General features: G+C 40.5%; 58 protein-coding genes and 1 pseudogene (1 of these 59 running past the window's edge). 30 read left to right on the forward strand and 29 right to left on the reverse strand.

Features of this window, described 5'->3' with window-relative positions:
* Positions 1 to 215: 215 nt before the first annotated feature.
* Together katG (AN214_RS13620) and AN214_RS13625 are read right to left on the reverse strand one after the other, a co-directional pair.
* On the reverse strand, positions 216 to 2,375 hold the full coding sequence (katG, locus tag AN214_RS13620; RefSeq protein ID WP_054980221.1) for a catalase/peroxidase HPI: 2,160 nt from the start codon (positions 2,373 to 2,375) through the stop codon (positions 216 to 218).
* Positions 2,376 to 2,734: 359 nt separating this feature from the next.
* Positions 2,735 to 3,643: a hydrogen peroxide-inducible genes activator gene (locus AN214_RS13625; protein ID WP_054980222.1), complete on the reverse strand. Its 909-nt coding sequence runs from the start codon at positions 3,641 to 3,643 to the stop codon at positions 2,735 to 2,737.
* 329 nt (positions 3,644 to 3,972) lie between these two features.
* On the opposite strand from AN214_RS13625, the gene katG (AN214_RS13630) reads away from it, so the two are divergent.
* The 4 genes from katG (AN214_RS13630) (at position 3,973) to AN214_RS13645 (ending at position 9,754) form a co-directional block, all read left to right on the forward strand.
* A complete protein-coding gene (katG, locus tag AN214_RS13630; RefSeq protein WP_054980223.1) occupies positions 3,973 to 6,240 on the forward strand; it encodes a catalase/peroxidase HPI in 2,268 nt (755 codons plus the stop codon).
* A 190-nt stretch (positions 6,241 to 6,430) separates the two neighbouring features.
* Positions 6,431 to 6,874, forward strand: coding sequence for a hypothetical protein (locus tag AN214_RS13635; protein ID WP_054980224.1), 444 nt, complete (start codon positions 6,431 to 6,433; stop codon positions 6,872 to 6,874).
* A gap of 254 nt (positions 6,875 to 7,128) precedes the next feature.
* Positions 7,129 to 7,398, forward strand: coding sequence for a hypothetical protein (locus AN214_RS13640; protein ID WP_054980225.1), 270 nt, complete (start codon positions 7,129 to 7,131; stop codon positions 7,396 to 7,398).
* A complete protein-coding gene (locus AN214_RS13645; protein ID WP_054980226.1) occupies positions 7,388 to 9,754 on the forward strand; it encodes an EAL domain-containing protein in 2,367 nt (788 codons plus the stop codon). Before AN214_RS13640 ends, AN214_RS13645 begins: the two co-directional genes overlap by 11 nt.
* Before the next feature lie 196 nt (positions 9,755 to 9,950).
* On the opposite strand, the gene AN214_RS13650 is transcribed toward AN214_RS13645, so the two are convergent.
* The 3 genes from AN214_RS13650 to AN214_RS13660 form a co-directional block, all read right to left on the reverse strand.
* Positions 9,951 to 10,481, reverse strand: a complete 531-nt coding sequence (locus AN214_RS13650; RefSeq protein WP_054980227.1) for a CIA30 family protein — start codon at positions 10,479 to 10,481, stop codon at positions 9,951 to 9,953.
* Between the two features lie 106 nt (positions 10,482 to 10,587).
* A complete protein-coding gene (locus AN214_RS13655; RefSeq protein ID WP_054980228.1) occupies positions 10,588 to 11,379 on the reverse strand; it encodes an amidohydrolase in 792 nt (263 codons plus the stop codon).
* Positions 11,367 to 12,461, reverse strand: a complete 1,095-nt coding sequence (locus AN214_RS13660) for a methionine aminotransferase (protein ID WP_054980286.1) — start codon at positions 12,459 to 12,461, stop codon at positions 11,367 to 11,369. Before AN214_RS13660 ends, AN214_RS13655 begins: the two co-directional genes overlap by 13 nt.
* Positions 12,462 to 12,615: 154 nt before the next feature.
* Between AN214_RS13660 and AN214_RS13665 the strand changes: the two genes are divergently transcribed.
* Genes AN214_RS13665 through AN214_RS13675 form a run of 3 tightly spaced genes read left to right on the forward strand, consistent with a single transcriptional unit; the run spans position 12,616 to position 14,452 of the window.
* The gene (locus AN214_RS13665) at positions 12,616 to 13,230 is read left to right on the forward strand and encodes a methylthioribulose 1-phosphate dehydratase (protein ID WP_054980229.1); all 615 of its coding nucleotides are present in this window, start codon (positions 12,616 to 12,618) and stop codon (positions 13,228 to 13,230) included.
* Entirely contained in the window at positions 13,227 to 13,913 is a 687-nt protein-coding gene (mtnC, locus tag AN214_RS13670) for an acireductone synthase (RefSeq protein ID WP_054980230.1), read from the forward strand. Before AN214_RS13665 ends, mtnC begins: the two co-directional genes overlap by 4 nt.
* Positions 13,910 to 14,452, forward strand: coding sequence for an acireductone dioxygenase (locus tag AN214_RS13675; RefSeq protein WP_054980231.1), 543 nt, complete (start codon positions 13,910 to 13,912; stop codon positions 14,450 to 14,452). Before mtnC ends, AN214_RS13675 begins: the two co-directional genes overlap by 4 nt.
* 47 nt (positions 14,453 to 14,499) lie before the next feature.
* On the opposite strand, the gene mtnA is transcribed toward AN214_RS13675, so the two are convergent.
* The gene (mtnA, locus tag AN214_RS13680; RefSeq protein ID WP_054980232.1) at positions 14,500 to 15,522 is read right to left on the reverse strand and encodes an S-methyl-5-thioribose-1-phosphate isomerase; all 1,023 of its coding nucleotides are present in this window, start codon (positions 15,520 to 15,522) and stop codon (positions 14,500 to 14,502) included.
* A 121-nt stretch (positions 15,523 to 15,643) separates the two neighbouring features.
* Between mtnA and mtnK the strand changes: the two genes are divergently transcribed.
* Complete coding sequence (gene mtnK, locus AN214_RS13685; RefSeq protein ID WP_054980233.1) at positions 15,644 to 16,846, forward strand: S-methyl-5-thioribose kinase; 1,203 nt, start codon at positions 15,644 to 15,646, stop codon at positions 16,844 to 16,846.
* A gap of 223 nt (positions 16,847 to 17,069) precedes the next feature.
* Here mtnK and AN214_RS13690 read toward each other — a convergent pair whose 3' ends face one another.
* Positions 17,070 to 17,738, reverse strand: coding sequence for a DUF2306 domain-containing protein (locus AN214_RS13690; RefSeq protein ID WP_054980234.1), 669 nt, complete (start codon positions 17,736 to 17,738; stop codon positions 17,070 to 17,072).
* Positions 17,739 to 17,886: 148 nt separating this feature from the next.
* Here AN214_RS13690 and AN214_RS13695 point away from each other — a divergent pair, with 148 nt between their 5' ends.
* The gene (locus AN214_RS13695; protein ID WP_054980235.1) at positions 17,887 to 19,083 is read left to right on the forward strand and encodes an AraC family transcriptional regulator; all 1,197 of its coding nucleotides are present in this window, start codon (positions 17,887 to 17,889) and stop codon (positions 19,081 to 19,083) included.
* A gap of 85 nt (positions 19,084 to 19,168) precedes the next feature.
* On the opposite strand, the gene AN214_RS13700 is transcribed toward AN214_RS13695, so the two are convergent.
* Complete coding sequence (locus tag AN214_RS13700) at positions 19,169 to 21,130, reverse strand: methyl-accepting chemotaxis protein (protein ID WP_054980236.1); 1,962 nt, start codon at positions 21,128 to 21,130, stop codon at positions 19,169 to 19,171.
* Positions 21,131 to 21,244: 114 nt separating this feature from the next.
* Between AN214_RS13700 and AN214_RS13705 the strand changes: the two genes are divergently transcribed.
* Positions 21,245 to 22,306, forward strand: a complete 1,062-nt coding sequence (locus AN214_RS13705; RefSeq protein WP_054980237.1) for a hypothetical protein — start codon at positions 21,245 to 21,247, stop codon at positions 22,304 to 22,306.
* Positions 22,307 to 22,395: 89 nt separating this feature from the next.
* Here the strand turns inward: AN214_RS13705 and ltaE are convergent, their stop codons facing one another.
* Positions 22,396 to 23,397, reverse strand: coding sequence for a low-specificity L-threonine aldolase (gene ltaE / locus AN214_RS13710; RefSeq protein WP_082428578.1), 1,002 nt, complete (start codon positions 23,395 to 23,397; stop codon positions 22,396 to 22,398).
* Positions 23,398 to 23,644: 247 nt separating this feature from the next.
* Here ltaE and AN214_RS13715 point away from each other — a divergent pair, with 247 nt between their 5' ends.
* The 5 genes from AN214_RS13715 to AN214_RS13735 all read left to right on the forward strand — a co-directional run bounded on the left by AN214_RS13715 (position 23,645) and on the right by AN214_RS13735 (position 29,749).
* Positions 23,645 to 24,349: an ABC transporter ATP-binding protein gene (locus AN214_RS13715; protein WP_054980238.1), complete on the forward strand. Its 705-nt coding sequence runs from the start codon at positions 23,645 to 23,647 to the stop codon at positions 24,347 to 24,349.
* Between the two features lie 22 nt (positions 24,350 to 24,371).
* A complete protein-coding gene (locus AN214_RS13720) occupies positions 24,372 to 26,387 on the forward strand; it encodes a TonB-dependent receptor (protein ID WP_054980239.1) in 2,016 nt (671 codons plus the stop codon).
* A gap of 3 nt (positions 26,388 to 26,390) precedes the next feature.
* Positions 26,391 to 27,791 carry a DUF3526 domain-containing protein gene (locus tag AN214_RS13725; RefSeq protein WP_054980240.1) on the forward strand — a complete coding sequence of 467 codons (1,401 nt, stop codon included), beginning with the start codon at positions 26,391 to 26,393 and terminating at the stop codon, positions 27,789 to 27,791.
* Positions 27,788 to 29,125: a DUF3526 domain-containing protein gene (locus tag AN214_RS13730; protein ID WP_054980241.1), complete on the forward strand. Its 1,338-nt coding sequence runs from the start codon at positions 27,788 to 27,790 to the stop codon at positions 29,123 to 29,125. The genes AN214_RS13725 and AN214_RS13730 overlap by 4 nt, the downstream gene beginning before the upstream one ends.
* A 141-nt stretch (positions 29,126 to 29,266) precedes the next feature.
* Positions 29,267 to 29,749 carry a DUF2938 family protein gene (locus tag AN214_RS13735; protein ID WP_054980242.1) on the forward strand — a complete coding sequence of 161 codons (483 nt, stop codon included), beginning with the start codon at positions 29,267 to 29,269 and terminating at the stop codon, positions 29,747 to 29,749.
* Here AN214_RS13735 and AN214_RS13740 read toward each other — a convergent pair.
* The 4 genes from AN214_RS13740 to AN214_RS13755 form a co-directional block, all read right to left on the reverse strand.
* On the reverse strand, positions 29,738 to 30,385 hold the full coding sequence (locus AN214_RS13740) for a GNAT family N-acetyltransferase (protein WP_054980243.1): 648 nt from the start codon (positions 30,383 to 30,385) through the stop codon (positions 29,738 to 29,740). The genes AN214_RS13735 and AN214_RS13740 overlap by 12 nt on opposite strands.
* Before the next feature lie 4 nt (positions 30,386 to 30,389).
* Entirely contained in the window at positions 30,390 to 30,842 is a 453-nt protein-coding gene (locus AN214_RS13745; protein WP_054980244.1) for a DMT family transporter, read from the reverse strand.
* On the reverse strand, positions 30,839 to 31,465 hold the full coding sequence (locus tag AN214_RS13750; RefSeq protein WP_054980245.1) for a nitroreductase family protein: 627 nt from the start codon (positions 31,463 to 31,465) through the stop codon (positions 30,839 to 30,841). The genes AN214_RS13745 and AN214_RS13750 overlap by 4 nt, the downstream gene beginning before the upstream one ends.
* Positions 31,466 to 31,547: 82 nt before the next feature.
* A complete protein-coding gene (locus tag AN214_RS13755; RefSeq protein ID WP_054980246.1) occupies positions 31,548 to 32,144 on the reverse strand; it encodes a Crp/Fnr family transcriptional regulator in 597 nt (198 codons plus the stop codon).
* Positions 32,145 to 32,370: 226 nt separating this feature from the next.
* Here AN214_RS13755 and AN214_RS13760 point away from each other — a divergent pair, with 226 nt between their 5' ends.
* A complete protein-coding gene (locus AN214_RS13760) occupies positions 32,371 to 33,996 on the forward strand; it encodes an endonuclease (protein WP_054980247.1) in 1,626 nt (541 codons plus the stop codon).
* Between the two features lie 92 nt (positions 33,997 to 34,088).
* Here the strand turns inward: AN214_RS13760 and AN214_RS13765 are convergent, their stop codons facing one another.
* Together AN214_RS13765 and AN214_RS13770 are read right to left on the reverse strand one after the other, a co-directional pair.
* Entirely contained in the window at positions 34,089 to 35,138 is a 1,050-nt protein-coding gene (locus AN214_RS13765; RefSeq protein WP_054980248.1) for a kelch repeat-containing protein, read from the reverse strand.
* Between the two features lie 255 nt (positions 35,139 to 35,393).
* Positions 35,394 to 35,612 (reverse strand): glutaredoxin, encoded by a 219-nt coding sequence (locus AN214_RS13770; RefSeq protein ID WP_054980249.1) that lies wholly within the window; start codon positions 35,610 to 35,612, stop codon positions 35,394 to 35,396.
* 368 nt (positions 35,613 to 35,980) lie between these two features.
* Here AN214_RS13770 and AN214_RS13775 point away from each other — a divergent pair, with 368 nt between their 5' ends.
* On the forward strand, positions 35,981 to 36,886 hold the full coding sequence (locus tag AN214_RS13775) for an AraC family transcriptional regulator (protein ID WP_054980250.1): 906 nt from the start codon (positions 35,981 to 35,983) through the stop codon (positions 36,884 to 36,886).
* A 3-nt stretch (positions 36,887 to 36,889) separates the two neighbouring features.
* Here the strand turns inward: AN214_RS13775 and AN214_RS13780 are convergent, their stop codons facing one another.
* Positions 36,890 to 37,357: a YHS domain-containing (seleno)protein gene (locus AN214_RS13780; RefSeq protein WP_054980251.1), complete on the reverse strand. Its 468-nt coding sequence runs from the start codon at positions 37,355 to 37,357 to the stop codon at positions 36,890 to 36,892.
* Between the two features lie 134 nt (positions 37,358 to 37,491).
* Entirely contained in the window at positions 37,492 to 38,289 is a 798-nt protein-coding gene (locus tag AN214_RS13785; protein ID WP_054980252.1) for an ion transporter, read from the reverse strand.
* Positions 38,290 to 38,496: 207 nt separating this feature from the next.
* Here AN214_RS13785 and AN214_RS13790 point away from each other — a divergent pair, with 207 nt between their 5' ends.
* Positions 38,497 to 39,270, forward strand: coding sequence for a hypothetical protein (locus tag AN214_RS13790; protein WP_235576758.1), 774 nt, complete (start codon positions 38,497 to 38,499; stop codon positions 39,268 to 39,270).
* A 136-nt stretch (positions 39,271 to 39,406) separates the two neighbouring features.
* Positions 39,407 to 39,856: a hypothetical protein gene (locus AN214_RS13795; RefSeq protein ID WP_152960769.1), complete on the forward strand. Its 450-nt coding sequence runs from the start codon at positions 39,407 to 39,409 to the stop codon at positions 39,854 to 39,856.
* A gap of 192 nt (positions 39,857 to 40,048) precedes the next feature.
* Here the strand turns inward: AN214_RS13795 and AN214_RS13800 are convergent, their stop codons facing one another.
* From AN214_RS13800 to AN214_RS13835, 9 genes and pseudogenes are all read right to left on the reverse strand, one after another.
* Positions 40,049 to 40,726: a hypothetical protein gene (locus AN214_RS13800; protein WP_054980255.1), complete on the reverse strand. Its 678-nt coding sequence runs from the start codon at positions 40,724 to 40,726 to the stop codon at positions 40,049 to 40,051.
* Between the two features lie 283 nt (positions 40,727 to 41,009).
* Positions 41,010 to 41,447, reverse strand: a complete 438-nt coding sequence (locus tag AN214_RS23320) for a methyl-accepting chemotaxis protein (RefSeq protein ID WP_232732438.1) — start codon at positions 41,445 to 41,447, stop codon at positions 41,010 to 41,012.
* Between the two features lie 87 nt (positions 41,448 to 41,534).
* Positions 41,535 to 42,302 (reverse strand): annotated as a pseudogene (locus tag AN214_RS23325) (PAS domain-containing protein); the annotation flags it as partial.
* 332 nt (positions 42,303 to 42,634) lie between these two features.
* Positions 42,635 to 43,984, reverse strand: a complete 1,350-nt coding sequence (locus AN214_RS13810; RefSeq protein ID WP_054980257.1) for a S41 family peptidase — start codon at positions 43,982 to 43,984, stop codon at positions 42,635 to 42,637.
* Between the two features lie 41 nt (positions 43,985 to 44,025).
* Complete coding sequence (locus AN214_RS13815; RefSeq protein ID WP_054980258.1) at positions 44,026 to 44,814, reverse strand: hypothetical protein; 789 nt, start codon at positions 44,812 to 44,814, stop codon at positions 44,026 to 44,028.
* A 299-nt stretch (positions 44,815 to 45,113) separates the two neighbouring features.
* A complete protein-coding gene (locus tag AN214_RS13820; protein WP_054980259.1) occupies positions 45,114 to 46,736 on the reverse strand; it encodes a chitinase in 1,623 nt (540 codons plus the stop codon).
* A 662-nt stretch (positions 46,737 to 47,398) separates the two neighbouring features.
* A complete protein-coding gene (locus AN214_RS13825) occupies positions 47,399 to 47,920 on the reverse strand; it encodes a hypothetical protein (RefSeq protein WP_054980260.1) in 522 nt (173 codons plus the stop codon).
* A complete protein-coding gene (locus AN214_RS13830) occupies positions 47,920 to 48,186 on the reverse strand; it encodes a hypothetical protein (RefSeq protein ID WP_054980261.1) in 267 nt (88 codons plus the stop codon). Before AN214_RS13830 ends, AN214_RS13825 begins: the two co-directional genes overlap by 1 nt.
* A gap of 259 nt (positions 48,187 to 48,445) precedes the next feature.
* Positions 48,446 to 49,276 (reverse strand): DUF3626 domain-containing protein, encoded by an 831-nt coding sequence (locus tag AN214_RS13835; RefSeq protein WP_200911134.1) that lies wholly within the window; start codon positions 49,274 to 49,276, stop codon positions 48,446 to 48,448.
* Positions 49,277 to 49,420: 144 nt separating this feature from the next.
* Between AN214_RS13835 and AN214_RS23025 the strand changes: the two genes are divergently transcribed.
* From AN214_RS23025 to AN214_RS22725, 9 genes are all read left to right on the forward strand, one after another.
* A complete protein-coding gene (locus AN214_RS23025) occupies positions 49,421 to 50,095 on the forward strand; it encodes a hypothetical protein (RefSeq protein ID WP_235576759.1) in 675 nt (224 codons plus the stop codon).
* A gap of 118 nt (positions 50,096 to 50,213) precedes the next feature.
* Positions 50,214 to 51,530 carry a hypothetical protein gene (locus AN214_RS13850; RefSeq protein WP_054980264.1) on the forward strand — a complete coding sequence of 439 codons (1,317 nt, stop codon included), beginning with the start codon at positions 50,214 to 50,216 and terminating at the stop codon, positions 51,528 to 51,530.
* 57 nt (positions 51,531 to 51,587) lie between these two features.
* Positions 51,588 to 52,529, forward strand: coding sequence for a hypothetical protein (locus AN214_RS13855; RefSeq protein WP_054980265.1), 942 nt, complete (start codon positions 51,588 to 51,590; stop codon positions 52,527 to 52,529).
* Positions 52,530 to 52,543: 14 nt separating this feature from the next.
* Positions 52,544 to 52,759, forward strand: coding sequence for a hypothetical protein (locus tag AN214_RS13860; protein WP_054980266.1), 216 nt, complete (start codon positions 52,544 to 52,546; stop codon positions 52,757 to 52,759).
* A gap of 54 nt (positions 52,760 to 52,813) precedes the next feature.
* Entirely contained in the window at positions 52,814 to 53,446 is a 633-nt protein-coding gene (locus tag AN214_RS13865; RefSeq protein WP_054980267.1) for a hypothetical protein, read from the forward strand.
* 66 nt (positions 53,447 to 53,512) lie between these two features.
* Positions 53,513 to 53,797, forward strand: a complete 285-nt coding sequence (locus tag AN214_RS13870; protein ID WP_054980268.1) for a hypothetical protein — start codon at positions 53,513 to 53,515, stop codon at positions 53,795 to 53,797.
* Positions 53,798 to 53,823: 26 nt separating this feature from the next.
* Positions 53,824 to 54,057: a hypothetical protein gene (locus AN214_RS13875; RefSeq protein WP_054980269.1), complete on the forward strand. Its 234-nt coding sequence runs from the start codon at positions 53,824 to 53,826 to the stop codon at positions 54,055 to 54,057.
* 2 nt (positions 54,058 to 54,059) lie between these two features.
* On the forward strand, positions 54,060 to 54,362 hold the full coding sequence (locus tag AN214_RS13880; protein ID WP_054980270.1) for a hypothetical protein: 303 nt from the start codon (positions 54,060 to 54,062) through the stop codon (positions 54,360 to 54,362).
* A 13-nt stretch (positions 54,363 to 54,375) separates the two neighbouring features.
* Positions 54,376 to 54,549 carry a hypothetical protein gene (locus AN214_RS22725; RefSeq protein ID WP_161805687.1) on the forward strand — a complete coding sequence of 58 codons (174 nt, stop codon included), beginning with the start codon at positions 54,376 to 54,378 and terminating at the stop codon, positions 54,547 to 54,549.
* 84 nt (positions 54,550 to 54,633) lie between these two features.
* On the opposite strand, the gene AN214_RS13885 is transcribed toward AN214_RS22725, so the two are convergent.
* Both AN214_RS13885 and AN214_RS13890 read right to left on the reverse strand, forming a co-directional pair.
* Positions 54,634 to 54,936, reverse strand: a complete 303-nt coding sequence (locus AN214_RS13885; protein ID WP_054980271.1) for a hypothetical protein — start codon at positions 54,934 to 54,936, stop codon at positions 54,634 to 54,636.
* A 243-nt stretch (positions 54,937 to 55,179) separates the two neighbouring features.
* Positions 55,180 to 55,902: a hypothetical protein gene (locus AN214_RS13890; RefSeq protein WP_054980272.1), complete on the reverse strand. Its 723-nt coding sequence runs from the start codon at positions 55,900 to 55,902 to the stop codon at positions 55,180 to 55,182.
* 202 nt (positions 55,903 to 56,104) lie between these two features.
* On the opposite strand from AN214_RS13890, the gene AN214_RS13895 reads away from it, so the two are divergent.
* Entirely contained in the window at positions 56,105 to 56,401 is a 297-nt protein-coding gene (locus AN214_RS13895; protein WP_054980273.1) for a DUF6482 family protein, read from the forward strand.
* Between the two features lie 28 nt (positions 56,402 to 56,429).
* Here AN214_RS13895 and AN214_RS13900 read toward each other — a convergent pair whose 3' ends face one another.
* A complete protein-coding gene (locus tag AN214_RS13900; RefSeq protein ID WP_054980274.1) occupies positions 56,430 to 56,873 on the reverse strand; it encodes a hypothetical protein in 444 nt (147 codons plus the stop codon).
* Here AN214_RS13900 and AN214_RS13905 point away from each other — a divergent pair.
* A protein-coding gene (locus AN214_RS13905) for a PQQ-dependent sugar dehydrogenase (RefSeq protein WP_054980275.1) crosses the window boundary here: on the forward strand, positions 56,858 to 57,671 show its 5' portion. Its footprint extends 386 nt past the window's final position; 814 of the gene's 1,200 nt are visible here — the first part of the coding sequence; it begins with the start codon at positions 56,858 to 56,860; its stop codon lies off the right edge, out of view. The genes AN214_RS13900 and AN214_RS13905 overlap by 16 nt on opposite strands.

The raw sequence follows: 57,671 nt of genomic DNA on the forward strand, positions 1-57,671 counted from the left end.
TAGTTGGTTTAGTAACCGCAGGTATGACAGCTGCGATTGTAACGGGTGTTGCTGTAGGTGGAAGCTACTTGTTATTTAAATAAGATGAAGTGAAACCAAAATTTAAGGAAACATGCCTATGGTAATAACAAAAAAGTTAATTAATATCTTTAAAAAACAAACAAAATAGCCTTTCTATTCAATTAAATAGAAAGGCTTTTTTACTTGGCGAAATACTAGCTTACTAAATCAAAGCGATCCGCATTCATTACCTTATTCCATGCCGAAACAAAGTCATCTACAAACTTCTGACCATTATCATCTTGTGCATAAACTTCTGCATAAGCACGCAAAATTGAGTTTGAGCCAAACACTAAATCAACGCGCGTAGCTTGCCAAGCATCCTCTTTAGTCGCTCTATCACGCAGTACGTATTGGTTATCGCCTGTAGGTTGCCACTCATAACGCATGTCTGTTAGATTGACAAAAAAGTCGGTAGTCAGTTGACCAATGCGATCGGTAAACACACCTGCTTGAGAATCACCATAATTACAGCCTAATACCCGTAAACCGCCCACCAACACCGTCATTTCTGGTGCAGTTAATCCTAGCAATTGAGCACGTTCCAGTAATAACTCTTCTGGGCTTGCTGCAAATGTTTGCTGCTGCCAGTTTCTAAAACCATCATGTAGGGGCTCTAAATAAGCAAACGAGTCTACTTCGGTCATCTCTTGAGATGCATCACCACGGCCTTTGTTAAAGGTTAGACTTGCTGTAAAGCCGGCTGCACTTGCCGCCTGTTCAATTGCAACATTACCCGCAAGTACAATCACATCAGCAACACTCACATTATGCTCATCTGAGATTGCTTGATACACACTTAGCACCTTAGCAAGTTTTTCAGGCTCGTTGCCTTGCCAATCTTTAGCCGGCTGCAAGCAGATATGCGCGCCATTCGCGCCGCCGCGTTTATCTGAGTAACGGAAAGTGCGCGCACTATCCCATGCCGTTGTTGCCATTTCAGCAATCGATAAACCGCTAGCTTTAATTGCCGCTTTAACAGCTTGTTCATCATAAGCCGTATTACCAGCTGGAATGGGATCTTGCCATGTTAAATCTTCTTTTGGCACATCAGGGCCGACATAACAGGCTTTTGGCCCCATATCACGGTGTGTTAATTTAAACCATGCACGTGCAAACACCTCAGAAAAATACGCTGGGTCGTTATAGAATCGCTCTGAAATTTTGCGATATTCAGGGTCAACCTTCATCGCCATATCAGCATCGGTCATAATGGGATTATTGCGTTTGCCGTTGCCATCAACCGCTAGCGGCTTATCTTCTTCTTTAATAGCGACAGGTTCCCATTGCCATGCACCTGCAGGACTCTTTTTAAGTTCCCACTCATGGTTAAGTAGTAATTCGAAATAGCCGTTATCCCACTGAGTAGGATTGGTTGTCCACGCACCTTCAAGGCCACTGGTTATTGCATCTGCACCTAAGCCATTACCTTCTTGATGATTCCAACCAAGGCCTTGTTCGTTAATATCAGCTGCTTCTGGTTCAGGGCCAAGTTTCGCGGCATCACCATTACCATGACATTTACCTACGGTATGACCACCTGCGGTAAGCGCCACTGTTTCTTCATCGTTCATTGCCATACGGGCGAAGGTTTCACGCACATCATGTGCTGTTTTTTGTGGATCTGGCTTACCATCAACCCCTTCAGGGTTAACATAAATTAAGCCCATCATTACTGCGGCTAATGGGTTTTCTAAGTCGCGCTCACCTGAATAACGACTGTTGTCATTTTCTGATGGGGCAAGCCATTCTTTCTCAGCGCCCCAGTAAGTGTCTTTTTCTGGGTGCCAAATGTCTTCGCGGCCAAACGCAAAGCCATAGGTTTTAAGTCCCATCGACTCATATGCAATGGTGCCAGCATACGCAATTAAATCCGCCCAGCTTAGTTTGTTACCGTACTTTTTCTTAATAGGCCAAAGTAAACGGCGCGCTTTGTCGAGGTTGGTATTATCTGGCCATGAATTAAGCGGTGAAAAACGTAAATTACCAGTACCCGCACCACCGCGACCATCGGCAACGCGATAGCTGCCCGCAGCATGCCATGTCATGCGGATCATTAAACCGCCATAGTGGCCCCAATCGGCAGGCCACCAATCTTGGCTGTCAGTCATAAGTGCGGTTAAATCGGCTTTAAGAGCAGCGAAATCAAGCTGCTTTAGTTGCTCGCGGTAATCGTAGTCGCTACCGAGCGGGTTAGTTTTTGAATCGTGTTGATGCAAAATATCGAGATTGAGGGTATTAGGCCACCAATCTGTGTTCGATTTTCCAGTTTGCGTAATACTTCCTGATGTAAATGGGCATTTACTTGATGACATCGCGCATCTCCTTTGTTTGTCTGACGGGTTCATTGAGACGACATTTTTCATTAAAATGGTTAACAAGCAGCGTTTTTTCACGCTTAAAAGAAACCGTGTGCCAATTGCCTATGTGGAAATAATGCTAGGCAAGAATGCAGGGGAAGCATTCTTAATTGAGATAACCGAACCACTCATACCTCAATTAAACGCATCAAAATTGCTTTATTTTGCTCGTTAAAATCAGTTAACAATTCATGTCGGTGAACGTAAAAATATTTATACGCTCAATTAGTTATACAGGATCAAATGCTGTTTTGCAGTGCCAAGGTCAAAAAAACATCAAAATTCATAATCTAGCAGATGTTTAAATCACTGCGTTAACCTGTATAGCATTTATCTTTTAACTCATTTTCAAAAAGCTGCTGAAGCAACACAATATCATTGGTTCTTACATAATTAGGCCTAACCACAAGCGCTATCGTGCGGTGCGGACCTGGCTCATTTAAATGTACCGCAGCAAGCTCACCTTCATTTTTGACGAGTTGGTCAAGTGCCATCTGTGGTACTAAGGTTGTGCCTAGTTTGCCGGCAACCATTTGAATTAATGTGTGTAAACTGGCTGAGTCTAATTGATTGTCATTGTTGGCGTTTTCTAATTTACAAGCAGCAAGCGCATGCTCTTTTAAGCAGTGGCCATCTTTTAGCAACATTAATTTGTCGAGATCGAACTCATTGGTGGTAATTTCACGCAGATTTAGTGCACATTCGTCTTTGTGGCTCACCCAGTAAAAGTCTTCTTGCCAAAAATTAAATGCCATTAAACCATCAATATCGTATGGCAAGGCTAAAATTGCAGCGTCAAGCTCACCTTCGCGTAGTTTTTCAACCAATACATGGGATTGGTCTTCAACGATTTTCAGCTTAAAGTCGCTATATTCAGTGCGCACTTTCGGCAATACCTTTGGCAGTAAAAAAGGGCCAATTGTCGGTATTACACCAATCGTCATCGGGCTTGCTAGCGGCGCTTTATTGGACTTTGCCAGCAACGTCAGTTCGTCTACCTCAAGTTTAATGCGTTTGGCTTTTTCAAGAATTAACTTGCCTTCGTCAGTAATAAACACATGTTTATTGTTACGCTCAAAAATAGTCACACCTAATTGTTTTTCTAGCTCATGTACCGCAGTACTAAGCGTTGATTGCGAAACATGGCAATTGTCTGCGGCCTTTTTAAAATGCAGCGTTTTTTCAACGGCTAAGGTGTAATGAAGCTGTTTCAATGAAATCATTATAGTTCTTATAAATCGAATGTTTTTTCAATAATAATCAATTTATACGAAATAACCACATCGCTGACTCGGCTGTTTTTATTCCCAACACTAAAATGAAAATAAAACAACTAAACTTCAATAAGTTAAGCCATAATTCAAAAATACCGATGGTGACTATGTGTTTTTTTGATTAGCGTTTTCAAAATCAATATGGCAGGAAAAATGTCTACATAACAATAATCTAAAAAAACGAATATCAACTTAGTTATTATCAAATTTAGTTATTTAAATTCCCTTCTATACTTTGCTGCGTTAATACACCCATAAATCATAAGGGGAATTCAAAAATGAAATCCGTTCAGATATTAAAATATACTTCTATTGCCGCTGTTGTAGCACTATCTTTAGGCGCAACATCTGCATTTGCTAAAGACACGATGAGCAAGCCCACAGGCGCGATTGGTATGGGCAAAGTAATGCCTAACCAAGCGAAATCGAACCTATTTTGGTGGCCAAACCAACTCGATTTAACACCACTTCGCGATCACGATGTTCGCTCAAATCCATTAGGTGAAGACTTTAATTATAAAAAAGCGTTTACACAGCTTGATATGGATGCGCTTAAAAAGGACATCGATTTTGTGCTTACTGACTCACAAGAATGGTGGCCTGCAGATTGGGGTAACTATGGCCCATTTTTTATTCGTATGACGTGGCATGCCGCAGGCACTTACCGCACGCTTGATGGCCGAGGTGGCGCGGGCGGTGGTCAACAACGCTTTAACCCATTAAATAGCTGGCCAGATAACGGTAACCTAGATAAAGCACGTCGCTTACTGTGGCCTATTAAACAAAAATACGGTGAGATTATTTCTTGGGGTGACTTAATTGTGCTTGCGGGTAACGTAGCTTTAGAAAATATGGGCTTTAAAACGTACGGCTTTGCAGCCGGACGTGATGATGACTGGGAACCGGATATGGTGTACTGGGGACCAGAAGTTGAAATGTTAGCAAGCGATCGTCGCGATAGCGATGGCAAATTAAAGCGCCCACTGGCTGCAGTTCATATGGGCTTAATTTACGTAAACCCTGAAGGCCCAGGTGGCGTACCCGATCCTCTTGGCTCAGCTAAAAATATTCGCGAATCATTTGCACGCATGGCAATGAACGACGAAGAAACACTTGCACTTATCGCAGGTGGTCACACCTTTGGTAAAATGCACGGCGCTCACAAAGCCAATAAGTGTTTAGATAAAGAACCGGGTGCAGCGCCAATTGAGCAACAAGGTTTTGGCTGGAAAAACAAATGCGGTAAAGGCCATTCAGAAGACACAGTTACCAGTGGATTAGAAGGTGCGTGGACACAAGCTCCAACCAAGTGGACATCACTATACCTATCAAACTTACTTAATTTTGAGTGGAAACAATCACGTAGCCCTGCCGGTGCGATTATTTGGGTACCGACCGATGAGTCATTACACAAATCAGTTCCGGATGCGCACGTAAAAGGTAAGTACAATCCACCAGTGATGAACACTGCAGATTTGGCGTTAAAATTTGACCCAGAGTACCGCAAAATTGCAGAGCGCTTCTTAGCTGATCCTGAAGAGTACCGCCTTGCATTTGCCAAAGCGTGGTTTAAGTTAACGCACCGCGATATGGGTCCACTTGATAATTACTTAGGTGACGAATATCCAAAACAAGCGCATATTTGGCAAGATCCTATCGACAAGCCAGATTACAAACTAGTAAGTGATAAAGACGTTAAAAAACTAAAAGCGCAAATTTTAGATTCAGGTCTTTCAGTATCTGAACTAGCCGCAACAGCATGGGCGTCAGCATCAAGTTATCGTGATTCTGATATGCGCGGCGGTGCAAACGGTGCACGTATCGCACTGGCGCCGCAAAAAGATTGGCAAGTGAATAACCCAGCACAAACTGCGAAAGTCATTGCCAAACTTACTGAAATTAAAGATGAGTTTAATAACCGTACTTTTGGTCGCAGCAAAATTTCACTTGCTGATATGATAGTACTTGGCGGTGCGGCTGCAGTTGAGAAAGCCGCTAAAAATGCAGGGGTTAAAGTAAGCGTACCATTTGTTGCCGGGCGTGGTGATGCGACCCAAGCACAAACAGATGTAAACTCATTTTCATTACTAAAACCAAGTGCTGATGGCTTTAGAAACTACTATGAAAAAGGTTATTACAAATCACCAACCGATACCTTAGTAGATAAAGCAGACCAGCTAGCATTAACAGTGCCTGAAATGACGGTATTAGTTGGCGGTATGCGTGTGCTAAACACCAATACAGACGGCTCAACCAACGGTGTATTCACAGATAAAAAAGACACACTAAACAATGACTTTTTTGTCAACTTGCTTGATATGTCGACTGAATGGCAAAAAGCAGGTGATGTGTACCAAGGTAAAGATCGTAAAACCGGCGCTGTTAAATACACAGCAACACCGGTTGATTTAATTTTTGGTTCGTCATCTGAGTTACGTGCTGTTGCAGAAGTATATGCTTTTGATAATTCAAAAGAACGTTTTGTAAACGACTTTGTAAAAGCATGGACAAAAGTAATGCAACTTGACCGTTTTGATATTAAATAACGAGTGATGTTACACCAACCAAAAGGCGCATTGTGCGCCTTTTTTCATGTTTAAAGTACAGAACTCTGATAACAACACAGCCCCAATTGTTTGTTAAACATAACGACTTAAAGATATTTTTAACCTTACTCAGCAATTTTAATAAATATGGCTAAACTCAAATGTAACGAGTTATAAAATTCTAATTACAATGAAACGATTAGGACTGATATTTTTAATTTGCGTTTTCTTAGTTTATTGCCATGAACAAAATACGCAAATACTGCGAATTGGCACCAATATTTGGTTAGGCTACGAGCCTTTTTACACTACACGTCATAAATATCCAGAGCTAATGAAGCACATTAAACTCATTGAATACCGCAATGCGTCTCAAGTGCTTAATGGCATTATTAATAACTCGATAGACGTAGCGGCTCTTACGTTAGACGAAGCCGTTAAAATAAAAGCGCTCGGATTTGATGTTGAAGTTATTTGGGTCTTAGATTATTCAAATGGTGCAGATACTTTGATGGCAAAACCCACTATTACCAATGTAAATCAATTAATCGGTAAACGCATTGGTGCCGAAACATCCGCGTTGGGGTTATATTTTCTATCTCGTTTTTTAGAACTTAACAACTTAACAACTTAACAATCGACGATATCAACATCGTTAATTTAGAGGCTAATCGCCATATACAAGCCTATCAAAACAATGAAATTGATGCCGTTTTTACATTTGACCCCAGCAGCAGTAAGTTACTCGAATTAGGCGCGAATAAATTATTTGATAGCGGCCGAATTCCAGGCGAAATAGTTGATGTATTAGTATTAAACAAAAGCACAATATCTGAAGAAAAAAAGCGCTATTTAAACTCGTTCTTAACCTTAAATAACCGCACAGTGATGCATATCAGTAAAGATATCGCACCCTATATCAACTCTTTAAACCAACGACTTCATTTAAGTAAAACACAATTGATACAAAGTTATTCAGGCATTTCATTACTCTATGGACAAGACGTAACTGATTGGCTGGAAGACAAGGATAAACACCAAAAATTGATTAGTCGCTACAATTCGGTGTTGCTTGAACAAGGAAAAATAAGCAAACCGTGTCATTGCCGTACATTAATTAACCCGCACTATGCAAAGCAGGTGTTTAATGAGAATTAAACTCTGGGTATTTGCATTAATCGGCATTGCTGTTTCAATGTTAGTCGTAAGCATATTTTTCCTTACCGTCGTAGAAAAAGTGGCAATTAAAAATATCGTAGAACAAGAGCAAGCCTTACTCGAACATCAGGCTGAACTAATGGCCTCAAACCTAAGCCATGGCGACATTGAACAAGTAAAAAACTGGGCCACATTAACCGCAGAACTGCAAAATGTACGTTCAACTTACGTTGTCTCACGCGAAAAAACAGTGATTGCATCAAATACGATTTCGCACGAAGGAAAAGAATTGCTCGACGTTGATAGCGCAGCGTTTATTTTTCTAGGTAGCGATAAGCTGTATAACATAAATGATTATGTATTGTATTTAGCTGCGCCAGTGCTTGAAAAGGGCACTAAAAACGCATCGCACTATTTAGTGTTAGAAAAATATATTTACCCAGCTTTGCATCAGTTTGCTGTACAGGTGCAATACACGACCTTAATCGCAACAATCATTTTTTTAGTTTTTTCAACCTCGTACTTTGTTGTTATGCGCAACGGCTACATTTTTAAACTTAAACAATTTTGCGCCGCAATTACGGGCTTTAATGATGGTAAAACTGCAATCCGAATTAGTGAAGATAAAGATATTTTTTATCGTTTAGCCTGTACAATCAATGATTCATTTGCACTAAATGAGCACTTAGGTGAAATGCTTGACGAAAAAGCTACTTTAGCAAACTTAGTAAGCGACCTTGCACCTGATGCAGTAATTGAAACCAACGAACAAGGCACGATCTTAAAAGTCAATAACAGTTGTTTATCTTTGTTTGGCTACGAAACAAAAGCAGAACTGATCGACCAAAATATCGCAATTTTCATTCCACCTAAATATCAAAAAGTGCACCATGATTCATTTATGAAATCGCATAATTTAGAGTCAGTACTTAAAACTATCCGCAATGTAGAAGCAATGCGACAAGACGGTAAAGTGTTTCCAGTCGAAATCACCATTTCGCGCTACCACACATTAAAAAACAATCACTTTGTTGCCTTTATTCGCGATAGAACCCAAGAGTTTGCCGACAAAGAAGCAATTGAACACCTTGCGTATTTTGACCAGCTTACTGAGCTTTACAATCGCAATGGTATAAAAGCACATCTAAAAAGTGCCTACTTCCCAATGCAAATTAGTGTGATTGAATTATTGTACCTTCGCGATATTAATGATATTCACGGGCAGCATATTGGCGATTGCTATTTGCAAGCATTTACAACGGCATTAAAAGAAATAGCGCTTGATAATATGCAGCTTGCACGCATAGGCACATCTAAATTTCTGGTATGTCATCACGGCGGTGGCAAAGAAGAAATAAAGCAAATGCGCAGTTTAATTAATAAAGAATTAGCGATTCAAAATATGGTGTTAAAAGCCAAATTCAATCGTTGCATAAGCACATTAGATTGTGCCGACAGTTTTGATTCGATTGTTGAACAGTCTGAATTATCGCTACGAGGGGCCAGTGGTGAAGTAAACAAAGTAGTGAGAATCGACCCTGAATTTCATAAAAACGTAAAACGAGAGGCAACGTTAAAACGCGAGCTGATAACTGCGCTTGAAAATGACGGTTTATACTTTCAATATCAACCTAAATTTGACGCCAAGACCCTTAAAGTAAAATCAGCGGAAGCCTTGATCCGATGGACACTCGACGGCAACTTTATTTCACCCGCCGAGTTTATTCCAATTTCCGAGAAAAAAGGGCTCATGCCATTAGTCGATAGATACGTTATTCACAGCGTATGCAAACAGATCCGAAGCTGGATAAACCTTGGTAAACCCATAGTGCCTATTTCAATTAATTTATCGGCACGCCATTTATTTGAGCAGACTACCATCGCTTATATTTTTCAAAAAGTTGGTGAGTTTGATATTCCTCATAACTTTCTTGAGATAGAAGTCACAGAGTATGGACTAATCAAAGACTACAAAAAAACGGCAATCAATATGATGCGATTAGAGCAAGCTGGCATAGAGGTGGCGATTGATGACTATGGTACAGGTAATGCCAATTTAGAAACCGTGTTATCGCTGCCAATCAAGCACCTAAAAATTGACCAAAGCTTTATAAAACTCGGTATGAAAACAGATAAAGGCAAAGTGGTACTCGAAAACATCTTCTCATTAGCCAAGTCGTTAAAAGTAAAAACCACCGCAGAAGGAGTGGAAAACCAAGAGCAACTGGACTACGTAAAAGAAGCACAATGCGATGACATTCAAGGTTTTTTACTTTCTAAGCCTTTGCCTCTCGAAGTATTTGAAGCGTTAATCTGTGACAGTGAAAAAGCTAATACAACAATATTGAAAAGGTAATACCTAACTCTATTTCAAGCCAATACGTTTTTATAAGCTAAAAAAAGCCCACAAAAGGTTGTGGGCAAATGGTGTACTTGTGTAAAACAACTACTTGGGAAAACTAACTTTGAACAAATTCTAAAAAACAATTCGTTGAAGTTGTGGCTAGTATGCCAATAGTAAACTTAACCTAAAATTAACGGCTTTCCGGCGACTACACTTTTTGTAATAGTGCTATGTGCTTTACCTGCAAACTAAAATCACCTGCTTGTTTATTGCTAATCATAAAACCAAGCGAGCGCACATCATCAAAACGAAGTTGATAGTCCGACTCAAACTGCCTACCGCGAAACATTAAAACAAAGTCTTGGTCCGACAAATTAAACGTATGTTCTTTACCTGCTTCAGTTTTAAAATGATACACAAACGCAGGGCCGTCGTAATAACCATCCACCCGAAGACGCAGCTGGTACTGTTTACCATCACCTACAACCTTCAAACTAAGGGAATCAATATTGGTATTCTCAAATGAAATAGGCGCTCGAAATGATGCAAAACCACCGTTGTTGGCAAGTGACAAATCACCCGTAAAGGTTAATTTATTATCGCCAACAATTACGCGGCTATTTGAAACGCCTCCCATCACCGAGTCGTTTATAACCATCCATTCTAATTGGTTGAGATTGATATTAGCGTGAGTGTTTGCTGCCATAAACATCAACCCCGTAGCAAGAGACAATTTCATTGAACACCTAAACTGTTTTAAGGGTAAATAGTAATACGCTTAAAACAGCTTTTAGGTTTAATACAACAAACATTAGCTAGCGAGTGGTAACCAAACTCACTTTTACCTATTTAATATTAGGGAGTGTAAATTGGTCCGCATCTAAATGGGCAGGAAACTTTTCTTTGAACGCGTTTAATGCCAATTTAGTCAGTTCAACTGTGATTACTTGCGTTTGGTTATCCTCGGCGGCAACGAGCGTTTCACCCGTAAAGTCATAGGCAGCCGTACCGCCATTGTGTGCAACACCATTACCATCATCACCGACGCGATTAACAGCGAGTACGTAACATTGATTTTCAATTGCCCTCGCCTGCAATAAGGTATCCCAAATACGGCGACGTGCTGCAGGCCAATTAGCCACATTAACCATTACATCGTAGTCGTTGCGACTGCGTTGAAATACTGGGAAACGTAAGTCGTAGCACACCTGAGGTAACAACCTAAAACCATTTATCGTAATGATTTTTCGCTCAACACCGGCATTTACAAAATCACCTTCGTTACCTAAACAAAACAGATGGCGTTTATCGTAAAATTCCACAGTGCCATTTGGCCTACACCAGTAAAAGCGGTTCGCTTTTTTGCCTTGTTGGCTCACTAACACCGAACCCGCCAATACTGCATTTAAACCTTTTGCTTGTTCTAACATCCAATCTAAAATTGGTCCTTGCTTTGGCTCTGCAACATCTAAATTAATGGCAAAACCTGTAGCAAAAGTTTCAGGTAACAAAATTAAATCAACCGAATCTAGATTGCTCAGCTGTTCGCTTAAGCTATTTAAATTTTTATTAACGTCTAGCCATGCAATATCACTTTGCACTAAGGCGACTTTTAAGCTGTTATTTATAGCTGACATAACTTCTCCGCAGCGGCGATTAGGGTGGCGTCTTCCTTAGCAAAACATAAGCGAATCACACGATCGCCAGGGGCATTTTCATAAAACACGCTAAGAGGAATGGCAGCAACACCAACTTCTTTTACTAAATACTCGCAAAATGCCACATCATCTAATTCTGAGATGGCGGAATAATCAAGCAATAAAAAATAGGTGCCTTCACTTGGTAACAGTGTAAAACGACTATTTGCTAATGCATTACTTAACACATCGCGCTTGTGCTGATAAAACGCACTTAATTCGTCAACGTGGTTTGGCTGCTCTTTAAGCATATCGGCTAATGCCAGTTGCGCGGGGGTAAAGCTAGAAAATGTCACATACTGGTGAATTTTACGAAACTCCACCATCAGCTTTTCAGGGGCAACACAGTAACCCATTTTCCACCCCGTGCAGTGGAAGGTTTTACCAAAACTCGAAACCACAAAACTGCGGGAAAACAGTGCGTCATCGCCAAGCGCGCTTAAATGTGTGGCACCATCAAAGCAAATATGCTCGTAAACTTCATCGCTGATGAGGTACAAACCATGCTGTTCAAGCAGTAGCTTCAACGCATTAATGTCTGTTTGTTTTAGCGTTTTAGTACTTGGGTTATGTGGCGAATTAATAATAATTGCTTTGGTTTTATCGGTAATTGCGCCAGCTACCTGCTGCCAATCTATTTGGTAATTTGGTGCCGTTAGCGCGATGTGAACCGCTTTACCACCGGCAAGTTCAATCGCTGGCTGGTAAGAATCATACGCAGGGTCAAACACAATCACTTCATCATCTGGGCTTACAAGTGCTTGAATTGCGACATAAAGCGCTTCTGTTGCACCTGATGTAACGGTTACCGATGCCTCAGGTGAAATAGTTAAAGCGTATTTTCGCAGCACCAAGTCGGCAATTTGTTGTTGTAATGCGGGTACACCACTGGATGGCGAATATTGGTTAAACCCTTGTGCACTGTAAAAGTTAAGTTTGTTTTTTAGCGCTTCAGGCGTATCAAACTCTGGGAAACCTTGTGATAAATTAAGCGCTTGGTGTTCATTTGCCAATGCGGTCATTTGCGAAAAAATACTGACGCCTAAATTTGGTAATTTACTTTGCACACGATACCTCTAATCTTGATGGTGCTTTAACAAAAGCGATGCTATCATTGCCAAAAACGGATGTATAGCCGTCTAAATGTTTTGAGTTTTTATTTTCGAGTAACCTATTATGCATAATGATGCCGCAAAAAGTGCATTGATTGAAGCGGGTCGTTGGGTCAGCAATAAAGGCTGGGTACCGGCAACTGGTGGTAATTTTTCAATTAAAACAGACACAGGTTTTGTTGTCACCGCAAGTGGCCATGATAAAGGATACCTTGCCCCTGAACACTTTTTAGAGCTCGATCAGCAAGGCGCTATTAGCAAAGGCCAAGGAAAGCCATCTGCCGAAACGGCACTTCATTTAAAATTGTACCAACTTCAGCCAAGTACTGAATGTGTATTACATACCCACTCCGTTGCCGCCACTGTGTTATCGCGTTTTATAAAAGGTGATACCTTGGCAATTCACGGCTATGAAATGCAAAAATCATTACGCGGCATCAACAGTCACGAAAGTACGCTTTCTATAGCCATTATTGATAATGACCAAAATATTGATCGCTTGGCAGAACTTGTTGCAAAACGCCACGAGCAAGAGCCAATTATTCATGGTGTGCTAATTCGCGGTCATGGTTTGTATGCTATGGGCAACAGTGTAGCTGAAACACGTCGCCACATTGAAGGGCTGGAGTTTTTATTTGCATGCGAACTTGAGCGCATTAAGTTGGAGTCATCACTATGATTAAGGCCATCATTACCGACATTGAAGGCACAATTACCCGCATTTCATTTGTAAAAGATATTTTGTTTCCGTATGCGGCAAAACATATTGCTGCATTTGTTGAAGAAAACCAAAGCGATGCCACGGTAAGCGTGCAAATTGATGCAGTAAAAGCTGAACTTGCTAGGCCAGACGCCAGCCTTACCGAGGTCATAGATGCACTGCAACATTGGATTGCAACGGATCAAAAAATTACACCACTTAAACAATTGCAAGGCCTGATTTGGCAAACGGGCTATCAACAAGGTGATTTCACAGGCCATATTTACCCAGATGCCTATGATTTTTTAAACCAGCAAAAAGATGCGGGCATAAGCCTTTTTGTTTATTCGTCTGGCTCGGTAAAAGCACAGCATTTATTGTTTGAACATTCTGACTATGGTGATATTCGCCCACTGTTCAGCGATTATTTTGATACCCATGTTGGCGCTAAAAAAGACTCAAGTTCATACACCAATATTCTTGAAAAGATTGGTTTTGCTGGCTCTGAGGTGTTGTTTTTAAGCGACATCGTGGCAGAACTTGATGCTGCTCAAAGTGCGGGCATGCACACCTTGCAGCTATGGCGTGATAACCAAGAAAAAAGCGACCAACACCCAGCAATTGACGATTTTAACCAATTTGATGAAGCATTATTTGTATGAGCAAACTCACTATTTACCGTCACGACGATGCAGCAAGCGCACAGCTAGAGAGCGAAAACTTTACTGAAATTCAGCAACAACTTAATCAAGTAGGTGTGATATTTGAAAACTGGCAAGCAGCATTTGAAATTGACGCAAGCCATAGTTCAGATGATATTTTAAACGCCTATGACGCCGATATTAAACGTGTGCAACACGACGGCGGCTACCAAACGGTGGATGTAATTTCACTTACTAAAGGTAATCCAGCGGCAGCTGAATTAAGACAGAAGTTTTTATTTGAGCATACGCATAGCGAAGACGAAGTACGCTTTTTTGTCAAAGGCCAAGGCTTATTCTGCCTGCATTTAGGCAACAAAGTGTATCAAGTACTTTGCCAACAAGGGGATTTAATTTCAGTGCCAGCTAACACTAAGCATTGGTTTGATATGGGCAGCGATCCTGAGTTTACCGCAATTCGTTTTTTCAATAACGAAGCGGGTTGGATGGCACAAAGCACCGAAAGCAAAATTGCGAGTCAATTTCCAATTTTAAATTAAACAAGAAGAGCACCGAATGGTGCTCTTCTTATATTTAATAAGCCTTATTAAAGCTGTTTTAACGCGCCGTCTTTTACTTGCTGTAAATTGTAAACGCCCGTATCAAACACCCAACCAGTTACGAGCTTTGCTGGCGTTACATCAAAGGCAGGGTTAAACACCTTGGCATTGTTTGGTGCCCATTGGCACTCACCAAAGCTGCCACTAACACCTTTTACTTCAGCATCAGCACGCTCTTCAATAGGGATATGTTGACCACTTTCACAGTCAACATCAAGGGTGGTGATTGGCGCAACCACATAAAATTCAACATTATGAAAATGTGCCAGCACAGCTAAATTATAGGTACCGACTTTATTGGCAAAATCACCATTAGCTGCAATGCGATCTGCACCCACAAAAATCTTATCGACTTTACCGGCAGCCATTAAACTTGCGGCCATATTGTCACAAATTAGGGTGTACGGAATTTGCCAACTTTCAAGCTCAAATGCCGTTAAACGACCACCTTGCAGTAATGGGCGTGTTTCATCCACCCAAACATGAATATCACCGTATTTTTGATGGGCGTGGTGGATAACACCCAGTGCCGTACCCACCCCTGCAGTTGCTAATGCACCTGTATTGCAGTGAGTTAAAATATTATCGCCCGGTTTCACAAGCGCTACACCTAGGCTTGCCATGGATTCACACAGCGCAACATCTTCATTAAATAGCTGCTCAGCAGTAGCCACCAATGCATCAACAAAATTATCTTGAGCTAATGCTTGGCGCATACGCTTCATGCAATGCATTAAATTAACTGCAGTTGGACGCGTCGCCTCTAAATCATTTATTGCTTCTGCAAGTTGGCTATGAGATTCACCTTGCTCAGCTAAATGGGCAACTAATAGGGTTGCAGCTAAACCAATTAACGGTGCCCCACGCACTTTTAACGTCAAAATCAATTCTTGCATCTCGGGCACACTGCTACACACATGCCAATGCTGCTGATGTGGTAAAAGGTACTGATCTAAAACGAATAACTGTCCGCCTTGATATTTAAGACTGCGCGCGAGCAAATTTTGCATGCTGTGAAACTCCAAACTATTAACGCGCTCATTTTACACCAAGACACAAAGAAGTATAGACATCTAAACATTCATCGGTATAGAATTCCGTAATTATCTGTATTTTTGAATAGCGAACACCATGGCTGACTATATTGCTTTTGATAATGAGCGTGCACTTAACTATGTTGCACAGTTAAACGAATTTTTTGCCCCAAATGCACTATTAACTTGTAATGAGTTTGGTGATGGCAATCTCAATTTAGTCTTTCGCATTGCAGATGAAAAGGGTAACAGTGTTATTTTAAAACAGGCATTACCCTATGCCCGTTGTGTTGGTGAGTCGTGGCCATTAACCCTTGATAGAGCGCGCATTGAAGCTGCTGTACTTGAAAAACATGGTGCGGTGTGCAAACCATTCACAGCAAAAGTGCTGCACAAAAATTCCGAGCTAGCCCTAACCATTTTGGAAGATTTTGGCCATATGGCAATTTTACGTGGCGAACTAAACCAAGCAACAACCTTTCCAAATTTAGGCAGCCAACTTGCAAACTATCTGGCAACCACCAGCTTCTTTTACTCAGACTTTTACTTAACACCTGCAGAAAAAAAAGCCTTGGTCTGTGAGTTCACAAACCCAGAGCTGTGCGCCATTACTGAAGACTTATTCTTTGATGATCCATACCACACTTCTGAGCGCAATAACTACCCCGCGACACTTGAAAGTGAGGTAAAGAAACTTCAGCAAAACACCGAGCTGCACATTAAAGTGGCTAAATTAAAGCAACTATTTTTATCGTCGCCACAGAGCTTATTACACGGTGATGTGCATTCAGGCAGTATTTTTGTTGATGCGCAGTCGACTAAGGTAATCGACCCAGAGTTTGGCTTTTTTGGCCCTATTGGTTTTGATTTAGGCTCGTTTATCGGCAATTTTTTACTTAATTATTGTGCGCAGAATGCCCGTATTAGTGAAATTCCCAAGCGTCGCCAAATGCAAACCTACTTGCTGACGACGATTCAGGATGTGATCAACGAATTTGCAGCAACCTGGCTCTCGCTTGCTAAAGAGCAAACCCGTGATTTATCACTTCAGGCACCAGGCTATGCAGAGTATTTTGTAAACCAAATCATTAAAGATGCACTTGGTTTTGCCGGTACTGAGCTCATACGCCGCACCATTGGCCTTGCCCATGTGTCAGACATTGATGGTATTGAAGATGAAACCGCACGACTGCAAGTACAGCAGCAAACATTAATCCTAGGTGAGCAACTTATTTTACATGCCGAGACCACTCACGATAAAGAATCAGCATTTAATCTGATCATTAGCCTAGTCCAGTAAAAATAAGCTCAGTAAGCTCTGTGCAATAAAACAAGCGCTATAAAACAAGCGCAATAAAATCAGCTCTATAAATTCAGCCTAACAAGCCAGTAATCGTGTTACTGGCTTTTTGCTAAAGCGCTTTAGTTCATTGAAGAATATTTACACCTTCCCGCTTTGGTACTCTTCGCTAAACTTCTTCGTTTCGCTTAAATGGAATACCTTAAAGTTGAGCAATTAAATGTTAGCTATTGTTCTTTTTAAATAACCAATGTGCAATTTGAAAATTCAAAACCAAGCCGATTAAACGTCCATAATCATGCATCAGCTCAGCTCCTACATTGCCCATTAGCATCGCTATAATTTCTAAAAATAATGGGCTAACAACCGCTAAACTTGCAGCTGCTGCAAAATATACCCAGCGCAGGTGCTGTTTAACATCCTTTTTAATTGCATACTTAACAGCAATAACAAACGTCATACAAATCGTTATCGCAACTATCACCAAACTCACATAGCGCGCGCCAAATTCATTAGGCGAAAATACATGATGCATCCACACACCAGACGCCGCCATCACACATGCAGAAATAAACGCAAAGTAGCCATTAATTTTATGATAGCGCGGTTTTGCTTGTCTTAACTTTGGTGAAAACTGAAATGGCATTGTTAAAAAAAACACAATACCTGATATACCATGGCAAATAATCACAAGTGGCATATCAAAATAGCGCGCGTTAATCATTTCACTGAGCGGCGACTCAATACCACTACCTATTACAACTAAAGCAACAATAAATACTGCTGGTATTGCAGGAATGCCTATCATAAAGAGTAAAAAGCTAACACCAGCCCAATTAAACGGTGTTTTAAATTCATTTGGTTCTGTAATAATTGCATTTTGGTATGTCATTTTTTAATCCTTACGCCATACGCTAGTTAAGTTAGAAACGATTATGTAAAATACCTAAAGCAATATCGTTCTAATCTGTTGAGTAGAACCATAAAGAAACAACAAAAACAAATAAGATATTGTTTATAAAGAAATAAAAGGATTTAGTTTGCAACCATCTGAAATCTACTTATTTGCGATTAACATCGCAACGATGACCTTATTGGGCTTTAACGCAAGTTTACTTATTACTAAAAAAGGTCAAAATTTCGGCTACACTACCCTTGCTTGCTGCTTTATTGCCATTGCAATTGTTATATGCCAACCCAGCCTAAAATTACTCGCGCCAGACTGGCGCCAAACTCAACTTATCGTGTCTTTACCCGCATTATTAATGATCGCCCCGAGCTTTTGGTTTTACATTAAAAGTCTTACAGCAGAATCGAAATGGACGCTTACCAAACACGATAAATGGCATTTTGCGTTGCCTGCAATCGGACTATTTATTTCACTTTTCACATTAGTTTTACCCAGCGAGATTCAACACGGGCTTTTGGTCGACGGTGATGATGTGGTGCTTGAAAACGTATCACCCTTGTTACGATATAGTGTGTATGCTGGGTTAATTATCACCTTTTTATTGGTGATTGGCTGGGTATTACAATCGGCATTTTATGTGGTTAAAACCATTGTTCGTTTAAACCGCTACCGCACACATTTAAAAGACATTTTTGCGACAACAGAACAGAAAGAAATGGGTTGGCTTACAGCATTAGCACTTTTAGTAGGCATTCCTTGGGGATTATTTGCCATCAATTTAACACTCAATAATTTGCTGTTCCCAAGTGAAATGTATACGCCCTTTTCAAGCTTACTATTACTGATAGCCGTAACCTTTTTAGCGACTTGGGCGCTTCGCCAAAAGCCTGGGTTTGAAGAAATATTTGATGATATTAGTAAAGATGATGAACCTACTGTGTTGTCAGTGAAGCAGAATAAATATAAAACCTCGGCATTAAGTGAAGATAATTTACAACACATTGCAAACAAATTGGAAAGCGCAATGCAGCAAGAGCAGATCTATTTAAACGCAGCCTTGTCATTGCCAGTACTTGCAAAAAGTATCAATACTTCTTCCAATTATATTTCTCAAACATTGAGCGAGCGTTTAAACGTTAATTTTTTTGATTATGTAAATGGCTACCGTGTAAAACACGCTAAGAATGAACTCACAAACAGCAATAAAACGGTACTCGATATTGCAATGGATGCGGGCTTTAACTCTAAGTCGGCGTTTTATACCGCCTTTAAAAAATACACCGGTATCACCCCAATGCAATATCGCAAGCAGCACACTAGCCTCTGACGCATTGAGGCTACAGTGCTTAGAGTACCTTACGGGATATCACCACCTGTTACTGTCTTTTGTCACCATAACTAACAAGCGCGCGTTAGGTTTTAAACTTTTTAACCAATGCAGTTAAAGCGGCTGAAAGCGATGCCAGGCTGTTGGCATTTTCATCGGCGTCATTAGCAAGCCCTGAAATTTCATCCGCACCAGTTTTAATATCCACCACATTGCGATTAATCTCTTCCGCTACATGTTGCTGCTCTTCTGCTGCGGTCGCTATTTGCGAGTTCATATCACTAATCAGATCAACCGAATGTGTAATAGAATCAAAACTAGCTTGCGCTTGTTTTGTAAACTCAACAGTTTGCGAGGATATATCAAGGCTTTGCGACATCTCTTTTGAAATCGATTGGGTCATGTTTCTAAGCTTACCCAGTTGCTGTGCAATTTCTTCTGTTGATTCGGAAGTACGTTGAGAAAGCGCACGTACCTCGTCTGCTACCACCGAAAAGCCTCTGCCTTGCTCGCCTGCGCGTGCCGCCTCAATTGCGGCATTAAGTGCTAACAAGTTTGTTTGCTCAGCAATACCGCGGATCACATCTAAAATGGTGGTAATGCTTTCACTTTCACTGTCTAAATCACGCACATTTTGCTCTGTACTTGCGATAGTATCTGACAGCCCCGACACACTTGATACTGTTTTATTAATTAACGATTGCCCTTCAATCGCTGATTGTTTAGTGGAATTGGCTGAATCTGCTGCCGATGCGCAGCTTGACGCGACTTCGTTGGCGGTCGCCGCCATTTCATTAATGGCTGTAGATGCTTGCTCAAGTGCTAATTGTTGTGTCATTAACGATGAATTCATGGAAGTTACTAAGCGAGAGCTTACTTCCGATGCGTTGCTAACATTAGCGGAAGAACCGTTAATCTCTCGCACCAAATCAGCAATCGAATTTAAAAATTGATTAAAGCTATTAGCCAGTTTTCCGGTTTCATCTTGCGTGCGAATTTTTAAACGTTGAGTTAAGTCGCCTTCACCTTGCGAAATGTCTTCAAGGCCACGGGTTACCTCAATAATCGGACGCGATATCAGTTTAGAAATATACACAGACAATGCGGAGAAAATACCAATAAGAATTAAACTCACCACAATAATTATCACCATCAGGGTGTTTGCCTTCGCCATCACTTCTGATTTTTTAAGCAGGCCGATAAACTTCCAATTGAGTTTGGGCGAGGTATACACATTGGCAAGATAAACATCGCCATCAATTTCAATGGTAGTATCACCAGATTCCATGCGGCTTAATCCAGCGTATAGGTTACTTTTAACACTCGCAAATTCTTTAAAATTATTTTCAGGGTGTTTGGCATCAACTAAAATCTTGCCCGAATCTTCTATTAGCATTAAAAAGCCCGACTCACCCATTTTGATATTTTGGATCATGCTCGTTAAACCTTTTAACGAAACATCCATGCCCGTTACACCGAAATTGCTACCCGCACTATCTTTAATCGACATCACCGTAGACACAATAACTGCATCATCAGGTTCCCAATAATACGCTTGGGTACGAATAGGTTTAGCTGTCGCGCCTGTGCCCGTTTTAAACCAAGGACGTGGCCTTGGATCGTAGTTAGCGCTCACACTGCCTTTTGGCCATTGCGTATAACCACCTTGTTGATTACCCATGTAAATATAAGAAATACCCTCATGTGATTCCCCAAACTGTGAAAACAAATCGAATACCCGTTGTTCAATTACGTCGTTTTGTTCCGGCGTAATTTGACTCGTCGATGACGTATTCATATAGGTTTTAATACCGTTTTTGGCTGCTACTAAATCGGGGTGTTTCGCGATATACACAACGTCTTTACTGATCTCCTCAAAGAAAAGTGAAATTGCTTTATCTATCTGCGTAACTTCTCGCGTATTGGCAATGGTAAAATTATCGTGCGCCAGGTTGCGGGTCTGATTAATCATGATCACAGCAATCACAATAATTGGCAGTGTCATGGTGACTAAAAAGGCAATGATGAGTTTTTTTGAAATTGACATTGAGCTAACTACAAATGGCTAGTAATGAATTAAATATGGTTTGCAATCTGGCGCTAGTCAACTTCATCAGTTATGGTCTAAGCTATTTTAAAGTCATCTATTTACACGGTATTTATGTTGAACTCAAAACCCCTTTTATTTAGTTCGCTAATTGCGCTTACACTTTCTGCGCCGCTCGCTGCATCGCCCTCACTGGCAGGCGGCTTTTGGATTAATTACAGCTTTAACGAAGACACTCACGAAACCGACTTTGGCGATCAAGCGATTATCGGTTACTTGGATGGTGCAAAATCAGATAACTCGCCTTGGTTTTACTCTGCGGAATTTCGCCTAGGACCAGGCAGTTTCACTGACGTTGATAACAATTCAAGCGGGCAAAAATATGTTTTACATAAAGCATGGCTTGGCTACGCGATTGACGACAATAACTCTCTGACCTTTGGCAAAAGCCAAGTGCCATTTGGCTGGAAAACCGCTAATTTTTGGCCAGGTGACATGTTTTTAGCCGCTTACGGTGACCAAATGGATGTCGGCGTAAAATACCAAGGCGGCGTTAACCAATTCAATTACCAACTTGCCTATTATTTGGCTGATGACTGGGCAAGTAAATCAACCGACAGCACCGATGACAACCGCCACTGGGGCAGCAGTTCAACCTACCGAAAAGTAGACACCGCAGTTGTTGATTTTTCTTATACATTTAATAAGCAACACACCTTTGCCGCCTCCTACCAAAACGGTAAATTAGAGGAGCTGATCACAGGAGACAGGCGTACCGATGGCGATCACAGCGCTTATGTAATTTATTACCAAGGCCAATTTGACCAATTTACTACCAAGCTCAGTTATATTGATGGTAAGCGCGATTTACCACAAGCCTATCTTGCCGCCAATCCAAATGTCACAAGCACAATCGACAACACCCGTTACTCTGGTGAACTGGGTTATACGCTGGGCGATTGGTATTTTGTATTAGATGTGACTTTAGCTAAATCAAACACCAATGGTGTAGACGATGACACAGTGTATGCGTTTGCGCCGGGCGTACGCTACGACTATGGCCCGGGTTGGTTGTACCTTGAATACCTCAATCAAGATGCGTATTTCGACCGCAATATGCAAATCAATCAAGGGGACTTTGCTGCGTGGTACCTCACCTTCGATTACTACTGGTAAGCGTAACTTAGTAGCAAATTACACTCATACTAAGGCAGATAACCAATATCTGCCTTAACGTTTATTTTAACAATTCAATGCAAATAAAACTAAAGTGCGTTCTTTATTGCAGTAACCACTGAAACACAATCTTCGCATGTCACATCTTTATGAAGTACCAAACGAATTTGCTCTCCAGGGCAAATATTAACGCCTTGACGATAAAGTGCGTCGGCAAATTCAGTAACTGGCTTACTTGCCTGATATTGCAAAAACACCATATTGGTTGCCTGCAATGTAACACTTATACCGTCGATATTAGACAGCTCTGTTGCTAAAAACTCGGCGTTTTTATGATCTTCAACCAAACGGTCAATATTGTTTTCAAGGGCATACAAACCCGCAGCTGCAACAATACCAGCTTGGCGCATGCCGCCACCAAGCATTTTACGCCACTTATGTGCTTCATGAATAAAAGCTTTTGAACCACAAAGCACACTACCAAGCGGCGCTCCGAGGCCTTTCGATAGGCAAATCGATACCGAATCCATTTGCGAGGTAATGTCTTTAATCGCAACTTGATGATGTACCGCAGCGTTAAATACCCGCGCGCCATCTAAGTGCAAGCCTAAACCATGTTCGTCACAAAATTTGCGGGCGTCAGATAAATAAGCCATTGGCAGCGGTTTACCCGATACTGTATTTTCAATCGATAAAAGACGCGTGCGCGCGTAATGGTGATCGTTCGGCTTAATTTTTCGTTTAACTAATTCGAGTGACAAGCTGCCATCTTTTTCAAATTCTATTGGCTGTGGCTGAATGCTGCCGAGTACTGCCGCACCACCACCTTCATATTTATAAGTATGGGCGTCTTGACCAACAATGTATTCGTCACCACGCTGACAATGGGCCATAAGCGCCAATAAATTACTTTGTGTGCCACTTGGCGCAAATAATGCGGCCTCATGACCGGTTAATTCTGCGGCCTTCTGCTGCAACGCATTTACCGTTGGGTCGTCACCAAATACATCGTCACCCACAGGAGCACTGGCCATCAGTTCGCGCATTGTTGCGCACGGTGTGGTTACGGTATCACTGCGTAAATCTATCATATTTTCATTGCTTTAAACTGGTTCTGATAAGAACTCACTGTAGCGTGGCAACACAACAAAGACAATCACATTGCGCTAATCACATAAAGCGTAATGCGAGCGATTCTCATCGCACAAAGGTTTACTTTACTTTGATGTTATAATATAACATATTTCGATTTTTCTCAGTAACACTAAAACACTTGTTATCTTCAGTCTCGTTTTAGTGCTGTTTCATTCATTAATAACTTTTGGTTGTACAAGCATTATGCAAAACAACACTCTTAGTGTTTCGGCCTTAACCAAGCTGTTTGGCAACAAAACCGCAGTGAGCGAGTTAAGCTTTAACTTACATTCAGGCGAGGTTTACTGCCTACTTGGTTCTAACGGCGCCGGTAAAACAACAACATTTAATATGCTTTTGGGCAATACGCGACCCGATGCGGGCGAAGTGCTGCTTAACGGCGACTCAATTTTTGCCAGCAATTTCAAATTAGATCAGCATATTTTTTATCTACCTGAAAACGTTAGTTTATATCCAGAGTTTTCAGCATTAGAAAACCTTGCATACCTTGCGTCATTAGCATCGCTTGATGTCGATGACCGCGCCCTGCGCGATGCACTCATTCAATGTGGCTTAAATCAAGAGGCGCTCGATAGACCAACGCGTTTTTATTCAAAAGGCATGCGACAAAAAACCGCTATCGCATTGGCACTATTAAAAAATGCCAACCTAATGCTACTTGATGAACCAACTAGCGGCCTTGATCCGGTTGCTACGCGCGAATTTGTCGCCTTAATTAAACAACTTGGCGAAAAAGGGGTAATGACCGTGATGATCACACACGATCTCAGTTGTGCTCATTTACTTGCTGACCGCATCAGTATTTTGCACCAAGGTAAACAAGTTGCCGAACTGCCGCAAAGCGAATCATTCGAGTCACTTGAAAGCACCTATTTATCCCTTGTTTAATTGTTTATTTTCGGAGTAGTTTGTGAAAATCAGCCGCCTTCCTTTATCTCTGAGCGCCATATCGATTGCACTTTGCGCTCAATTCGCTGTGGCAAATCAAGACAAGTCACTTGAATCAATTGTGGTCATTGGTAAATCGTCTTCGGTTAGCTCATCTAACCTTGCGGGTTCATTTGATTATATGGGCCGTGAAGAAATTAGTTATCAACATATTGATGATTTAAAAGAATTATTTACCAAAGTGCCAGGAGTTTATCTGTCGCGTTTTAACCAAGGCATTGTGAATACCATTTTATCAATTCGTGGTTTTGCCGGAGACGGAGCCAGTCCTCACGCTAAATTATTGATCGACGGCATTCCAGCAAATATGCACGCAGGTTACGGTGAACTCGATCAGTTATTCCCGATTGCCATTGATCATATCGAAATGTTTCGTGCCACCAGCGATCCCCGCTATGGATTATTTAATATTGCCGGTAACTATCAAGTAAAGTCACGTAGTGATAGCAGTGCCGACCTAGAGCTGACCCTAGGCAGCTTTAATACCCGTGAAATTCAAGGTTATTTTGGCCAAGAAGGTGATACGTTATCACATAGCTACTCATTAGGTTATCGTAAAAATGAAGGGTATCGTGACCATACCGATATTACCAAAAAAGCCATTTCGGGCCGGTGGGACTGGCAATTAAATAGCGACTCAACACTTGGTGCAATTGCCCGCTATAGCCGATATGAAGGTTCAGCCCCAGGTTATTTGAGCGAACAAGAAGCAAGGGATAACCCAACCATGTCGGCTGATTATGCAAACCAAGATGGTGGCGTGAAAGAAAATCATCACATTAGCCTGCATTACGATACCGCCATTAACAACCAAGTTGATTGGGCAGTTAAAGTTTATAGCCAAAACTTTCAGCGTAATCGTTGGGTACGTTTTTCAGCGCACAGTGATATTCAAAATCGCTTTGATGATCAAGATATGCTCGGCGCAATTTCAACGTTAACATGGCAAATTGACCTAGATTGGGCGTTACTGTGGGGCGTTGACCTACAAAACGAAGAGATAATTGAGCAACGTTTTGGCACGGTTGGTCAAACGCGAGAGCGTGATGATCAAGTTGTTAAGCGTAACCGTCAGTTTAGTTACAACACAAAAGGCAGTTACCTGCAACTTCAGCATCAGCCAAATGACAAACTGAACTGGAATGTAGCATTACGTGTTGATGACCTTTCGGGTGATTACAGCGAGTTTGCCGCAGATGGTACGCGCAGCGACCGTGAAATGTATGACTTTGGACTAGTTGTTCAACCTAAGCTAAATGTGATTTACGCACTTACCGATAGCACAGCGGTATTTTTCAATACTGGCAGAAGCTTTCAACACCCAACAGGTAAAGCCGCGTTTACCAGTGGCGATATTAACGCCCGCGAAATGACACACAACGACGGTGCAGAAATCGGCTCGCAGTGGAGTGTTGATGCCGTTGAGCTACGCGCTTCGTATTGGGTGCAAAAAGCCAAAAACGAGTTTGTATTAATCGATGGCGAGCAAAAGAACGTTGGCGAAACAACGCGAAACGGTATTGATTTAGCAGGTAACTGGCAGGTATCTAACGCATTTACCGTATGGGCAAACTACTCGTATATCGATACTGAAATTGTCACGCCAAGTGATACCGCAAACGTAACTAAAGGCAATCAATTAAGAAGTATTCCTGATTTTACCGCATCGCTTGGCGCAAGTTTCGACGCCACAGAAAAACTCGTTTTACGCGTTCACTTAGATGCCCAAGGCAATTATTACGTTAATGAAGAAAATGCCGGCAAAAAATACGGTGATTACACTTTGCTCAATGCCAGCGCCGATTACCACCTAGATTGGGCCACCATAAAGTTGCAGCTTAATAACCTCACTGATGAGTACTACGAATATGTATACGATTTTGGTGGTGTAGATAGCAACGGCGCGTACCAAACTGACACCGTTCATTCACCTGGCGATGGCCGTAATGCCAGCCTTTCCCTCTCTATGAGTTTCTAAATTATGTTAACAACAATAGTCAAACAAGAATGGCGGCGATTACGTCGCCACCGTTTAGCACAAGCCGTGTTAACTCTGGTTGTTGTACTGGTAAGTGTCATCGTACTGAGTCATTGGCAACTACAACAAAATGCCATTGATGCACAACAAACATGGCAGCAAACCGCCGATGAATTTTGGCAAGCACAACCTGAGCGCCATCCGCACCGCGTTGCACACTATGGCCACGTGGTATTTCGCGAACACTCACCGCTTAGCTTTCTCGATGTTGGTGTCGCGCCATTTAATGGCAACTTCTTATTTTTAGAAGCACACAAACAAAATGCCAGCGCAATCAAAAGCTACCCAGTGAACGCCTCTAGCCTCGCAATTGGTTTTCCGTCTGTTGCCACCTTCTTTTGGTTTGTATGGCCTTTGGTATTAATTATCTTGGCGTACGGCGCAATTAGCGACGAAAAACAAATGAATCGCTACACTTGGCTGTTAAGCCTTGGCCTCACAAAACGTACGTTAATGTCTGCCAAAGCGGTGTTTTACATTGTGTTAAGTACGATTATTGTGGCGTTTATTGCCTCCGTTGCCGCACTGTTTATTGCATTAACTGCACATGTATCTGCCCAACATTGGTTCTCTTTTACAGCAATGATGGCAAGTTTTTGGTTATACAGCATTATGTGGGTTCTGATCATCGTTACTGTGTCGGCAGTTGCCAAAAACAACCTGCAAAGCTTGTTAAGCAGCTTAGCGGTTTGGCTGTTTATTTGTGTGCTCGTGCCAAAAATGGCTGCACCAATTGGGCTAAGCTTAGCGCCTGTTCCTGAGCACGCTAACTTTGTCAGTCAGCTGAAAAAAGATGTAAAGGCAGTCGGCGACTCACACAATCCAAACGATCCCTATTTCAATAGCTTTAAACAATCCGTACTTGACCAATATGGCGTAGATACGATTGAAGAACTACCCGTTAATTACAACGGCTTGATCATGGCTGAGGGCGAGCGCATCACAAGCGATATTTACCAGCGTCATTTACACACGTTAGAGCAAACCTTCGCAGAGCATGAACGCACCCATCAATGGTTATCATGGCTTTCACCTACCTTAGTGCTAAGCAAAGTATCGGTATTACTGAGCGGTAACGACCGCGCCAGTATTGATGAGTTTGCAAAACAAGCCGAGGCCTATCGTTTATCACTGATCCAAGCGCTTAATAAAGTACATACTGAGCAAATTGATCACCATAACGATCGCGCGCAAAAAATAAGTGACGATGTATGGCGAGATATGGCGCTGTTTGAATTTGAAATGAAACCTGCTCAGCTTCCACTTAAAAACTTACTGCCGTTTTTAGTCTGGCTAATGCTTATCGCTGGCCTGTTTTACCGTGTAGGAGCAAAGCAATCATGAGTTTAGTTAACTTAGAACTAAAACTGCTATTTAGAAATCGCGGATTTCTTTTGCAACTGGCGGTATACCTTGTTTTATCGCTTGGTGCGGTTGTCATTGGCTTTAATCATTACAACAAGCAACTTACCGAAATCGAAAAACAACATCAGTTTGCTGCGGCAGACATAGCTCAGTGGCAAGCAGCTGGCGATAAAGCAACACCAGGTGGACTTGGTTACTATTTACATAGCCCTGCGGTTAAAACACCGAGCCCATGGTCAATTTTATTTAAAGGTGAAAGCCAAGAGTTACTCACCATCAATCGCATTCGTTTGTTAGCACTGCAAGGGCAACTCTACAACGAACCAATAAATAACAGCGAACATTTGCGCCTTACATGGTTAGATTTAGGCTTTGTATGGGTTTATTTATTGCCATTGTTGATTGGCTTTATCACCGTAACGCGACTTGCCGAAGATAAACAAACTGGGCGCTGGCAGTTATTTTCTGCCAACCTATCAACTGGCAGTAAATTATTGATAACACGCATCGCAATCAGCGTAAGTGTGCTGTTTATCTTAAATGTAATGGTACTTTTAGCGGCTACCGCTTTTACGGATATTACGCTATCGCTCGATACCTTGTGGTTACTGACTATTTTGTTTTGCTATATGCTGTTTTGGTCAAGTGTCAGTTATCTCATTAGCAAGTTGGTAAAGCAGGCTAATTTATCAGTGCTGGCGTTTGTTGTGAGCTGGCTGGTACTCGCAATTGCCATACCTTCTGCGCGCTTTTCAAGCCAATTAGACGTAAGCCAAAGTAATACTGGCGTATCACTATTAATGACGCAGCGACAAAGTATTAACGATAGCTGGGATAGAGATAAGCAGGCAGATCTCGACACCTTTTTAGCGGCCTATCCAAAATGGCAAGAAACCAGCAAGCTAGGCGAAGCATTCGACTGGAAATGGTATTACGCCATGCAAACGTTAAGTGACGATGCCGCTAAACCAATGGCAAATGATTATCTAACCCATATTGAAAACGCCAACAAAGCGCCTGTTTTTAGAGCTCTATCGCCTGTGCTAAATGTGGATTTATTGCTAACCCGCCTTGCCAATACCGATAGGCAAAGCGATTTAGATATGAAAACGCAAGTAACCGATTGGTATAACGCACTAAAAGATCACTGGTACCCTTACCTATTTTTTAATAAAACCTATTCGCCACAAGCCATTGCCGATGCACCAAAGTTTAGTTATTTAGCAAGTACATCTAAAGATGCGCTGCAATTGCTGTGGTTGCTGTTACTTACTGCGTGTTTAATTGCGCTAAGTTACAAACGCAAATCCTAGTTCCAATTCTAGCCAAAAATTGGATTCTGTTGTCACACCCAAAGGAAGCATTTGCTTCCTTTTTTATAACATCAAAACCTTGACTTAAAGCTGACTTGAAGTTGCAAAATCCCCTTTTAGTTGAAAATTAAGGATAAAATGATGACTTCAATATTATTAAATAGCCTGATAATTGGTGTAGGCGCTACGCTTGTAATGGACTTAGCCGCTTGGTTATGTTTGCGATTATTCGCTATTCAGCCATTAAATTATGCTTTTGTCGGGCGTTGGTTAATCGGTATCACGCGTGGAAAGCTATGCCATAATCCGATTATGGCATCACCCAGTGAAAAGCATGAGCTTGCCATTGGTTGGTTGAGTCATTATGCAATTGGGGTTGTGTACGCATATATGTATTTGATTTTGGCAAACATACTCACACTTAACATTGGCAATATAGCGTTATTATTACTGTTTACGCTCTCAACGCTGGTAATGCCCTTTTTTGTTATGCAACCGTGTTTTGGTTTTGGCATCGCAGCCCGTAAAACCCCACACCCGCTGCAAATCAGACTAAAAAGCCTGCTTGCACACCTGTCATTTGGTGTTGGGCTTTACATTATGATCTTGTTGCTACTCGGCTAAATGGTAGCAAGCACCTAGCTCTAGAAACCCCATTGAAAGATACATTGGCAGGCCAGCTTGCGAGGCCTGCAAACTAATAAAATCGCAACTATTTTGCTCTGAAAACCAAAGTAAATGCTGCATTATTGCCTTGCCAATGCCTTTGCCTTGGTAACGTTCTGGCACGCCAACTTGATGAACACCTAGCGTCTGATTAGTAATGTAAGCGATGGCTGTTCCGCAAATTTCACCATTTTCAATGTAGGCGAAAATTGTCGCATTGCTATCACAAAGTAATGGCCGCAAGGTTTTATAATCAATCAAATATCCAAAAGCCTCACCGCATACGTTGGCCCACTGTTTTAAGCGCTCTTCTGACGTGATGCGTTCAATATACTTATTCGAGATAGCGAGTTTTTGTGTACCTTCAAGGCCCATTGCAATCAGTTTATTACGGTAGTTCTCGCGTTGAAAATCATTAGGTTCAGTGGTTACACATACATGTTGGTGCCACGCATTTTGGTCAATTGCCTTAAAATCGCTGCGCCATACTTTGTTTGGCCAGCTAGTGTGACGATGCACATTCGAGGTTTTAGTATGCGCTAATGTTGACCAAAATTGGTGTAAATTTGCCAGGTTCCTATCTAATAACGTCATGAATTTAATCCTTATTTATCAATACAATGCCAGCAATTAACAACACTGTGCCCAACGCTTTGGTAATACTAATAAGCTTTTGTGGGCTATCAAATAAACCAAAGTGGCTAATTAACATAGCGAAGACAATTTGCCCGGTTAATGCGTAACTCATTAAATTACCTACGCCCATTTTGGGAATAAGCCAATACATGCTACCAACGCCTAAAACACTTAATACACATGACCCCCACAAGTACCAAGGTACATTGCTCAGCTGTACATTTTGCAACGTGACCGAGAGCGTTTTTGCATTGATTACCAAAAGCACCAGCGACACCAAAATAAAACTAGTTAAAAATGCATAACTTGTTGCCAGCCATGAACTTTTTAATAGTTGCCCTAAGCGCGCATTCATCGCAGCTTGCATTGCAATACACGCCCCTGCGATAAAAGCGACAGGCCAAAGGGCGTTCATAATAGGCTCACTAATTGATTTATTGGCTTGCGATATTTTGCTCTAAGCGCACTGTGGTCGTCTCTGCTACGAATGCCTACAGGGCATAATATTTCAGCGTTTAACTCACGCTCTGTCAGCCCAAGGGCATCACTAACTGCTTTTTGATCAAAACCCGTCATTGGGCACGCATCAATGTGATTTATTGCGGCACAACTGAGCAATTTGCCAAGCGCGATATAACATTGGTTGGCACTCCATTTTTGTTGCTCAAATGGTGATAGCGATAACAAATCCCCACTAATGGTTTGCTTGTAGCCCGCTAGTTTTTCAACATCAACTTGCTGATTTTCTGCCAGCGCCGAAATATAGCTATCAATATCATGTTTTGAGGTGGTAACACGGTTTGCTAACACCAATAAGTGTGAGCACTGTGCAATTTTATCTTGCCCGTAACTAAACGGCACTAGCTGCTGTTTAATATGATCTTTACTTATCACAAGTAACTCATAGGGCTGCATACCATAAGAACTAGCGCTCAAATGTACGCTATCGATAAGTGGTTGCAACTGCGCTTGTGATAGTTGTTGTGAAGAAAATTTATTGACCGCGTAGCGCCAATTGAGTGAATTAATAAAGTCCATTGCCTTGCCCTTGTTTAAGTTGATACGGCAAGGTTACGCTCTCTTTATTCTTATCTCCTTTACATATGTTGATAACCCATCATTATTTTAAATCTTTTTTAATGCGGCTTAGCTGAGTCGGCGTAATACCTAAGTAACTGGCGATATGATACTGCGTTAAGCGGTTGATTATTGGGTTAAACTCTTCCAAGAAATTTAAATAACGTTGTTTTGCTTCAAATTGCAAATAGCCGATTTCTTTTGGCTCTTTTTCAAGTAACCAATGGGTTTCAAGGTAATGAATATGAAATGCCATCAACTCATTATTTTCAAATAGCGCCTGACGAAATTGCTTAAAATCTATTTCTAAAATCTCACTTTTTTCGAGGGCATCAATTGCCATAAAGCTTGGCTTATTGGTAAGTAACGACGTCATACTGCCGGGAAAGCGCCCCTCAGCAAAAAAGGTTTTATTAAATGCATTGCCTTGCTCGTCAATAACATATGCGCGCATCAATCCATGGTGCAAAAACGCAAAGTGGCTAGGAGTTTGGCCAATTTCATACAATACTTCGCCCTTTTCTACCGTGCGTAGTCGGGTGCAATTTTTATAAGCCAAAAACGCTTCATCGCTAAGAGGATAATAGTTGTTTAACGTGGTTTTAAGGTGAGATATTGCATCCAAAACAAATACAGCCAAATCGAAAAAGTAACGCCAGTTTACCTAACGAACTCTAAAGCGTTAAGCCATTGCTTATAAATACATGACGCTTATTTATTTGTGGCTCCACTACTTGCTAGCAATGCATTCAACCATCTCAATTTGCATCACTCCCCAACGCCAATTTTAACATTATTGTAACAAATTTCATTTAGCTTATACTGCTGGTTGATTTATCGTCAAAAACACGTTTAAAGGACACACTATGATTTACGGAAAAAGGCAAAAGCTACTGCTTGCAAGTAGCCTAATGAGTGTTGCAGGGGCGGGTTTCGCTACTGTAAACAATGGTGATTTTGAAACTTGGACAGATAACACACCAAGTGCTTGGTCCACTATTGATAGCGGTATTACACTTGCACCAGAAAGCAATATTGTAAAATCGGGCAGTTATGCCGCAAAAGTAACGGTAAATACCGCATCGCAAAGTAGCACAGATATACGTCAAAGCGTTGCAGTTGAAGCGGGTCAAACCTATCAATTTTCTACTTGGGTTTATCACACTGAAGGCGGCATAAAAGCACGCTTAGTTGTTGATGGTTATCAAAATTATTCTAATGCAGCCGTTACACAACAATGGCAGCAAATAAGCTACCAATACACTGCATCAACAACCACAAACATTGATGTGGGTTTGCGTTTTTATGATGTAAGCGGGTTCGATGGCAGCGAAGTAGTTTATGTTGATGCCTTTTTACCTTCTTCAGGCAGCACACCGCCACCAAATACTGGCTGTAATGATCATAGCGTATCACTGTCGCTACAAACCGACAGTTACGGCGAAGAAACAAGCTGGCAAATTACCAATAGCCAAAACAATGTAGTTGAATCTGGTAACGGGTATCAAGCAAACACCCAATACAACCAAGAAATATGTTTAGCATCAGGCGACTACAGCTTCACCATTTTTGATAGCTATGGCGATGGCATTTGCTGCAACCACGGTAACGGCAGTTACAGTTTAACCAATGCAAATACTGTGTTAGCAAGTGGTGCAAGCTTTCAAAGTTCACAAACAACAGCGTTTACACTTGGCGACTCAACCGACCCTGAACCTCCAACAACGCCAACAGGTTATTATGCATCAACCCAAGGGCTAACAGGTTTTGCGCTAAAAACCGAGCTACACAATATTATCAAAAATCATAATTCACGTGGCTACTCAGCTATTTGGGGATTTTACGATAGCGCATCTCGCGATAAATATTTCGAGAACGACAACACCATTCTCGATAGATACTCTGAAAACCCAACTGGGCAAGATAGCTACAATTACATTGCTGTTACCAACCAATGCGGCAGCTACAACAGCGAAGCCGATTGCTACAACCGCGAACACTCTTTCCCGAAAAGCTGGTTTGGTGGCAAAGTAGAGCCTATGAATTCGGATATTCACCATATTTTTGCAACCGATGGTTATGTCAACGCAAAACGGGGCAGCTATCCATTTGGTGAAGTCAGTAGCGCTAGTTTTGTGTCAAACAATGGCAGTAAACTCGGTAGCGCTGCCTCATCAACAGGTTATAACGGTACTGTGTTTGAACCGATTGACGAGTTTAAAGGTGACTTTGCACGCGCCTATTTTTACATGGCTACGCGTTATCAAAACGTTATTGGCTCGTGGCAAGGAAACAGCAGCAGCGCCAATGATGTGCTTAATGGCACAACTAATCAGGTATTTGAAAACTGGGTAGTGGCACTTTTATTAAAATGGCACAACAATGACCCTGTAAGCCAACTTGAGCGCGACCGCAACCAAGCGGCTTATGATTACCAAGGTAACCGCAACCCATTTGTCGACCACCCTGAATTTGTTGATATGATTTGGTAAACGCCATTCATCACACAACAAATAACAGCAAAAAAGCTAACGTATTCCGTTAGCTTTTTTTAACCGTCACTTGTGGCTGAAAAATGCTGTTTTTATTGTGCTGTTAAGTCTGCGATCATCACTCGATTGGTTGCTTCTTTCTCCCCTGCGCCACCTAACAAGTATAGTTTCCCCCTCAGTGTTACACTGCCATGCCCATATAGTGGCTGAGGTAGATTGTTCATCGCGGCCCAAGTATCAAGGGCTGGATCATATTGCCATACCGAATTGAGCGCTTTTACAGTGCGCTTTTCGCCATTTTGGTTAAAGATTTCACCGCCCGTAACAATAATTTTATCATCCACCACGCTTGCCGAGAGCCCCGCCGCCGCAACCGGTAAAGGTGCTATCGCAGACCACGAATCAGTACTCGCATCGTAAAATTCTGCGCTATTTAGTAATTTTGCGTCTTGCCCTGAGGTACGCCCACCAATTACGTAAATTCTATCGCCAATTACTGCGCTTGCCGCGGAATACCTTGAAATAGTCGGTGGTTTAGCTTTGCGCCAGTATGCATTACTCACCAAAACATAGTGGGCGGCACTGTCAATGTGCTCACCGGTCTGTGATGACGTTGTTTTACCACCAATTACATGAATGTTTTGACCTACATTTGCATAAACCGATTCTGCTAGTGGGATAGGCAATGACGCGCTTTTACGCCAGCGCTGAAAGTTACCATCGAGGCGAAATACCGAGCGTTGAATTGGCCACACTTTTTCTTTACTACCCGTATAACCGCCAATAGCATACAAATAGTGATGATTACTCACCATGCCTAAATGATGCCTAGGTTCAGGTAAGTCCGGTACACTTTGCCAACGTGCTCGCGCAGGGTTTAAACTAAACATCTTTTCACTTGGACCTAATCCAAAAAATGACGGCATGCTTGATGGCGTAAACCCGCCACCGACCAAAATGCGTTCTTCAAATACTGCAGGGTATATATTTTGTAACGGAATCGATAATTCAGGGCCATCGAGCCACTGTATTTGATGTGTTGTTGCAGTAGCAGAATCGGCTTGGTTTGCAGCAAGTGAACTGCTAAATAAAGCCATAGAAGCAAGTAGTAATAACATGTGACCGGCAGAAAAAAGACGCATCTAAATTCCTTAAAAAGTGTTCTGTAGTTTGTACGTAAACAACCAACTACAAGTTCATCTGTAATCAAATGATTAATAACTAGAATTAGTTAGAAAAATACAGATATTTGTCACTTTATATTAAGCCGGAATTGAGATCTAGCTAAATCTAAACCCACTAAAAAAAGGTCATCAGTTAGGTACTCAATAAATACAAAAACGACAATATTAGCGAGTGCGAAGCTCGCTAATATTGCCGCCCAATTACACATTAATCTACAAGGCGTGTTTAGTAAGGTAAGCTCTAAAGTCGTCACAACCGCCAATATGCTCACCATCAATAAAAATTTGGGGAACCGTTTTACGACCACTTAACAACACCATTTGCTTAAATTCATGCGAGTTATGGGTGACATCTACCTCTTCATATTGCCAATTTAAACCATCCATCAATGATTTCGCCGTTTTACAGTAGGGACGGTAGGGGCTGTATATTTTTGTTTAATAATTCAGCTGAGAGAAAAAATCGTCCTAATCAAGGCAAAAATGATGAGGTTTGGCCCTCTAAATAAATTATTTTTAACGAAGAGTAAGACGATTTTAGCCTCAGCCCGAAGGGCAATAGCTATTTATTCCCCTAACTGCATTGGCATTTCATTCATTTAGAACAACTAAACCACATTCATGCCGCTTTGTTAGCGAAATAAATCACTTGTTGCTGAAAATATCAACAAAGATAAACAGCCCCTCATTTTCACATAAATCTTAATCTTGCTCATTGAGGGGATTCCTGTTTGATTAAATTTCAATACCAAGTTTAAATAGGGGCTTACTCTAAGAACATGTCGCATCTGATTTAATTTATGTCTGAAAGTCCGAATATTTACCTAAATGATCCTGATCCGCTCAGCGTATTGCTAAAGCGTTTGTCGTTAAACGCCGAAGTGTATGTAAACGGTGATTTTTGTGGCACGTGGGCGGTCGATACATCAGGCAGTCGGCGAATACCATTTCACCTGATTGGTAAAGGTGAAGCGTGGCTACATATGGGCGATGAAAAGCACAAATTAAACGCCCGCGATCTGGTTATTTTTCCGCACGATCATCAGCATATTATTGCCAGCAGCGCAGCAACACCTCAGCCGCATTTAATCAATGCGCCAATGAGTAATAATGGCGAAACCACCAATATGGTGTGCGGTTTTTTCGAGTTTAAAAACACCCTTATCAATCCATTATTAGATGCAATGCCAAGCGTTATTCATTTGCCTGCAACACCCAGTAACAGTAAAGCCCTTGCCCTCATTGATTTAATGATTATGGAATTAAGTGAATCACGCGCTGGCTGCTACACGGTTGTTGATCAGCTTGCCTATTTATTATTTGTTGAAGTGTTACGCGTACAAGTAGAAAGCGACAAACTGCAAAGCGGCTTATTGGTTGCGCTTTTTGACTCACGTATTGGTAACGCATTAAACGCTATTCACCAACAGCCAGAGCATAACTGGAATTTGGCACAGCTTGCAGAAAAAGCCGCGATGAGTCGCTCTAATTTTGCCGATAAATTTAGCAAGTTAGTAGGCAGTAGTCCGATGAATTATTTAATAAAATGGCGGATGATCAACGCGCGAAAATTACTGATCACGAGCAATTTGACCATTGCCCAAATTGCAGAGCAAAGCGGCTATGAATCGGAAGCCGCGTTTCGTAAAGCGTATAAACAACATCAAGGGCACGCACCTGGCAGCGTACGAAGTGGTGCCCATTAACGATTACAGCTCGCTTGGGTTAGCTAGTTCAACCGTTGGCCATAAGTTATTTGCTTCGGAAATATGTTTAGGTACAGCTTTCGCCCATGCTTTGTAAACATCTTGGTTTTTATTTACAAACAATTTGCCATCAACAATTTCAAACGCCTTACCGTCTATTTCAAACTTTTTACCAAAGGTCATGCCGTAGGCACAAAAACCACCATATTGTGGTGCGTATTTTTCTGGGTTTTGTGTAAATAAATCACGATTTTCGGCAGATTTAAAACGATAAATTGCATCGTTATAAACGGCTGTAAAATCGGCGCTACCTAACACTGGCTTGCCTTCAGTAAAATAACCAATCACATCGTGACCCGCTAAAATTACGCCGTTTTTGTCAGTTTCGGTGTCGTAGCCTGCTTCAGCAAAGCCTGAAAGGCCAATAAAAGCCACCGCCAAAATTGTTTTAAATGAATGAGAAAATGTCATAACACGTGCTCCTAATGCGTTTTTGTTAATGCATAGAAATGATACGTGCACTCATTTAGTCAAACTATATCCAAAAAAACTGAAATTATGTCCGAAAATCCGAAACTTCACTTTCAGCTTTTTTGGCGGGTGATTTACTGTTTTTTACTGATTAAGGCGTCAATTTTTGCCTCAAGGCGCAATATATCTTCTTTGGTGGCAAAGGTTTGCTCTGGCTTGCCCTCTTCTTCGTGCATTACTTGCATTGCATCAACAATAATACCAATAAACAAGTTAAGCACCGCAAAGCTAGTGATAATGATAAACGGCACAAAGAATAGCCAAGATTGCGGGAACAGCTCCATTGTTGGGCGCACAATCCCCATAGACCAGCTTTCTAACGTCATTACCTGAAACAAGGTATAGGCCGACGCACCAATACTGCCAAACCATTCTTGCATGTTCGCATCTGGGTGTTGGCCAAACAGCTTAGTAGCAAGTACCGCGTAAACATAAAAGATAATACCCAGTACACCAATTACCGAGGCCATACCTGGCAATGAGTGACCCAACGCACCAATTACACGGCGCATTTGTGGCACCACCGAAAATAGCCTTAATACTCGTAAAATCCTAAACGCACGCAGTACCGATAACGCCCCACTGGTTGGCGCCCACGAAATAGCCACTATTAAAAAGTCGAACCAATTCCAGCCGGATTTAAAAAAGCGCAGCCGATACACAATAAGTTTAAGTGCCAGCTCTATTGTGAATATGATTAAAATAATAAAATCTAACGCGTGCAATATGTTTGCGTTTTGCTTACCAAACTGTGTGGTTTCCAAACCTAACGTAACGGCATTAAATAAAATAACCGCCACTAAAAAGTTATTGAACAGCTTATTTTCAACTAAGGTTGTTAACTTAGAAAGAAAGGGATTTGTTGATTCCATTTACGTGTAAATTTATAAACTAATTTATGATTTGCATAATCTGGTTTTAAAAGACGTTTTTCAAGCCTCAATCTAGCAATAACAAGCAAATACCCCCATTGCCGCAAGCTTAAGTATGCCGAACATTTTAGGTATAGTAATTCCATCTTTTAGCATTTTGCAGTAAGCTGCTTCAACGCCAGAAATAAGTAACAACATTAGGAGTACGTGTTGAATAAACGAATTGAACCTGAACTATTTGGTAGTACGCCCGACCTAGATCAGGTTGCGCAATCAAAAGAGCCGATTGCACAATCGAGTAAGCAAGCGCCAAGCGCGCCGCAAAACGTACCTGACACACCTGCCGTTAAAAAAAGTAGCAATGTATTTACCTGGCTGGGTGCTATTTCCATTATTGCGTTAGCAGCAGGTGGATACACACTTTACCAACAAAATCTTGCAACCCAAGCTCAGCTTGCTGCATCAAATCAACGCATTGCTGAATTAGAAAGCGCCCTTTCTGCTACAGGCGAAGAAATGGGTGAATCAGCAGGCGCCATTAAAGCCAAGGTAAGTGCACTTAGCAAGCGTACCGACGAACTGTGGACACAAATGGACAAGCTTTGGGCATCTGCGTGGCGACGCAACCAATCTGAAATTAAACAGTTAAAAGATCAAGCTAGCGACATCACTAAAAACCAAAAATCGGCGCAAGCAAATGTTAGCTCTGAGCTTAAAACATTGTCGCAAAACCATACTGAACTCACATTAAAGCTTTCGGTACTTGAAGAGCAGCAGCAAGCAACTAAGACACTTAAAAATCAACTAGCTGCAGTGAATAGCGAACTTGACCAAATAAAGTCTAAATCACAAGGCCGCGACGCCAAACAAGTTGAAATTGGTGGCAGCATAGCCGAGCTAGAAATGACGCAAAATGCACTCGCAGAGCAATTACAACGCTTAGAGAGCAAGCTTGCAGCAGCAAAACCAGCTCAACTTTAACGAATCAGGCAGAGAAAGGGCCAAGGCATAGTTTGGCCCAGTTATATAAAAAAACTAAGTCGCTTTAAAGGAATTACTGCGGCTCTCACAAGATTGATGCCCTTAACCTATACAAAACCAACTAAGGATGGTAACGGTGACAAATACGCTTACGGAAAAGCCAAAACACAGTGTAAAAGTTAGCTTAGTAAAACACATTCCTACCATGCTGCTAGGTTCTTTACTAATAGGCTTGGGTATTTATTATCTTAAACTGGAGCTTGCTGTTTGGGGCTTAATATTCATCGCCATGTGCATTATTAGCTACTGTTTTAATGCATGGCATTTTTACGCTGACGCTTTTGAACTGAAAAAGAGTGTTATATCAAAGCGTATTAGAATAAATCATGCGGATTTACGCAGTGCAAAAGTAGTTGAAACCGATACTGGCCTTAAAGAATTACATTTCACCCATATAAAACACGAAGAATCTCTAAACGAGAAAATACCGCTTATGTCTTTTAGCAAAAAGAACATAGCCATTATCGAACAACACATTGCTGAGATAAGCCAAAAGCTAAATTTATCAAGCGCCATAAATTCATAACAATAATTAACCGAGTTTAAAGTATAAGTTTATCCGTTTTTACTCCGGCGAATTAAGTCAGCTCGCCTAATAACGTGTTGTATTTAAAGGCGATAAAAATCGCTTATCTAAATAAGCTTTCACTAGACCTATTTGACTAGAACCAATAAAATCAATTCTGACAGTCGCATATGTGCCAAGAACTGCCAGTCACTACACAAAACTAATTACACGCCAATGACGCTTAGTGACACTAGGTTTTAACCAGCGCAACCATAGCAACTCAGTATCCAATAAACTGGTGATAATTACTTTTCCTTTCATTCCTTTTACTTGAATTATTCCAAATGAGTAATTCTCTGAAGGAACTATTCTTGAGCCTGAAAAATACTGACTAGTAGGTAAGTAAAGGTCCACCGAATCAATATCATCCCAACTGAATACATGTTTTAAGTCTTTAGAAGATATAGAAATTAGTCTTTTGTCTTGAACTATTTGATGGTTTTTGTTCACTGAGGAATATCTCAAATGAAGAATCAACTGAGGTATTAAAGCGATTAAAAGCCAAAATAACGCAAACATACTGTGTAGACCTAACCAACCCAAACCTTTATTGATAGAAAAGTGAAGCCAAATGGCAAAGCAGCAAACCAGAATTGTAGAAGTAGGCAGAAACTCTTTTAAATGAGAGCTAGCGTTGATTCTGTGAGATTCTCTATTTTGATTGTTATAGTGTTTTTCACTATTTTTAACAGCATCGAATTTGCTCTGTTGTTTTAATGCCAACTGAGTTTTTGCTGATTCATATCTTTCTGGATATTTTTCTCTGTCAATACTAGAGCATACCTCAATCAGTTCCTCAATATTGTATTTAGAATAGTCTGGATTCATAAGTTTCTTGACTAAATAACGGCTTAATATAGCAAGACTCCACCATAACACATCTTTAATTTAGCCGTCTCCGTTATTCGCTCATTACTACCGAATACATAATTAATTTCAGAGGGCTGCTTCTGCTAAGTGCTAACTTGAGTGATTCTGCTACGGTTTAAAATTGCCAATAAAACCTAAATAGTAGACTATCATCGACCTCATATTTACGACAAATGTCAGCTAAAAGCTCTCGACGCGACGACGTTATTTTTGGCTTCAACCAAATAGTATTACCCTACAACTAGAGGCGTCTCACCACTTCAACTATTCCAGACATTCCCTGATTTATTTCTTTAAATATGCCATCTACATTGCTAATAAGTTGAACACCTTTTTTGGATTTTTCTTGTGCTGCTTCTATGTTATCACTCAAACGGAGAGTTAACTCAGTATTACTTTTTACAACATTGGCGATTTCTGAGGTGGAGTTAGATGTTCTTGCAGCAAGAGTGCGAACTTCATCAGCTACTACCGCAAAACCTCTTCCTTGTTCTCCAGCACGAGCGGCCTCAATCGCTGCGTTAAGTGCTAGTAAATTGGTTTGCTCTGCAATAGCGGATATAGTGCTCACAATCGCATTAATTTTTTCAGACTCATTATTGAGTTCTTTTATATCGATGAAGACGACATCGATATCGTTAGAAATATCGTCCATTGTAACAACGGTTTGCTGTAACATTTGCGTCGCTTCGGCGCTAACTTGTTCGGTTTCTGTAGATGTTGATTGAACTGCTTCAATAGTATCTTTAATACTTTGAGTTTGTTGGGTTACATCTGACACAAATTTAACAACCCTGTTGACACTACCTTCCCTATTAAATATTGGGTGATAAGCGCCTTCTAACCAAAGGGTGTTTCCATTAGAATCTACACGCTCGTACAACCCACGTTGAATTTTACCTTCTCTTAACTCGTTCCAAAACTGCTTGTATTCTGGCGATGAGCTAATTGATTTGGGACAAAATATTTGATGGTGTTTACCGATTATGTCTTGCTCGCGATATCCAACGACATTTAAAAAAGCCTCTGTTACTTCTAATATATGGCCGTTTACATCAAAAGAGATCCCTGCCATCGCTCTCTCTATCGCTTCTAATAACCCCGCTTTTTTCATTTCCGCTTTTTGAAGCTCTGTAATATCAGTCGCTAACTTAACTACACTTGTAACTTTACCTTGTTCATCTAAAACGGGAGTATAAGAAGCTTCAATCCATACTGAACTGCCATCTTTTTTTATGCGCTCGAATCTATTTGAAGATGATTCGCCTCGTGCTAATTTATCCCAGAATTCTCGATACTCGTTTGAGCTGACTTCGTTAGGTGAACAAAACATACGGTGGTGTTGGTCAACAACTTCGCTCAGCTCGTAGCCAAGAGTAGATAGAAATAGCTCGTTAGCAGTAATGATCTTACCTTGCGGGGTAAACTCAATATAAGCAAACACTCGTTTAATTGACGTCATAACATTAAACTCATGTTGGTAAGTTGGCGTAATGTTAGTTTGTTTGGCTTTTTCTTTTTTGTTCCAAAACATATAGTTCCCTATAATAAGTTAGGATCAAACTGGTTAACTTAATATTAGCAGTATTTTATTTTTTAAAGCCTTTTCTGTCGTTTATATATTAAGCAAAATTTTTTAACGTTTTCTAAGGTAGAAATAAGCCTGATTTGAAAAAGTATAATTAAAACTTAGTAGCCTAATTGCCGCCTCTTAAACTCATAATGGTTTGTCAGGGAGCTCTAAACCTATTAGCCTAAGCTGTCTGAGAAGGTATTCCATCTTATCTATCTTTATGTTGGCAATTGAGAACAGTGCCAATTTATCAATTATTAAGCGCAGCTCAACTTCAATTAGTTTCGATTGGGTTAGTCACCTAGGAGTTTTATTGCATATTCCAAAGCAGAGTCTTTATTCTCGTCAATATCTTTGATATTTGGAAATTCAAATACACGATCTACAGGAATTCCAACAAATTCATAGCTTTGTCCTCCACTGTCGGTATAAACCTCATTAGATAACGTAATTCCCCAACCATTAGGTAGTGCTTTTATCAACGCATCACTTAAGGCTCCATAACTGTTTTCACCGATGAATGTCACATCATTCCTCGCCTTTAGCGCTATTAAAAATAGCTCTGCTGCACTTGGCGTGAGGTGACTGGTAATCACAACAATTTTACCAATAAAAGGTTTAATGCTTGCGGGAGAAACAAGTATGTCTTTTTTTTCACTCATACCAGTTGGCATTTTGAAGCTTTTAGTGCCAATTCTAAGCGGGTTTTCAATAAGGTAAGACATTATTTGGAGCGCGACTAAATCACTGCCGCCAGAACTATCTCTAAGGTCTATAATCAACCCCTTGGAGCTATTAAAGTATGGCGTTACCTTTTGCATTACTTCCTGTGTTTCACGTTCAGCGAAACTTTCGATTCTAAAGTACGAACCACCCCCTTTGAGTTTTGCAATGAGGAAATTATCTGCTAGATATTGTGCAGGTTTCTTGGCAGAAAAATAGGATTCTACATTGTTTATCCATTGAGAATAGGTATACCGATAAACTTGCGAAATATCTGAAAATTCAGAGTGTTCAGACAGGTATTCTTTCAGCTTTTTTTCTGAGTCGGATTTTCTAGGTGGGTAATGGCTTAGCCTCTTTAAAGAACCATCAATCAAAATCGCATGACCATCTCTAATATATTCAAGAAACTCGTCAATAACCTGTTGTAGTTCATTCGGCGTTGTATTGTTATCTACACGCTTGAGCCACCGAGACTTCAATGCCTTCCAGTTTAGCTTTCTTTCTTCAGTGAATGCGTAATGTTCTGTAAAGCTATCTAATACAACTGTTAATATCTTACGACTATCGAATACATGACTATTGCTTTGAAAACTATCAAACTCATTAGACGTGCAAGCTTTTGGTAAAACATCAAGTTTTATGACAGACAGAGGAAATAACTTATCAAAATTTAACTGTTTCGAACTTTCATCAATGGCTACACCATCTCGCTCAGCTTCATCAGTTAAAAAATGATTTAAAAAACAATAATTATCACTGATATCGTAGACAAGTGGTTTTTCACGATTCGTTAAATCAAAGACATATCCATACCCTTCAGTTTGCCAAATGGCAGTTGCTGAAGAATGAAAACTACTGAGAACTGTAGTTATTAAAAACAACAAACCAATGCGTAGCTGCTTAACCAAACAATCCATATCAATCCCTTGAAACAGTTAGGTGTTATTGCGAGTTGGTGTTAATTTTTCTCTAAAAAGTCTGGCCGGCCGTTATTATTTTTATCTTGTTTACCTTCTTGCTTGTCGGTTGTGCCGTCGCCGTCTGAGTCGTCATCTTGCCAGTTAAATTGGCCATCATTATCAACATCAAGCAGCTTTACTGGGTCCGCTAACAAATACTCTAAGCCATCAATAATGCCATCGTTATCTTGGTCGTTTTTATTTACATCGCTCAATAACCTGCGCTCTTTTCGGTCGTCAAAGGCATCTACATCGGTATCGTGGAATACGGTAATTTTATAGCTTAAATCATCGCCACCTGCATAGTTGTTATCCATTACGCTTAGTTGATAACGGCCCGCTTTAAACAATTGAAAGTGAACAACATAGGTGCCATCTTTTGAAAATGGCTTCATAACATAGCTATCGATAACCAAACCATCGGCATTTGAAATATACACTTGTGGAGAAAAGCGCTCTGCTTGTGTCGTAAAAAACGCAGTGATCATCGTTCCTTCTGACGCATCAAAGCCAAATAAATCGCCTTTATCAACACGCGATGAAATTGTGCCAGCGGCAATAAAACCATCATCGAGTTTCGCGGGTGTCGCAATGCCTGGGTTATCATTCGGCTCTTGCTCAATAAATACCGGATAGTGATGTTTCGTTACATCAAATGGGTAATCATCAATCACGTCCAGTATATCGTCACCGTCAGTGTCTTTTTCATACCAAGGTGTATCACCACAGCCACTTAGGACCATAGTTGCAATAAAGAAAAGACCGAACGGTCGCAAATTGAAAGGCATAATGCGCATCCTGCGTTAAAAAATGTGAGTGACTAGGGTAACCGAAAAAGTACACAGTAAAAATATATTTATGAAAACAATACCCTAGATATTTTTTTGCATATTTAAACGTTAATTGATCGTTTTTATAAATCGTAACGTTTAACTAAATGAAGGGTCGATAAGGTGTTGCTCACCTTTACTAGCCGAATTAATTACCCCTTCGCCATGTGAACAAAAAAAGCGCACTCATCTATGTGCGCTTTTTCATTTGTGGTTAATTTAAATCGGCTAATTCTAATTGCTTAAAAGCCGCTTAATTATTGCCAAGCATTGCTGGTATCTGGTTGTTCGCCCTGATTCCACCATTTTGCCGTGTAGGTTTTGCCTTCAAATACCGCTTTATCGCCGCCCACATAAACTGCTGTCGATTGCCACTGTGCAACCGTTGTTGGTGGCTCAACGGGCGGCTCAGCAGGCGGTTCGCTAGGTGGCTCTGTTGGCGGAGTTACCTCACCAATTAATTGCCATGGACCACCCGCACTTGGTACATCACCTTGTGTCCACCATTTTGCTTGATATTCAGCGTTTTGATACACCACTTTATCGCCTTGCAGATAAACCTTATCCGCAGACCAAGTGTTGCCTGCTGTTGGCGGCTCGACTGGATCGGGCAAGGTATCAACTAACCTTACTTCAGGCCAATTTGCGTGTGAGGCATAGAAATTAGTAACGCATTTTTCATAATCGCCCGGTACCAGAGCCGAATACGCCGTTTGATATGCCACTAGTTTACACTCAAATGCATAACCACCGGGTCTATCTGCGTAATACGCCCAGTCGCCTTCCCAGTTGGTGTAAAGCACGTCGGTTGCGCCTTCTAAATTTAAGCTGCCATACGGGGTTTGTTGCCAACACGTATTTTCTTCATCCATTTCAATCGGTATTTGATAATGCGCAGATAGCCCTTCCCAGTAGCGAATACGATTTACCGGCTGACCTTTACCTTTATTTTGTGCACCACATTCAATGCCACCATTAATAATGTTGATGGTAGTGCCAAAACCGTATCCGATCCCTGCAGATGTTTCGCGCTCTGACGGCGTCCATGTACGATCTATCACATGTAACATTGCCGGCTTGGGCGCTTGTGGCGTTAAGAAAAACCAAATCGCCGAGGCTAAATTTAACCATGAGTCTGCAACCAGTGCTGGGTTATTTAACAGTACCGTGGCATCACCATCAAACATCGCTTCTGAGAAAGCGCCATAGTTAAAATGATACGACAATTGTTTTGCACCGCGACCAAAATACCCTTGATTTGGTGCACATGGCCAGCGACGATTTTGCCAGTCATTTTGACCACATCCCGTGGTGTAACCGGGTTGCCCTTCAGACCAGCCCATTTCTCTTACGTGTACAAGCGCTTGTTGCCATTCTTCCAAACCTTGCGGGTTATCTGAAGTATTGTCTTTTGCAATATGGCCGCCCGTTTCTTGGGCAAAATGGGCAAATGCGGTGACGATTGATCGTTGACAAATCGCATCGGCATCTCGTCCATCGATATAATCACCACAAAACGCTGGGAACTTACCAATTGCGCGTAAAAAACGCGTGTAAGTATACTCAGGTGCAGCCATTTGAGTTAAAAAGTCCCATTGCGCTTGACCAAAAACCCGCTCTGCGCGCTTTACATTGGCGGGGTTGCTAGCGGCATTTGGCAAAATCGCCTCAACTAACGTGTTATCAGCGGTGCGTAGCGCATCTGACCAAATTGCGTACATTGGGTTTGCGGTTTTAGTTTGTGCCGCAGTCGCTACTTCGCTTTTTAACAGCACATAACCATTTGGGTTTTGTGGGTCGGGTTGCACATTAAGTGCGTGCGTCGCAAGTGGCGTTAACAGCGCTAAATTTAGCGCCAACGCTAACTGTGTTCTTTTCATTTTTCTGCCCTTATTGGTTAACCTCAAGTGGAGATAACGAATGTACTTCTAACGGTTACTTTTACTGGCTTAACCGTAAAATGTGTTGGCAATAAATTCACTCTTAATGCGCGCTATTGTTCCCAGGGCTATGCCTTGAATTTTACAAACACTTGTCGCAAGCGCTTTAAAACAGCTTTATCTATTTCAACTTATGTACTTTCACTATGTGTTATCTGATCCTGAGGTTAGTTATTCTTGGAAACGTTAACAATAAATTAACGTACCGAATACTGGTACCTTTTGACAGCGTTGTCAAATTCTATTTTTAATAAGGGACTCATCAATAGTATTGGTTAAGCAAAACCATAAAAAAGGCTTACAGATTCGGGCAAGCCGTATCGTTATCACGAACGGTAAAATGAGTATGGGCAGTTACACGTAACATTATTAGTGTTGGATTTTCACGCTGTAGCAAAAGCGCATAAGGTAACAGCGTTAAAAAGTAATTAATAAACAATAAAGTATGAGTTTTGGAAGATACCTTGTTTGATTACAGGGAATTCATAATCAACAGCTAAAAAATACCATAAAAAACACTCATGCTAATTACACATGAGTGTTTTATGTCTCTCACTTAATTTCAGTGCTGGCACGCTAACAAATTAAGTTTGGTTGAGTGTTTACTTTAACTTCGAGCGCTTAGCAACAAATACCTGCGCTACCAGTTTATCCCATGTTTCACTTGGGTACGCTTTTACCAAGTCATTATTAAATTCACTAAGTTCTGGCATATTACTAATACCTATTTCAGCGAAATAATGACCTTTTACCACCATAAATTGATGTTTAAACGGCACTAAATAACTGTGTTTAGTTAATGCCTGCTGCGCCTCTTGGTGACTTGCAAACCATTTATTTAAAAAACGATCGCATGCACTTGAATGCAACACACTACCAAAGTTAGTTTGCCCAGTATTATCAGCGATTTCTGCCGATAACAGCTGATGCAACTGTTGCCAATCAAATAGTCCCGCGTCTTTCGCAACAAGGTGCTGACACATTTTTAGCTTTAACTCTGTCGGGTGGTTTTCATCTAACCTGTAATACTTTTTTAGCCGTTTTAATACATTTGTGTTACCACTTTTTGCCTCTTTTAGCAGCGCTTTCGCTAATGATTTGGCGTGTTTTAATGCATATTCCATTAAAGCTCCTCCTTGCGAGCTTGCGCCATTTGGCAAATCGTCATCGCGCCTAAAACAGCCGTTAAAAACACTAAAAATGTAAGGCCATAATCACTTAATATTGAAAATAAAGTGACAAATGGCAATTCTAAAAACGCCACAAAGCCAAAGTAATTAAAGGAATAAATATAAAATAGTAATATCGCTAACGGCAGTGCTGCTCGAAAAGATTCATGTAACTTGGTAGATAACAACCCAAAATTACGGGGGTAAGATTGCAGATTCATAACAAATCAAAACTCCTAAGTTCTTTTGGTGTTCCGCGATTACCAAACTTATTTGTTTCGAATGTTTGAATGTATTTTGATGAGAGTGACATCGTCTTTAGCGGAGAAGGCGTCTCTAAAACCTTAACCGCATGCTAAGGCGTGTTGTACACAATGTCAACTTGTTGATGAACTTATTCTTCTCTTACATTTAAATTTTTGAACATAAATAATAAATTAAATGTCTGAAAATGGCTAAAGCAACGCCCAACCTCACCCGTTATGATTGATAGCCGAACCTTGCTAAATAGTGCCATATTTTTTTGATATCTTGTTCATCATAATCAAGTTTTGTCACTGCTTCGCCCACTATTTTTGCATTAATTTTGCCGTTTATAGCAAGCCGTTTAGCCAGTTCAATAAACTGTTGGCCGCGATAATTTGGGTATTGCTGCATCGCCTCAATACTAAGCGAAAAACCTTGATGCCACTTTACAGGCACATCTAATGCGTTTGCTTGCAGCTCAATTTCAGTACCGCGATAGATAGGGTCGAGTACCACATATTCAATATCGTTTTTTAACAAAATTTCGCCATGTATATGCGCTTCGATGTAATCATCAAGTAAGTCTTCACTTGCAACATTGGCTTTATTTATTAGTGATTGAACATGACTAAACACGGCGAAGTCTTCGGGTTCAAAATAACTGTCTGGATAACAGAAAGTAGTGCGGGTGAGTATATGTGGTTTTAACTGAAAATACGCAGAGCCAAAACGCGGTGATGCACCAAATTCATACTTGCGAAAGTTAAGCGCGCCATACTTTGGCCTTAATGCATTTTCAGCGTTATCGTAAGCGCCATCAAATACGCGCTGCTCCCAAAGCCAGCGCTCTCCACCAGCGTATGCTGTTAAACCGCCATTACTGGTGCCTGTTTCAAATTGCGATTGTAAATAACCCGTTTTTGCTATTGCTAGCAACAGCGGCTCGTTTTGGTTAGTAAAACGATCAGGGTGAAAGTTAATCGTCAGAGGGCAGTCAACAACGCTCAACGGCCCTTTTGACTTTAAGTGAATATTTTCAATCGCTTGTTTAACGGCATTTTCCATGATTTTATTACTTCAACGAACAGACCACCTTTATCACTATTCCAACACTGCACCATCTTTATTAGTTAAACAGTCTTGTTATTGCACTCGAATGATGTAATCTATATTGCATAAGTTAATTATAAGGTATATGCAACAATATAAATGTTAAGGCAGATATTTGTAGATAGTGACATAGATTCGCTTCTAAATAATGCATGTACGGGCAAGTTTGCGCTTAAAGATAAGTACCTTGTCAGTCAACTTGCTTACGTTCCTTTGTCGCTTACAGAGCATAATTTATTAAAGCTACATCAGTTAATAAATGACAAAGGCGAGGTCTATCGAAAGTGGGTTTTGCCAGCGGCCTACAGCCGAAACAAAAAAGATCGCATTATCGAAGTGCCAGAGGTGTTTTGTTTGGCGCTTGAAAGCTATCTTGATTGGTACGAACAGCAAGAAGTACCTGCACACTACAAACACAATTTAGGTACGTATCGAGGCTTTAGTGAATATGCACCTGCATTGCTCAATGATCGACTTAATGAGTTTGCAATGAGCGAGCGAATAGTTAAAAACGGCATTAACAAACAGCCGACAAACTTAAGAACCAAAGTTAATACGCTACTTAAAAAGGCTGGTTTAGATTGGGCTACAGCGAAAACCTTTGAAGACTCACTCATCATTTACTTAGCCAAGAATGTTGATCATGGTGTTGTAGCCGATTTGTTTGGCTACGCATCGAGACAAGTTGTAACAGATAAATATAACGGTAATTTGCTGCAATTATCAGACGCTATTAATAGCGTTTATTCACGAGTAAAAGTAACAGGGCATTAAATGACAGGCAAAGAATTTGAAAAGCTGATGAAAGATAACGGCTATAACCAAACCAGCTCAGGCGAGCACTGGGGTGTGGTTCGTCAGACAATGGGAAACTGAAAAGGATATGCCAAATATGGAGACAGAAGTTAATAGAAGCTCTTTATTTTTTGAGTGTGAAAATTTTAAAAAAGCATATATAACCGCTATAAAATCTATTTTTGAAAAATACAACACTGACTATGATGTAGTTATAGATATTTACGATGAGAGCTTTGATTATGAAGAAATGCTTTCGATTAATTTCATGGAAGATATCGAGGTTTTATCTATTAATGAAGAGCCCGACGAAGGAAAGACGCCTATTAATGAATGGTCAGATACAAATATTTATCTTAGTGGATTTAAGTCTGACTTTGGTTACATGGCGGATGGAGAACAAGGCCCCTGCATTCTCAATGAACATCTATTGAATTTAGATAACTTGATAAATAACTCACAGTTGATAAATAGCTTAGAGTTTTTTCACGAAAATCTTTATTTACAAAGAGTTTCAATTGAGGATCATGAGAAAAAACCATCATTGATGTTTTCTAATTTCAAAGTGTCGCATATTAAATCTATAGAAGAAGTTGGTATTCTTTTGGAACCTAACTTTCTCTTTAGTTATAAACTACTTAAAGAAGGGCATAACTCACCTGTGGAGTTCGACCATTTTTTTGCTATTAAAGGTAAAAATTTAGATCTTGAAACATGTAGAAAAGCATGTCGCAGTTATATTTATGAAGCAAATAGTCTCCTAGATATTGAAATATTTCCTTGTCCAAATATAAATAAAGAATATTACGAAAACATCCAATACGATGAAGATTCAGAGCATACTCCAACGCGAGAATTGATTGTGTGCGAAGATACAGACCGTGTTATTCAACTATATAATAAAGCTCTATTTGCCAATGATGAAGAACTAAAAATCCTTTTCTTCGTGAAAGTCATTGAATATGTATCAGAGACAGTTGTTAGACATCAGATTACGGAAATTGGTAGAAAGGCTTTGAGCAGCAAAAGAGCTTTAAAGCCTGATGCTAGTTTTATTAAAGAGTTACAAGAACTGTTCAATGAAAACACATTCAGAAAGGATTCAGAAGCCATTAAATTAACTGTTCAGACTTGCTCCTATATACGAGATGTTGAAGCTGTCGTTCCAGAATTTTTGAAAAACAAATTCAATAAGCATTTGCAAAAATCAGATCAAGAAGCTCTTGGATATTTAGCATCATGTATCAGCGCGACTAGAAACTCAATTGCACACTCAAAAGCTAATTACAAAAAGACAGGTAATGAGCTTAATGAAGCTCATTATCATGAGCTAATAGAACTTTTAAGAGTATTAGCTGATCATAGCGTAAGGTGGTTTTCAGCGCAAAGCCCAGTGTCTAGGGTTGTTGCTTAGAGGCTAATTCAATTCAATATTGGAATAACGCTAAAATAATAAAGGGAATGTTTGAAAATGAATAAAGAATTTGAACTCTTGATACAAATAGAGTCAGGCGAAGTGGCTATTGACGAACTATCGAACCCCGATCAAATAATAATGGTTGGCATGGCTTTTAGTAGACCTGATTTACTCCCAAGCAGTAAAACTCAAAAGCAATTATTGGATGGATTGCCAAAAAGTAAAAAAGAAGCTATCGATGAATTTCTGGAGCGTCCACTAATCTTAACTAACAAGATTCTAGCGCATAACATTAACCAGCCCTTCAGTGATGAAATTAAAGAGGGACTACCATTAAAATCGTGTACGCCACTGCCCTTTGGTAAAGACTTGATTAAGTTTGCAAATGAAGACGCCGCAATAATTACACTTAAACAGCAATTTAATGTGAGTAACTATTTGTGCTGTCAAATTCAATTATTAAACTTGTTAGCTCGACATTATGGTTTTATTGGTACATACAAGCATCCTTTCTTACAGCTCAACACAGGCTCAGTTTCAGACAAAATAAAAGGAAATCCGTTCTCTAAACATGAATCGACAGCTTTTAATGGTGAGGTTTTAAAAGGTTTAGATCATGATCACATTGAGCTCTTCGCATTTAACACTAAATATGGACGAGCTTCATTATATAAAAACTATGAGTTTGAAAATTTAAAAGCTAACAAATTAGATGACACTAAGATTAGAGTTGACTCCTTCAATGATCCCTTGCAGCAGCTTGTAGCAGCGCCTATCGAAGCCTCAAAGATGGCCTATGACTTGATGGCAGAAACTGACGAAAACGTTTGCAAAAAGAATCCTACAGATAGAGGAAAGGTTACAGGTCCTTGGTTGATTAGTGAAGCGGATGGAGAAGGCAAAAGAAGGTATTTATGTATTACTCCACATGGTAATCCTAAATATCCAGACACAGTTATAAAAGAGATTATTGATAGAGCAAAATCCTTTTACTAAGCATTGGAATAACTATGAAAAGAGATAAGTTAAGTAATAGAGATCATGAAGATATGGATGCCTTTATCGGTGCAGTTATTGATGACTACAAAAATGGTGCCGTCTCAAAGAAAGCTATGCTAGCAGGCTTAGGGCACGTAATTGGCGCGATAGATAACGGGAATCACGATGAAGCTAGGCAGTGGTTTAAAGAAGGGCGTAAATTCATTAGGGAAACGCTGAACGATTAACTATCACAGGTATTTTACCTCTAAGCATAAGTAAGAAATTCAATAAGGACGAATATGTTTACAAATATCAAGAAAGTAACTGGATTAGTTGTTTTACTCGCAATAAGTGCTTGTTCAGATGATGTGGATTTACCAAGTTACAAAATCACTCAAGATAGTCTTAAAAGCAATATAAAAAGAACTGTGGAAGTCGAACTTCCAGCTAGAGTCGATGAAGAAACCCTAAAAGCATTAGCCGAGAAAATTCACTCATTATCGGACGTAAGTGTTGAACGTACGTTCATTGGGTATCAATTAAAGGGAGATCATAAAAACCAAAACTATTGGGCAACAACTCACTACAACCCCCATTTAGACGTAAATATCATTGGTGCAACAGCTGAAGCTTACGAAAAGCTGATCAGTATGCAAAACCCTGAAGGGGAAGTCTTAGGTTCATGGGTGGTTAGTTGGGGTTATACCTATAAAATGACAGTCTACCGTGTAAATAACAAAACGTACGTACGCAATACGTTTGCTGATGGCAGCATGGCCGATGAGGAAGTAGAGCTATCCCAAACAGGGCAAGGGTTTAAGCTCCAAGATGAGGCAGGAAAAGGCCATGGTGAGTATTACATTATTAACAACTTAGGTAATATTGAGTTTTGGGGTAAAAGCGGTAATTTTTACACTGCAACAAAAAGTTAGTATTGATTGTTATGAAGTGCTTTTGCCGATGCAAAATTGGAACAATTGGAAAAAAGGAAAGTAAAAATGACAGACATCTCAGCCTCTTTGGAAACGCTTTTTAAACAAGGTTCAATTGCCGCCTCAGAATACATGAGTGATGCAATTATAGAGATAGATAAACAATTTGGTGATGGGTTTGCCAAAAAAAATCCAGCGTTGGTTGCCGCGTTTATGCAAGCCGCTATAAGTGATTGTGGAACTAATGTTCAAGCTAAAGTAATAGGTGAAGCAATCGAAGGCTTGAGCGATGCTTTAAACAAAATGGGCAATTCTGTTGATGAGATTGCCGAGCACTTTTTTAATAATTAATAAGATCACATATTGTTGGAATAATAATGTTCAAAATTAAGGTTTTTACTCCCAGTGATAGCATTAAGTTTTGGTATGTGAAAAGCATTAAGAGAGGTAATAAGAGTTTCGCTGGAACAACTGATATATCAGATGCAAAAACTTATAAAAAAACAAAACCAGTCATCAGCCTTCTAAATTATTTTTTAGAAAATGGCATAAACTATGCGCTGCTAGATGCGAACAGCGATGAAATACTGAATACTAATAAGGTAATTTGATTATGTGGGCGGTTATAAAAGTAGATGAAACGTTGAAGTTTTATAACTTTCAGACAGAGCAGTATGAGGTTGTTAGTGATATAAAGTTTGCCCATGCTGATGAACTGGAAAGCATTAATGGAATATCTATTAGTTTTGGTGGTTTTACAAAAACAGTTCTTGATCATGAGCGTAGTATTAAAATTTTACTAAAACATGGCTTTCCATTATTTATGAAAAAAACTGATGCTAGAGAAGCCGCTAAAGCTGTTAATTTAACTGGCTATACGTACACTCAATTTGAAGTTAGTAAGATTCAATTATGAAAGGGAAAGAATAATGAAATTATCCGAACTAATAAAGCAGCTACAAGAAATAGAAAAGTCAGTTCCTTTTGATTCTGAGGTTGTGACTGGTGAAGATTGGATGCCTCAGAGTATCGTACAAGTTTACCATGAGCCACCGTATACGTTTATTCAGTTCGAACCATCATCTGAAGATATTGAAGAATAAGGCAGCAGCAGTTAATCGAAGTATTGGAATAACAGATTTAACAAAAAGCAGCTAGTTAGCTGCTTTTTTGCATATAGGAAGCGCCTAACCTAACAGCTGTTTGCTCACATATTCATTTGCCGCTGCTTGTTGCATTTCTTGCCATGATGAAAAGTTTGTGCAATTGGCGATATGAATGTCCCACTTATCATCAGGAATTACTTCGAAATCACTTTCTGTTTCAACGCTATATCCTGACGCATTTAGCAACTTTTCAAATGTTTTATGGTGCGTGTTATCGGCAATAAATTTATCTGTCATCAGATCATCTAATGGAACAGATTGCTTGTTCTGAAGTTTTTTGAGGTTTTCGGAAAATTGCTTTAAGCCATTCGAATTTAAACCCATAATTTTCTCCTGAAAATTAATTTAAATTATATGTCGAACTCTGATACTGCGACACTATATTAAATACAAGGATGTTGCTGCGGCAAATACTGTCTTCGCTAAACAGCGGGTTTCCCATCAGCATTGGATATTCAAAATTCAGCCTTTAAACAAAATACACAAATATTCTTAAGTCCTGCCTCCATATTCTAAACATTCCCTTAAACACACGTCAGGTTTCAAGCAAATTAATAAACCTAAGCACTAAAACAACTTATTACCCAATAAAATTAACGCATTACCGATTGCGCCGAGTGCGAATAATCGCAGTAAAATAATCGACATAGTCCCTATGCCACCGGCTGAGGTGTTTCTGAATTTAAGTGGGTATTGATGAAAGACTAATAAGTACAACACGTTAAATAACCCAACGCGCATGGCGTCGAGGGAGATGGTTTTACCGTCGTTTAAATGAATATCGCAAGTATGCAAAACAGCGCGTGTTTTATTAGCAACGCCACCGACTCGGTGCTTGTTTTTGCGAATATAGGTGTAGTTAAAAACCACTTCGCTTATGTCGTTTTTATTGACTAACTCACTGCCACCTTTTTTGACCTTTTTAGCAAGTTCTTCAATTTCGATGTGGTTTTGGCTAATGGTCATCACTTTTTTACTACCAAAACCATACTTTTTAATTGTCACTAAGCGCTTAATAATAAACACCGTTAAAAAGCTGCCTAAACAAATTAAAAAAGCGATACCACGCGGGTAATGTTCTACTAAATACAAACTTGATAGCGCAATCGCCATCACCAAAAGGGCAAAAAACACTTCAGCCCAACCTGATAACACCGCTAATGCAGGCAAAGATTGAAGTCGCGTTACTGAATCGGCTTGTAGCGATGATTTACCTTGAAAAGAAGCGTATCTAAACCAATCTTTGTCGGTTAAATCAAGGTCGAGCGAGTGCTTTGCAATTGAGCGCATATAAAATCCATTTGTGTTAGCGATGGTTATTTTGATTAACGGCGATTCCGTTGTTGCCTTGCCTATTTTATTGGCTTTAATAAATATGTAAATAGAACAAACTATTAGCTTGTCTAACACATAAAAATTAAAGCTAGTGGTTAATCTAATTTGAAATAGTTTACGTAATAAACAAAGTTATGGTTTAAATAAGAATACAACAATGAAACTGAGCAAATTAGAAAAGTACTTTGAAGTTGAAAAACTTGTTTTTAATAGCCTCGATTTAGCGCTTTACAACGTAAGTGCAGTGATTGAAGGGCAGGAATACATGATTACTGACGAGCGAGGTGAACGCATAAAACACCATAATTTATTGGCCCTACAACAGCGTTTTCAGAATGTAAAAGCTAAAAAACAGGTGGTACGTCAAAGCAGCGCCTACGATGAAATGATTGGCGGCCCAGTTAAAGGGAGTAATGAGATGGAAGTGTCGCTTGGAGATAATAAGCTGTACTAAATAAGCTTACTTTAAAGCTAACAGCTTATTATTTACGTGTTAGCGCTGCACTTACTTTTGAAAACACAAAACCACCTGCGGCACCAGCGAGTAATTGGGTATAAAACCCCCAGCCTCTTGCGCCCGCAATCACGTTAATTTTCATAATAAGTTCAAACGCGATTAACACAGTTGCAAGCGCTGCAATACCTGCAAAGGTAAACCATACATCGCGCGAAATAGCGTATTTTTTGCTAAGCCAATTTGCAACCGTAAACGCAATTGCCAACGCAACTGCGATGATCACGCCATAGGTTGTGGTCATGCCAAGCCAATCTTGCGCCATTATATTAAGACGATCACCCAATGGCACCACCACACCAACATTTACTAACTGATTGACAACATATTGGCTATGGAACAAGCTAGCTATGGTAAAGCTCAGCAGCCATGCAACTAAAAACGAAGGTAATAAACGTGTTAAAAATAACAAGGTTAGCGCAACTCAACAAAGGTATATTCCCTCACACTAGCAAACACTTAAGTTGTAAACAATGGTTGCTTTATATCGCCTTTAGTTTTGTCACATCTGTAGGTGTTTCAAAAAACGCCATTGCAAGCGACACCACCTTACCGTTAGAAACTTACAACATACATACCCTTGCAACCGGATTAAACGCGCCTTGGAGCATGGTGGAATTACCCGATGGCACATGGCTGGTTACTGAACGAGACGGCCATGTAGTAATGGTAAAAGGCAACAGCCAAAAACGGCTAAACGTTAACTTTGAAGGCCTGTACCTAGCAGGTCAAGGTGGCTTGCTTGATATACTGCTTGCACCTGATTATGCGCAATCAAACACCGTTTATTTTACCTACGCTCAAGGCAACTTAAGCGCTAATCGTTTAGTTATCGCAAAAGCACAGTTTAATGGCACTGAATTTTCAAAACCTCAAATTGTGTACACGGTGGCAACCGATAAAGGCACACCTCAACATTATGCTGGTCGCGCACTAATACTGCCTGACAATACCTTGCTGTTTTCAAGTGGCGACGGCTTTGATTATCGTGAACAAGCACAAGTTGTAACGAGTCAATTAGGAAAAATGCTACGCATAAACCTAGATGGCAGCATACCTAACGACAACCCATTTAAAGATCACACAAACCCAAACGCTCATGCGGTTTTTTCTCTTGGCCATCGTAATGCACAAGGACTTGTGTTCGATTACGATGCAAAACGCATTGTAAGTCATGAACATGGCCCTGCTGGTGGCGATGAGCTAAATT

This window comes from Pseudoalteromonas sp. P1-9 (assembly GCF_001399975.1).
GTDB lineage: Bacteria > Pseudomonadota > Gammaproteobacteria > Enterobacterales > Alteromonadaceae > Pseudoalteromonas.

Bases quoted from the DNA above. Each gene is read 5' to 3' on its own strand.
- AN214_RS13810 (WP_054980257.1), bottom strand. From the start codon at position 43,984: ATGGATTGTTTGGTTAAGCAGCTACGCATTGGTTTGTTGTTTTTAATA.
- AN214_RS13850 (WP_054980264.1), top strand. From the start codon at position 50,214: ATGGAGACAGAAGTTAATAGAAGCTCTTTATTTTTTGAGTGTGAAAAT.
- AN214_RS13825 (WP_054980260.1), bottom strand. From the start codon at position 47,920: ATGGAATATGCATTAAAACACGCCAAATCATTAGCGAAAGCGCTGCTA.
- AN214_RS13725 (WP_054980240.1), top strand. From the start codon at position 26,391: ATGTTAACAACAATAGTCAAACAAGAATGGCGGCGATTACGTCGCCAC.
- mtnC (WP_054980230.1), top strand. From the start codon at position 13,227: ATGATTAAGGCCATCATTACCGACATTGAAGGCACAATTACCCGCATT.
- AN214_RS13820 (WP_054980259.1), bottom strand. From the start codon at position 46,736: ATGAAAAGAACACAGTTAGCGTTGGCGCTAAATTTAGCGCTGTTAACG.
- AN214_RS13885 (WP_054980271.1), bottom strand. From the start codon at position 54,936: ATGGGTTTAAATTCGAATGGCTTAAAGCAATTTTCCGAAAACCTCAAA.
- AN214_RS13760 (WP_054980247.1), top strand. From the start codon at position 32,371: ATGATTTACGGAAAAAGGCAAAAGCTACTGCTTGCAAGTAGCCTAATG.
- AN214_RS13665 (WP_054980229.1), top strand. From the start codon at position 12,616: ATGCATAATGATGCCGCAAAAAGTGCATTGATTGAAGCGGGTCGTTGG.
- AN214_RS13635 (WP_054980224.1), top strand. From the start codon at position 6,431: ATGAAACGATTAGGACTGATATTTTTAATTTGCGTTTTCTTAGTTTAT.
- AN214_RS13750 (WP_054980245.1), bottom strand. From the start codon at position 31,465: ATGGACTTTATTAATTCACTCAATTGGCGCTACGCGGTCAATAAATTT.
- AN214_RS13690 (WP_054980234.1), bottom strand. From the start codon at position 17,738: ATGACATACCAAAATGCAATTATTACAGAACCAAATGAATTTAAAACA.
- AN214_RS13700 (WP_054980236.1), bottom strand. From the start codon at position 21,130: ATGTCAATTTCAAAAAAACTCATCATTGCCTTTTTAGTCACCATGACA.
- AN214_RS13880 (WP_054980270.1), top strand. From the start codon at position 54,060: ATGTGGGCGGTTATAAAAGTAGATGAAACGTTGAAGTTTTATAACTTT.
- AN214_RS13865 (WP_054980267.1), top strand. From the start codon at position 52,814: ATGTTTACAAATATCAAGAAAGTAACTGGATTAGTTGTTTTACTCGCA.
- AN214_RS13860 (WP_054980266.1), top strand. From the start codon at position 52,544: ATGAAAAGAGATAAGTTAAGTAATAGAGATCATGAAGATATGGATGCC.
- katG (WP_054980223.1), top strand. From the start codon at position 3,973: ATGAAATCCGTTCAGATATTAAAATATACTTCTATTGCCGCTGTTGTA.
- AN214_RS13800 (WP_054980255.1), bottom strand. From the start codon at position 40,726: ATGAATCCAGACTATTCTAAATACAATATTGAGGAACTGATTGAGGTA.
- AN214_RS13875 (WP_054980269.1), top strand. From the start codon at position 53,824: ATGTTCAAAATTAAGGTTTTTACTCCCAGTGATAGCATTAAGTTTTGG.
- AN214_RS13745 (WP_054980244.1), bottom strand. From the start codon at position 30,842: ATGAACGCCCTTTGGCCTGTCGCTTTTATCGCAGGGGCGTGTATTGCA.
- AN214_RS13645 (WP_054980226.1), top strand. From the start codon at position 7,388: ATGAGAATTAAACTCTGGGTATTTGCATTAATCGGCATTGCTGTTTCA.
- mtnA (WP_054980232.1), bottom strand. From the start codon at position 15,522: ATGCAAAATTTGCTCGCGCGCAGTCTTAAATATCAAGGCGGACAGTTA.
- AN214_RS13835 (WP_200911134.1), bottom strand. From the start codon at position 49,276: ATGGAAAATGCCGTTAAACAAGCGATTGAAAATATTCACTTAAAGTCA.
- AN214_RS23320 (WP_232732438.1), bottom strand. From the start codon at position 41,447: ATGTTACAGCAAACCGTTGTTACAATGGACGATATTTCTAACGATATC.
- AN214_RS13765 (WP_054980248.1), bottom strand. From the start codon at position 35,138: ATGCGTCTTTTTTCTGCCGGTCACATGTTATTACTACTTGCTTCTATG.
- AN214_RS13775 (WP_054980250.1), top strand. From the start codon at position 35,981: ATGTCTGAAAGTCCGAATATTTACCTAAATGATCCTGATCCGCTCAGC.
- AN214_RS13705 (WP_054980237.1), top strand. From the start codon at position 21,245: ATGTTGAACTCAAAACCCCTTTTATTTAGTTCGCTAATTGCGCTTACA.
- AN214_RS13895 (WP_054980273.1), top strand. From the start codon at position 56,105: ATGAAACTGAGCAAATTAGAAAAGTACTTTGAAGTTGAAAAACTTGTT.
- AN214_RS13735 (WP_054980242.1), top strand. From the start codon at position 29,267: ATGACTTCAATATTATTAAATAGCCTGATAATTGGTGTAGGCGCTACG.
- AN214_RS13855 (WP_054980265.1), top strand. From the start codon at position 51,588: ATGAATAAAGAATTTGAACTCTTGATACAAATAGAGTCAGGCGAAGTG.
- AN214_RS13675 (WP_054980231.1), top strand. From the start codon at position 13,910: ATGAGCAAACTCACTATTTACCGTCACGACGATGCAGCAAGCGCACAG.
- AN214_RS13625 (WP_054980222.1), bottom strand. From the start codon at position 3,643: ATGATTTCATTGAAACAGCTTCATTACACCTTAGCCGTTGAAAAAACG.
- AN214_RS22725 (WP_161805687.1), top strand. From the start codon at position 54,376: ATGAAATTATCCGAACTAATAAAGCAGCTACAAGAAATAGAAAAGTCA.
- AN214_RS13830 (WP_054980261.1), bottom strand. From the start codon at position 48,186: ATGAATCTGCAATCTTACCCCCGTAATTTTGGGTTGTTATCTACCAAG.
- AN214_RS13730 (WP_054980241.1), top strand. From the start codon at position 27,788: ATGAGTTTAGTTAACTTAGAACTAAAACTGCTATTTAGAAATCGCGGA.
- AN214_RS13890 (WP_054980272.1), bottom strand. From the start codon at position 55,902: ATGCGCTCAATTGCAAAGCACTCGCTCGACCTTGATTTAACCGACAAA.
- ltaE (WP_082428578.1), bottom strand. From the start codon at position 23,397: ATGATAGATTTACGCAGTGATACCGTAACCACACCGTGCGCAACAATG.
- AN214_RS13870 (WP_054980268.1), top strand. From the start codon at position 53,513: ATGACAGACATCTCAGCCTCTTTGGAAACGCTTTTTAAACAAGGTTCA.
- AN214_RS23025 (WP_235576759.1), top strand. From the start codon at position 49,421: ATGTTAAGGCAGATATTTGTAGATAGTGACATAGATTCGCTTCTAAAT.
- AN214_RS13655 (WP_054980228.1), bottom strand. From the start codon at position 11,379: ATGTCAGCTATAAATAACAGCTTAAAAGTCGCCTTAGTGCAAAGTGAT.
- mtnK (WP_054980233.1), top strand. From the start codon at position 15,644: ATGGCTGACTATATTGCTTTTGATAATGAGCGTGCACTTAACTATGTT.
- AN214_RS13815 (WP_054980258.1), bottom strand. From the start codon at position 44,814: ATGCCTTTCAATTTGCGACCGTTCGGTCTTTTCTTTATTGCAACTATG.
- AN214_RS13715 (WP_054980238.1), top strand. From the start codon at position 23,645: ATGCAAAACAACACTCTTAGTGTTTCGGCCTTAACCAAGCTGTTTGGC.
- katG (WP_054980221.1), bottom strand. From the start codon at position 2,375: ATGTCATCAAGTAAATGCCCATTTACATCAGGAAGTATTACGCAAACT.
- AN214_RS13660 (WP_054980286.1), bottom strand. From the start codon at position 12,461: ATGACCGCATTGGCAAATGAACACCAAGCGCTTAATTTATCACAAGGT.
- AN214_RS13785 (WP_054980252.1), bottom strand. From the start codon at position 38,289: ATGGAATCAACAAATCCCTTTCTTTCTAAGTTAACAACCTTAGTTGAA.
- AN214_RS13640 (WP_054980225.1), top strand. From the start codon at position 7,129: ATGCATATCAGTAAAGATATCGCACCCTATATCAACTCTTTAAACCAA.
- AN214_RS13650 (WP_054980227.1), bottom strand. From the start codon at position 10,481: ATGAAATTGTCTCTTGCTACGGGGTTGATGTTTATGGCAGCAAACACT.
- AN214_RS13780 (WP_054980251.1), bottom strand. From the start codon at position 37,357: ATGACATTTTCTCATTCATTTAAAACAATTTTGGCGGTGGCTTTTATT.
- AN214_RS13740 (WP_054980243.1), bottom strand. From the start codon at position 30,385: ATGACGTTATTAGATAGGAACCTGGCAAATTTACACCAATTTTGGTCA.